At 55.2% G+C, this 57433-nt stretch carries 52 protein-coding genes and 1 pseudogene (1 of these 53 cut by a window edge); 18 read left to right on the top strand and 35 right to left on the bottom strand.

Annotated elements, in window-relative coordinates:
- From H6G13_RS18480 to H6G13_RS18470, 3 genes are all read right to left on the bottom strand, one after another.
- Positions 1–2188, bottom strand: partial view of a DEAD/DEAH box helicase gene (locus tag H6G13_RS18480; protein WP_190485489.1) — the 5' portion only. Its footprint begins 461 nt before the window's first position; the window shows 2188 of its 2649 coding nt (coding positions 1–2188); its start codon is at positions 2186–2188; its stop codon lies off the left edge, out of view.
- Positions 2189–2286: 98 nt separating this feature from the next.
- Positions 2287–5355, bottom strand: coding sequence for a GAF domain-containing protein (locus H6G13_RS18475; RefSeq protein WP_199306362.1), 3069 nt, complete (start codon positions 5353–5355; stop codon positions 2287–2289).
- 493 nt (positions 5356–5848) lie between these two features.
- Entirely contained in the window at positions 5849–8188 is a 2340-nt protein-coding gene (locus H6G13_RS18470) for a tetratricopeptide repeat protein (RefSeq protein ID WP_190485487.1), read from the bottom strand.
- Between the two features lie 251 nt (positions 8189–8439).
- On the opposite strand from H6G13_RS18470, the gene H6G13_RS18465 reads away from it, so the two are divergent.
- Entirely contained in the window at positions 8440–9183 is a 744-nt protein-coding gene (locus tag H6G13_RS18465) for a succinate dehydrogenase/fumarate reductase iron-sulfur subunit (RefSeq protein WP_190485485.1), read from the top strand.
- Here the strand turns inward: H6G13_RS18465 and H6G13_RS18460 are convergent.
- The 6 genes from H6G13_RS18460 to H6G13_RS18435 all read right to left on the bottom strand — a co-directional run bounded on the left by H6G13_RS18460 (position 9168) and on the right by H6G13_RS18435 (position 15259).
- The gene (locus H6G13_RS18460; RefSeq protein ID WP_190485483.1) at positions 9168–10214 is read right to left on the bottom strand and encodes a WD40 repeat domain-containing protein; all 1047 of its coding nucleotides are present in this window, start codon (positions 10212–10214) and stop codon (positions 9168–9170) included. The two genes, H6G13_RS18465 and H6G13_RS18460, sit on opposite strands and share 16 nt — an antisense overlap.
- Positions 10215–10422: 208 nt before the next feature.
- Positions 10423–11724 (bottom strand): DNA double-strand break repair nuclease NurA, encoded by a 1302-nt coding sequence (locus tag H6G13_RS18455; RefSeq protein ID WP_190485481.1) that lies wholly within the window; start codon positions 11722–11724, stop codon positions 10423–10425.
- Positions 11725–11861: 137 nt separating this feature from the next.
- Positions 11862–12911: a type 2 isopentenyl-diphosphate Delta-isomerase gene (gene fni, locus H6G13_RS18450; protein ID WP_190485479.1), complete on the bottom strand. Its 1050-nt coding sequence runs from the start codon at positions 12909–12911 to the stop codon at positions 11862–11864.
- Between the two features lie 125 nt (positions 12912–13036).
- Positions 13037–13588 (bottom strand): bifunctional pyr operon transcriptional regulator/uracil phosphoribosyltransferase PyrR, encoded by a 552-nt coding sequence (gene pyrR / locus H6G13_RS18445; protein ID WP_190485478.1) that lies wholly within the window; start codon positions 13586–13588, stop codon positions 13037–13039.
- Positions 13589–13842: 254 nt separating this feature from the next.
- Positions 13843–14826 (bottom strand): adenosylcobinamide-phosphate synthase CbiB, encoded by a 984-nt coding sequence (gene cbiB / locus H6G13_RS18440; RefSeq protein WP_242028413.1) that lies wholly within the window; start codon positions 14824–14826, stop codon positions 13843–13845.
- On the bottom strand, positions 14816–15259 hold the full coding sequence (locus H6G13_RS18435; RefSeq protein WP_190485475.1) for an Rrf2 family transcriptional regulator: 444 nt from the start codon (positions 15257–15259) through the stop codon (positions 14816–14818). The genes cbiB and H6G13_RS18435 overlap by 11 nt, the downstream gene beginning before the upstream one ends.
- 611 nt (positions 15260–15870) lie before the next feature.
- On the opposite strand from H6G13_RS18435, the gene H6G13_RS18430 reads away from it, so the two are divergent.
- On the top strand, positions 15871–16275 hold the full coding sequence (locus tag H6G13_RS18430; protein WP_190485473.1) for an AbrB family transcriptional regulator: 405 nt from the start codon (positions 15871–15873) through the stop codon (positions 16273–16275).
- A gap of 138 nt (positions 16276–16413) precedes the next feature.
- Here H6G13_RS18430 and pgsA read toward each other — a convergent pair whose 3' ends face one another.
- Both pgsA and H6G13_RS18420 read right to left on the bottom strand, forming a co-directional pair.
- Positions 16414–16950, bottom strand: coding sequence for a CDP-diacylglycerol--glycerol-3-phosphate 3-phosphatidyltransferase (gene pgsA / locus H6G13_RS18425; protein WP_190485471.1), 537 nt, complete (start codon positions 16948–16950; stop codon positions 16414–16416).
- 402 nt (positions 16951–17352) lie between these two features.
- Entirely contained in the window at positions 17353–18291 is a 939-nt protein-coding gene (locus H6G13_RS18420) for a cation diffusion facilitator family transporter (protein WP_277882534.1), read from the bottom strand.
- 402 nt (positions 18292–18693) lie between these two features.
- Here H6G13_RS18420 and H6G13_RS18415 point away from each other — a divergent pair, with 402 nt between their 5' ends.
- The gene (locus tag H6G13_RS18415) at positions 18694–19608 is read left to right on the top strand and encodes a hypothetical protein (protein WP_190485469.1); all 915 of its coding nucleotides are present in this window, start codon (positions 18694–18696) and stop codon (positions 19606–19608) included.
- Positions 19609–19621: 13 nt separating this feature from the next.
- Here H6G13_RS18415 and H6G13_RS18410 read toward each other — a convergent pair whose 3' ends face one another.
- From H6G13_RS18410 to H6G13_RS18360, 11 genes are all read right to left on the bottom strand, one after another.
- Complete coding sequence (locus H6G13_RS18410; RefSeq protein ID WP_190485467.1) at positions 19622–20194, bottom strand: GNAT family N-acetyltransferase; 573 nt, start codon at positions 20192–20194, stop codon at positions 19622–19624.
- A 34-nt stretch (positions 20195–20228) separates the two neighbouring features.
- A complete protein-coding gene (locus tag H6G13_RS18405) occupies positions 20229–20909 on the bottom strand; it encodes a class I SAM-dependent methyltransferase (protein ID WP_190485465.1) in 681 nt (226 codons plus the stop codon).
- On the bottom strand, positions 20910–21419 hold the full coding sequence (locus tag H6G13_RS18400; protein ID WP_190485463.1) for a GNAT family N-acetyltransferase: 510 nt from the start codon (positions 21417–21419) through the stop codon (positions 20910–20912).
- Between the two features lie 43 nt (positions 21420–21462).
- The gene (locus H6G13_RS28795; RefSeq protein WP_277882533.1) at positions 21463–22353 is read right to left on the bottom strand and encodes an ACT domain-containing protein; all 891 of its coding nucleotides are present in this window, start codon (positions 22351–22353) and stop codon (positions 21463–21465) included.
- A 1-nt stretch (position 22354) separates the two neighbouring features.
- Entirely contained in the window at positions 22355–22960 is a 606-nt protein-coding gene (locus H6G13_RS18385) for a GNAT family N-acetyltransferase (protein ID WP_190485461.1), read from the bottom strand.
- A 21-nt stretch (positions 22961–22981) separates the two neighbouring features.
- Positions 22982–24673, bottom strand: a complete 1692-nt coding sequence (locus tag H6G13_RS18380; protein ID WP_190485459.1) for a tetratricopeptide repeat protein — start codon at positions 24671–24673, stop codon at positions 22982–22984.
- Positions 24674–25070: 397 nt separating this feature from the next.
- Positions 25071–25202 carry a hypothetical protein gene (locus H6G13_RS29215; protein ID WP_277882532.1) on the bottom strand — a complete coding sequence of 44 codons (132 nt, stop codon included), beginning with the start codon at positions 25200–25202 and terminating at the stop codon, positions 25071–25073.
- A gap of 243 nt (positions 25203–25445) precedes the next feature.
- Positions 25446–26588: a succinylglutamate desuccinylase/aspartoacylase family protein gene (locus H6G13_RS18375; RefSeq protein WP_190485457.1), complete on the bottom strand. Its 1143-nt coding sequence runs from the start codon at positions 26586–26588 to the stop codon at positions 25446–25448.
- 58 nt (positions 26589–26646) lie between these two features.
- Positions 26647–26994, bottom strand: a complete 348-nt coding sequence (locus H6G13_RS18370) for a cupin domain-containing protein (RefSeq protein WP_190485455.1) — start codon at positions 26992–26994, stop codon at positions 26647–26649.
- Positions 26995–27077: 83 nt separating this feature from the next.
- Complete coding sequence (gene aroC, locus H6G13_RS18365; RefSeq protein ID WP_190485453.1) at positions 27078–28166, bottom strand: chorismate synthase; 1089 nt, start codon at positions 28164–28166, stop codon at positions 27078–27080.
- Between the two features lie 32 nt (positions 28167–28198).
- The gene (locus H6G13_RS18360) at positions 28199–29182 is read right to left on the bottom strand and encodes a M23 family metallopeptidase (RefSeq protein ID WP_242028411.1); all 984 of its coding nucleotides are present in this window, start codon (positions 29180–29182) and stop codon (positions 28199–28201) included.
- A gap of 276 nt (positions 29183–29458) precedes the next feature.
- Between H6G13_RS18360 and H6G13_RS18355 the strand changes: the two genes are divergently transcribed.
- The 5 genes from H6G13_RS18355 (at position 29459) to H6G13_RS18335 (ending at position 36473) form a co-directional block, all read left to right on the top strand.
- Positions 29459–30244, top strand: a complete 786-nt coding sequence (locus tag H6G13_RS18355) for an MBL fold metallo-hydrolase (protein WP_190485547.1) — start codon at positions 29459–29461, stop codon at positions 30242–30244.
- Positions 30245–30332: 88 nt separating this feature from the next.
- Positions 30333–30818, top strand: coding sequence for a glutathione peroxidase (locus H6G13_RS18350; RefSeq protein WP_190485451.1), 486 nt, complete (start codon positions 30333–30335; stop codon positions 30816–30818).
- A 178-nt stretch (positions 30819–30996) separates the two neighbouring features.
- Positions 30997–31167 carry a ssl1498 family light-harvesting-like protein gene (locus H6G13_RS18345; protein ID WP_190485449.1) on the top strand — a complete coding sequence of 57 codons (171 nt, stop codon included), beginning with the start codon at positions 30997–30999 and terminating at the stop codon, positions 31165–31167.
- 126 nt (positions 31168–31293) lie between these two features.
- Entirely contained in the window at positions 31294–33414 is a 2121-nt protein-coding gene (locus H6G13_RS18340) for a hypothetical protein (protein ID WP_190485446.1), read from the top strand.
- 233 nt (positions 33415–33647) lie between these two features.
- Positions 33648–36473, top strand: a complete 2826-nt coding sequence (locus H6G13_RS18335; RefSeq protein WP_190485443.1) for a WD40 repeat domain-containing protein — start codon at positions 33648–33650, stop codon at positions 36471–36473.
- Positions 36474–36615: 142 nt separating this feature from the next.
- Here the strand turns inward: H6G13_RS18335 and H6G13_RS18330 are convergent, their stop codons facing one another.
- Positions 36616–36966: a HepT-like ribonuclease domain-containing protein gene (locus H6G13_RS18330; RefSeq protein ID WP_190485441.1), complete on the bottom strand. Its 351-nt coding sequence runs from the start codon at positions 36964–36966 to the stop codon at positions 36616–36618.
- On the bottom strand, positions 36963–37253 hold the full coding sequence (locus H6G13_RS18325) for a nucleotidyltransferase family protein (protein WP_190485440.1): 291 nt from the start codon (positions 37251–37253) through the stop codon (positions 36963–36965). Before H6G13_RS18325 ends, H6G13_RS18330 begins: the two co-directional genes overlap by 4 nt.
- 514 nt (positions 37254–37767) lie before the next feature.
- On the opposite strand from H6G13_RS18325, the gene H6G13_RS18320 reads away from it, so the two are divergent.
- The gene (locus H6G13_RS18320) at positions 37768–38073 is read left to right on the top strand and encodes a hypothetical protein (protein ID WP_190485438.1); all 306 of its coding nucleotides are present in this window, start codon (positions 37768–37770) and stop codon (positions 38071–38073) included.
- A 295-nt stretch (positions 38074–38368) separates the two neighbouring features.
- Here H6G13_RS18320 and rpsU read toward each other — a convergent pair whose 3' ends face one another.
- The 7 genes from rpsU to H6G13_RS18285 all read right to left on the bottom strand — a co-directional run bounded on the left by rpsU (position 38369) and on the right by H6G13_RS18285 (position 46147).
- A complete protein-coding gene (rpsU, locus tag H6G13_RS18315) occupies positions 38369–38545 on the bottom strand; it encodes a 30S ribosomal protein S21 (RefSeq protein ID WP_190485436.1) in 177 nt (58 codons plus the stop codon).
- A 170-nt stretch (positions 38546–38715) separates the two neighbouring features.
- The gene (locus tag H6G13_RS18310) at positions 38716–39426 is read right to left on the bottom strand and encodes a uracil-DNA glycosylase (protein ID WP_190485434.1); all 711 of its coding nucleotides are present in this window, start codon (positions 39424–39426) and stop codon (positions 38716–38718) included.
- A 133-nt stretch (positions 39427–39559) separates the two neighbouring features.
- A complete protein-coding gene (gene hpsP / locus H6G13_RS18305; RefSeq protein ID WP_347277504.1) occupies positions 39560–40741 on the bottom strand; it encodes a hormogonium polysaccharide biosynthesis glycosyltransferase HpsP in 1182 nt (393 codons plus the stop codon).
- Between the two features lie 5 nt (positions 40742–40746).
- Positions 40747–41955, bottom strand: a complete 1209-nt coding sequence (gene hpsO / locus H6G13_RS18300) for a hormogonium polysaccharide biosynthesis glycosyltransferase HpsO (protein ID WP_190485430.1) — start codon at positions 41953–41955, stop codon at positions 40747–40749.
- 14 nt (positions 41956–41969) lie between these two features.
- Positions 41970–42929, bottom strand: a complete 960-nt coding sequence (gene hpsN, locus H6G13_RS18295) for a hormogonium polysaccharide biosynthesis glycosyltransferase HpsN (RefSeq protein WP_190485545.1) — start codon at positions 42927–42929, stop codon at positions 41970–41972.
- A gap of 87 nt (positions 42930–43016) precedes the next feature.
- Positions 43017–44774, bottom strand: a complete 1758-nt coding sequence (gene hpsL, locus H6G13_RS18290) for a hormogonium polysaccharide biosynthesis protein HpsL (RefSeq protein WP_242028409.1) — start codon at positions 44772–44774, stop codon at positions 43017–43019.
- Positions 44774–46147: a pentapeptide repeat-containing protein gene (locus H6G13_RS18285; RefSeq protein WP_190485428.1), complete on the bottom strand. Its 1374-nt coding sequence runs from the start codon at positions 46145–46147 to the stop codon at positions 44774–44776. Before H6G13_RS18285 ends, hpsL begins: the two co-directional genes overlap by 1 nt.
- A 327-nt stretch (positions 46148–46474) precedes the next feature.
- On the opposite strand from H6G13_RS18285, the gene H6G13_RS18280 reads away from it, so the two are divergent.
- A complete protein-coding gene (locus tag H6G13_RS18280) occupies positions 46475–47983 on the top strand; it encodes a site-2 protease family protein (protein WP_190485541.1) in 1509 nt (502 codons plus the stop codon).
- Between the two features lie 178 nt (positions 47984–48161).
- On the top strand, positions 48162–48710 hold the full coding sequence (locus H6G13_RS18275; protein ID WP_190485426.1) for a gamma-glutamylcyclotransferase family protein: 549 nt from the start codon (positions 48162–48164) through the stop codon (positions 48708–48710).
- A 19-nt stretch (positions 48711–48729) separates the two neighbouring features.
- On the opposite strand, the gene tsaB is transcribed toward H6G13_RS18275, so the two are convergent.
- Together tsaB and H6G13_RS18265 are read right to left on the bottom strand one after the other, a co-directional pair.
- The gene (gene tsaB / locus H6G13_RS18270) at positions 48730–49356 is read right to left on the bottom strand and encodes a tRNA (adenosine(37)-N6)-threonylcarbamoyltransferase complex dimerization subunit type 1 TsaB (protein WP_190485424.1); all 627 of its coding nucleotides are present in this window, start codon (positions 49354–49356) and stop codon (positions 48730–48732) included.
- Positions 49357–49360: 4 nt separating this feature from the next.
- On the bottom strand, positions 49361–50269 hold the full coding sequence (locus H6G13_RS18265) for a pentapeptide repeat-containing protein (protein ID WP_190485422.1): 909 nt from the start codon (positions 50267–50269) through the stop codon (positions 49361–49363).
- Positions 50270–50405: 136 nt separating this feature from the next.
- Here H6G13_RS18265 and cax point away from each other — a divergent pair, with 136 nt between their 5' ends.
- The 6 genes from cax to H6G13_RS18235 all read left to right on the top strand — a co-directional run bounded on the left by cax (position 50406) and on the right by H6G13_RS18235 (position 55223).
- On the top strand, positions 50406–51557 hold the full coding sequence (gene cax, locus H6G13_RS18260) for a calcium/proton exchanger (protein WP_190485420.1): 1152 nt from the start codon (positions 50406–50408) through the stop codon (positions 51555–51557).
- A gap of 22 nt (positions 51558–51579) precedes the next feature.
- Entirely contained in the window at positions 51580–52431 is an 852-nt protein-coding gene (locus tag H6G13_RS18255; RefSeq protein WP_190485418.1) for a Tab2/Atab2 family RNA-binding protein, read from the top strand.
- Between the two features lie 72 nt (positions 52432–52503).
- Positions 52504–53379, top strand: coding sequence for an S-methyl-5'-thioadenosine phosphorylase (locus H6G13_RS18250; protein ID WP_190485539.1), 876 nt, complete (start codon positions 52504–52506; stop codon positions 53377–53379).
- A gap of 89 nt (positions 53380–53468) precedes the next feature.
- Positions 53469–54497 (top strand): ABC transporter substrate-binding protein, encoded by a 1029-nt coding sequence (locus tag H6G13_RS18245; RefSeq protein ID WP_190485416.1) that lies wholly within the window; start codon positions 53469–53471, stop codon positions 54495–54497.
- A 155-nt stretch (positions 54498–54652) separates the two neighbouring features.
- Positions 54653–54985, top strand: a complete 333-nt coding sequence (locus tag H6G13_RS18240) for a nucleotidyltransferase domain-containing protein (protein ID WP_190485413.1) — start codon at positions 54653–54655, stop codon at positions 54983–54985.
- 19 nt (positions 54986–55004) lie between these two features.
- Complete coding sequence (locus H6G13_RS18235; RefSeq protein ID WP_242028408.1) at positions 55005–55223, top strand: HepT-like ribonuclease domain-containing protein; 219 nt, start codon at positions 55005–55007, stop codon at positions 55221–55223.
- A 591-nt stretch (positions 55224–55814) separates the two neighbouring features.
- Here H6G13_RS18235 and H6G13_RS18230 read toward each other — a convergent pair.
- Positions 55815–56243 carry a hypothetical protein gene (locus H6G13_RS18230; RefSeq protein ID WP_190485411.1) on the bottom strand — a complete coding sequence of 143 codons (429 nt, stop codon included), beginning with the start codon at positions 56241–56243 and terminating at the stop codon, positions 55815–55817.
- Positions 56244–56865: 622 nt separating this feature from the next.
- Here H6G13_RS18230 and H6G13_RS18225 point away from each other — a divergent pair.
- Entirely contained in the window at positions 56866–57111 is a 246-nt protein-coding gene (locus H6G13_RS18225) for a hypothetical protein (protein WP_190485563.1), read from the top strand.
- A 127-nt stretch (positions 57112–57238) separates the two neighbouring features.
- On the opposite strand, the pseudogene H6G13_RS18220 reads toward H6G13_RS18225, so the two are convergent.
- Positions 57239–57433 (bottom strand): annotated as a pseudogene (locus tag H6G13_RS18220) (photosystem II q(b) protein); the annotation flags it as partial.

Below are 57433 nucleotides of genomic sequence, written 5' to 3'. Positions count from 1 at the left end.
TGTCGCCACGAATTGCAGCGGCGACCTCTCCCATTGAGGTGGGTTTGTGGTCTTCTAGGCAACCAAAATAGTCCAGAATTTCGGTAATGCTGAGGAATTCCTGCCAGTAGCGGCCTGTGTATTCTGATAGCTTCTGAATCCGCTCGTAAAACTCTTCCTCTAGCTGTTTTACCCGCTTCTGTCGCTTGAGTAGGGCGTTGGGGTTGTCCCACTGGCGGGCTGGATGCTTGTCGATCTGAGTTTCTATCTGCCGCAGTCGGTCGAGCTGGTTTTTGACCTCTGGGGCCATCATCTCCAGCGGTGGCGGCGAGGGAATGCGGGCGGCTATGGTGGCTGTGTGAGCATCGCCGCTGCGGTGCTGCCCTGGTCTCACCGGCATTTCTGGAGGTGGGATCAGCGGGTCTACCTGCTGCAGCCGGGGGAAGTCAGCATGAAGGCCCACCACGTCTGATCCAGCCACAACGTACCAGTGATTGTCTTGGGTGAGGCAGATCAAATAGGGGAACTGGCCCGAGCCGGGGACTTTGAGCACCAGCACAGCGGGCAGCGGTTCGGCCACGGGCACGTGCTTGCCTTTAAGGGAGAGAATGGTGCCTGCGATCGCAAACGGCACCATCTGTCCCACATCCTCCGACAGCACCTCAGCCGCCTGCTGCTGCAAAATCTTCAGCAGGCGGCGTTCTTCCTTAGCCCGCTCCTTGAGCTTGGCATAATCAGCTAAAATCGCCTCATCCACATTCTCTAGCTGGGCCTTTTGCCGAGCAATCTCGCTTTCGAGCCGGGCAATGGCCTCCTGCTGGGGAGTTAGGTGTAGAGTGGCTAGGTACTGGCCAAAGCTGCGCTCAATAAGATCTCTGGCTTCTTCTAAAGTGTGAGTTTGCAGCAGGTTTAGCACCATGCCGTAGCTAGGGGTAAACTGACTGACCAACGGATCAGGGCCGACGGTTGCCAGGTAAGCGGCCTCCCTGGCCCCTTCAAACGGCGTTTCTATCGTCACCACATGCCCCAGCTCGTCCATGCCACGCCGCCCGGCCCGGCCCGACATCTGCAGAAACTCAGAAGCCGTTAGCAGGCGGTGCCCACTGTCAGTTCGCTTAGATAGGGTAGAAACAACCGTGGTGCGGGCCGGCATATTAATGCCTGCTGCCAGCGTCTCCGTAGCAAAGACTACCTTGATCAGCCCCGCCTGAAATAGCTCTTCCACCAACCCCTTCCAGAGCGGCAAAATTCCGGCGTGGTGAGCAGCAATGCCCCGATAAAGTTGCTCAACCTGCCCAGCGCGTCCAGCATCGGGGTTCCAGCTGAGAAAGGTGTCGATGCGCTCTTTGAGCTGCTCCGCCTCAGCCTCGTTAACCAGAGATAGGCTAGCCACCTCATCGATCGCCCGGTCACAGCCCCGACGGCTGAAGATAAAGTAAATCGCAGGCAGCATGTCCTTTTCCTGCAGCTGGCTCACCACTGCAGACAGGCTGACGCGCTCCTTCGGCCCCTGATTGGGTCTGCGCCCTTGGGGTTTGCGGCGGCTCTTGAGCCGGTGATGAATACTGGTCCTGCTTTCATTCAGCAAGGGATAAAGGCCCTTGCCGTTGTAGTAGTGAAACTCCAGCGGCACCGGGCGAAAGTCAGAATAAATCAGCTGAGTGGGGCCATGCACCTTTTGCAGCCAGTCCGTCAGCTGGTCGCTATTTTCAACCGTTGCCGAAAGCGCCAGCAGCTGAATCTCTGGTGGGCAGTAGATAATCGACTCTTCCCAAACCGTACCCCGCTGTCGGTCGTTCATATAGTGGCACTCGTCTAGCACCACCGCTTCCACGTCCTGCAGCGTGGTGCCAGTCTCGCCAATACGGGTACCGTAGAGCATGTTGCGAAAAATCTCAGTGGTCATGACCACCACAGGGGCATCCCGGTTGATCGAGCTGTCACCCGTCAGCAGGCCCACATTCTCTGGCCCAAACTGATTACGAAAGTCCCGCAGCTTTTGGTTGGACAAGGCCTTGAGAGGAGTCGTGTAAAAGACCCGCTTACCGTGGTCAAGCGCCCGGTAAATAGCGTACTCCCCAATTAGGGTTTTGCCGGAACCCGTTGGCGCACACACCACCACCGACTTACCCTGGTCGAGCGACTCCACAGCCTGAAGCTGAAACTCATCCAGCGGAAACGGAAATAATTTGGCTAAATCAAGAACCAATGCAACGAGTTCCTTTGGCTTTCCTCACTATTCTAGTGTGCCAAGGCTTTGCAAAATTGCATACTTAGTAGTAATGCTTTGTCCTTGAGCGGCAGCTGCTACTTGAGAAAACTGGGCTGCTGTACGGGCACCTCAATGGTAAACTCCGTGCCGCCACCTGCCTTGGGGGCGTAGTAGAGCTGGCCGCCGTGTTTTTCTACAACAATCTGATAGCTGATAGACAGCCCTAGCCCCGTTCCTTTACCCGGATCCTTGGTGGTAAAGAAGGGATCAAACAGCCGATGTTGAATCTCAGGGCGAATGCCTAAGCCATTGTCTGTAACCCGAATGCGCACCCAGTTAGTCTTAACCTGTTTTGTCTGCAGACAAATTTGAGGCGTGTAGTCTGGCTCTAGGGGAGACTGCTGCTGCCGTTCGCGTAGGGCATCAATGCTGTTACTCAGGACATTCATAAAGACCTGATTGAGCTGGGCCGGGTAGCACTCTACCAAAGGCAGTTCCCCGTATTGCTTAACCAGCTCAATCTCTAGTAGCTCTGGCCGGTCTTTAAAGCGGTGGTGCAAGATTAGCAGGGTGCTATCTAGGCCCTCATGCAGGTTTACGGGCTTCATCTCGGCCTGGTCTAAGCGAGAGAAGTTCCGCAGAGAGAGCACGATTTGCCGGATGCGCTCGGTGCCCACAGACATTGAGGCCAGTGTCTTAGGCAGGTCCTGCCGCAAAAAGTCTAGATCTGCTGCTTCCATAGCCCGCTGCAGATCCCGACTAGGTTGCGTACACTCCTGTTGATAAAGGCTGAGGATCTGCAGCAGGTCATCTGCATACTGCCGGGCTGGGGCCAGGTTGCCAGCAATGAAGTTAATGGGATTGTTAATTTCGTGGGCTACACCAGCTACTAGCTGCCCCAGCCCAGCCATCTTTTCGCTCTGAATCAGGCGAGTTTGGGATCTCTGAAGGGTGGCTAGGGTGTGGGTGAGTTCTTCCTTCTGAGCCCGGGTTTGCTCCCAAAGCTCGGCCTGCTGCAGTGCCATACCTAGCTGAGTGCCGAGCTGAGCCAGCAGCGCGATGTCGTCTTCCGGCCAGTGGCGAGGAGCGCTCTGGTAGGCCATCAGTAAGCCCCACAGCCGATCGCCCTGAAGAATCGGCACAAAGGTTTCGTGGCGAGGATACGGCTGGGCTGATTGACCCGGCAGCGAGGGGTAGGCCGGCAGGACAGGAGCTTGGGCAGGCTGCCAGTCGTGCTCAATTGAGTCAGCTACAAACTCACCGCTCCAATCACTGTGAAAACGGTAGATAGCGACCCGCTCCACCCCCAGCAGCAGCCGCACCTCTTGGGTGGTGGTCTCAAAAATAGTGGCAATATCTAGAGACTGGCGAATTCGGTCTACGGTTTTGGCAACGGCCTTTTCCCGCTCTGCCGCCCGCTGTAGCTGGTTGGCCTGGTGCTGCACCTGCCTGACATACTCAGCCTGTTGTAGCGCCACGCCCAACTGAGTACCCACCTGAGATAACAAGTACAGCTCATGGGCTTCCCACTGGCGGGGGCCAGAATTTTGATAGGTGGCCAGCAGGCCCCACAGCTGATTGCCCTGAAGAATAGGGGCGATCATGAAGGCTCTAGCCTGAAAAGCCTCCAGCACAGCGATGTGGCAGTCGGCGTAGCCTGCTGTAAAAATATCAGCTACGGCATGGGGTTCGTTATGGCGGTAGCGGCCCCCTTGATTCTGCTGCAGGCAGCTATCGGCATGGGTGTGGTAATGCTTCATCAGGGCCAGCCAGCCAGGGGTCATCGACTCTGCCACAAACTCGCCACTCCAGTCGGCGTTGAAGCGGTAGATGACGGTTCGCTCTGTCTCCAGCAGGTGCAAAACTTCTGCAGTAGCAGTCTGGAAAATGGTGTCGATATCGAGAGACTGGCGGATCTTGTCGATGGTCGTGGCCAGTGCCCGATGGCGTTCGGCGGCTCGATGGCGCTCGGCGGCTTCGGCCAGTTGGGCCGACTGCTGCTGCACCTGCTCGATCACACCAGCCTGCTGTAGCGCAATGCTGAGATGCTCAGAGATCTGCCGGACAAACTCAATCTCGGTGGGCTGCCACTGGCGCGGCCCTCGGCACTGATGAATGCAGAGCAGTCCCCACAACGTCTTGCCGTTGATCAGGGGGGCCACGATATTGGCCCGCACCTGGAGATGGGCCATTAGGCTGCGGTAGCAGGGCTCAAAGGTGTCTGTATCAAAGTCTGAGACAGCGTTGATGCGGCCTTCCTGATAAAGCGCGGCAAAGCGTTCCCCAAAGCAGTTATCCTCAATCGGTTCAGCTAGGGCCGAGCGCCAGCCTGGGGCCACGTCTTCAGCTACCAGATGCCCAGCCCAGTCCTGCTGCGAAGAAAACTGAAACACCCCAACCCGGTCTGCTTCTAAAAGCTGGCGCACCTCCGTTGCCGTGGTCTGAAAGATCTTGTCTAAATTTAGGGAGTTGCGAATTCTGGCGATCACGGCTGCTAGGGCCCGCTGCTGCTCTGTCTGGGCCCGGGCCTGCTGCAGCAGATCGGCATGGTGCAGCGCCATGCTGAGGTGATCAGCAATTTGTCGGACAAACTCAATGTCGGTGGGCTGCCACTGACGGGGGCCTCGACATTGGTGGATGCACAATAGTCCCCACAGGCGGCTGCCGACCAATAGGGGAGCTACGATGTTAGCCCGCACCTGCAGACTCCGCATCAGATCCAGGTAGCAGGGCTCTAGGTTCTGATTTTCAAAGTCCGAAACGGCGTTGATACGCCCCTCTTTGTAGAGGGGGGCAAAGCGATCGCTAAAGCAGTGGTCTTGAATGGGTTGGGCCAGTACCGAACGCACGCCCTCAGCTACATCTTCGGCTACGAGCGCTCCTTCCGACGGATGGTCAGGGAAGAAGCGAAAAACGCCCACTCGGTCGGCCCCCAGCAGTTGGCGTACCTGGGTAGCTGTAGTTTGGAAGATGGTATCGAGGTTTAGGGAGCCTCGAATGTGGGCAATGACGCTGGCCAAGGCATGCTGGTGGGCTGCCAGGGAGAGAGAGGTCTGGGCTGGCAGCAGAAACGGCTCTAAAGCGGGAGCAAGCATTGCTTTCGCAGCCTCTCCAGAATCGTTAGACCAGCCTTCAGGAGCCATTGCATTGTCGGTCGGTTGCATGGGACGCCGGGGATTGCAGAGCAGGTAGGTCAGGCAGAAGTTGCCTTACGTCCTTTAAGAAAAGACGTTTGCTGGAAAAGACGTTTGCTGGAACCGGAACTGGCTGGAGGAATCGTGAGTTAGAGGGCTAATTCGGTGCTCTGGCTGCAAGTGAAACGCTGTAGCTGTGAGAAGTCAACCCTGAAAGGGTTTGAGAAGGGAACTGTAAGGCAGGGGCAGAAAAGTCTATGGTGAGCAGTAACCGTCTTAGCCCAAAAAATCCCTGTGCTGCCTTTACTTGGAGGGCTATTGGCTCTGGTATGACTCTCTCAAGCTGTTGACTTTGCCCGTTTATCACGCCTGTTGATGGGTCGGTTAATCTCTAGCCAAGGGTTAAGGGTAGGGACAGCTCTTTCAAGTTACCCCTACACAACTACTCCTATACTCTTAACAATTCCTTCGGATCCGGATAGGGCGACTCAAGATTTTTTAACTGGCAACTATCGCAAACCCTCTATAGTTGGGGCAAAATATCGGGCAGAAGCTCGGCTGGAATACGTGATAGGACAGCGTTTTGCCCTTCTACGCCGCGAATTTGAAACTGCAGGCGAATGTTGTGGATCAAGGCGTTTTTGAGCAGATCTAGGCGATCGGGCAAGGCCCGCCATCCATCAAGTGCCGTTAGATAGTGCAGCAGAGCCTGATCGAGATGCTTGGCCCGGAGATCGAAGTGGGCTTCTGGCAGGTGTTGAGCCAGCTGATCATGTACGACTCCGGCGCTGTGGAAAGTGGCCCATAGGTCAAAGCTCAGGGGAGTATCGGGAGCTTCGCCCAGCGCCCGCTGGGCAGCTGTCAGGGCTGTTTCGTAGGCGCTCAGGGCTTGCTGCCACAGGGTTCGCTGACCCTCTGGGTGCTTGTCTTGGTGCTGGGCCAGATCCCAATAGGCCGTACCAAGGTTGTTGTGGGTGGCGGCACAGCCTGCTGGGTCGGTGCTCAGTGTGCGGTAGGCTAGGGCCGATCGATAGGCAGCGACGGCCTGCCCTAGGAGAAACACAGGTCGCTCGTGCTGGGCCAGGCTCCAGTAGGCAATGCCCAGGTTGTTTTGAATCATGGCGTATTCCTGGGGCGATGCTTGGGGTGATCGATATCGCAGGGCTTCGCTGTAGGCGGTGATGGCGCGGTGTAGGTGGTTGCGGGTATCGCTCTGCTGGGCCAGCCGCCAGTGAATTGCGCCCAGACTGTTTTGCAGAACGGCGTATTCTGTGGGGAAGGTGTCTGCTGGGCGATACTGCAGGGCTCGGTGGTAGGCCCGCGCCGATTGCTCTAGGTTTTGGGTGGGGTCTTGCAGGTTGGCTAGCAGGCTGTAGACGGTGCCTAGGTTGCTATGGAGACGGGCGAGCCCCTCTTCTGAAGGCGGCTGGGGATAGCCCAGAACAGCCCGGTAGGCTTGAATGCTCTGCTGCAGCCAATGAATTATGCCTTCGGGATGGGGTTCGCGGTGCGATCGCAACCAGTAGAGGCTACCCAAATCATTCAGACCATCTCCCCACTCAGGAGAGCCCGGTTTGAGATTGGGCAGAGCGCGGGTGTAGGCTTCTAGGGCCAGATCGATGAGGTCGGGATGGTGGTTGCCCGCTTCAATGCGATCGCGGCAGGTCTGGCCCAAAAAGAGGTAGGCTCGCGCCAGGGTCAAGGGGCCAGCCTGCTGTTGTGTTAGCGACTGAATATGCTGCCACAGGGCCAGCAGATGAGCATCGGGGATGACTGGATCTGGGGCTGGGGGGGCTGAGGGGGGCGCAGCCCCGTTGGGAGGTGGTGCTGCGGCTGGCGTCCTAGGTGTTACCGGCTTAGGCGTCACCGGCTTAAGTGTTGCCTGCTCAAGCGTTGCAGGATCGAGAACTTCAGACTTAGGAGCCTTAGGTTCAGGAGCCGAAGGCTCAGGAATTTTTAGCTCGAGGGTTTCAAACTCAAGAACTTCAGACTTAGGAGTTTTAGGTTCTGATCGAGCCGAGTTTTGGGCAAAGGGAATTAGCAGTGATGGAATAGCGGCTGGGGGTGGCTGAACTGCACCAGTCAGCGCATCAGTCGAACCCGTTCCTGAAGCGGTTTCATTTCGTTGAGGGGCAGGTGGGGCGGACGGGGCCTCCAAGGCCGATAGGTCTTCGGTTAAGACAGTCCAAAAATCGATGGCTTGGGCCTCTAAAGAGTCTGCTTGTGCAGGCGTTGGGGCCGGTGCTAGCACGGGGGGTTGGGGTCTGCTCTTATTTGCTACTACAGGCTCAATTGCCTCCACCGGATACAGCGGCGTAGGATCGCCTGCAAACTCAAACAGGCCATTTCGCAGCTGCCAAACCTGCGGCACCGACTGGCGAATTTTTCGCAGCCAGGGGCGAGATACCCACAGCACTAGTCGCACTTCTAAGCGAGAGAGCAGCGGTTCCAGGTGAGTTAGAGAGGCCAAAAAGCGGTTTTGTAGCGCTGGGGAATAACGAGTGAGCTGATCAATTCCTAACATTTGGAAGGTTGGCAGGCTCTTGACCAGGCTGGGATGGGTGAGGCCCTGCTGCTTACACCACAGCACCGCCTGTCGGGCCAGATCAAGGTTTTGGCGATCTAGCCAGAGATTGACAACCGCAGGCAGATTGGGGCCATTGTCCTCAGAAGTGCCATTGGCTGATCCGTTTAGATCGGCTTCTAGCCGAGTCGCTAGCTCGTTTTGGAGGGCTGCGTCGTCACAAACTGCAATCAGCAGCTGGCGGCGCAGATTGAGGCTGAGCGCTAACCGGAGCTGCTGATAGGCTTCCTGATTGAGTCCGAGGATAGTGCGAGAGTTTAGGGGAATCACGGCGGTCACAGACAGCCCCCAGGGTAGAGTGCTTGATTGATTGGCTTAGCTACCTAAATGTTCCGGGGTGAAAAGGCCGACTCAGGAACAAACTGTGCCACTTGCCCAGGTGTTTCTTTTAAGGTAGCGAAACGTGACTAAGGTAGCGAAACGTGACAACACCACAGCCAATAGAGTTTGGGGGGCACTCTGACCAGCAGCGGCGCTAGACTATAAGTATCTCACAGGTTTTCTCACAGCTTCTCATCAAGCGTTTACGGATGAAAATTCACCTGAGCGTGTGGCGACAGGCAGCCCCATCAGAGGCGGGGCAGTTTGTCGAATACACTGTGCCCGATGCCAACCCAGATATGTCTTTCCTGGAACTGCTCGATGTGCTCAATGAGCAGCTAATTCACCGGGGAGAAACACCGATTGAGTTTGATTACGACTGCCGCGAGGGCATCTGCGGTTCCTGTGGCGTGATGATCAATGGTCAGGCCCACGGCCCGCAGCAGCAAACAGCGGCCTGCCAGCTTTATCTACGCCACTTCAAAGAGGGTGCTCGGCTGGTGGTCGAACCCTGGCGAGCCCGTTCCTTCCCTATTATTAAGGATCTAGTGGTAGATCGCTCAGCCTTTGATCGGATCATTATGGCGGGCGGCTACATTTCGGTGAAGACAGGCTCTGCTCCAGAGGCTAATGCTACGTCCGTGCCCAAAGAGCAGGCTGACTTAGCCTTTGACTATGCATCCTGCATTGCCTGCGGAGCCTGTGTAGCAGCTTGCCCCAATGCCTCAGCGTCGCTTTTTACAGCGGCTAAGGTGGCCCACCTGTCACTGCTGCCCCAAGGACATCCGGAGCGTCAACAGCGGGTGCGGGCCATGACGAATCAGATGCAGTCTGAGGGGTTTGGCGACTGCTCTAATCACGGTGAGTGCGAAGCGGTTTGCCCTAAGGGCATTTCGATTGATGCGATCGCACGTATGCGCCGCGAGTACCTCAAGGCTCAATTGCCCGGATAGCTAAGAACCCGAGGCCGCCACACCTTCAGGCAACCATCCAACCCTCCGCTAACCAAAGTTTTGCTGTCGGGGGCAAAAGCAACTGACCAGACCCAGCCATCGTGCCCCTCTAATCGGGCAACTGGCTTGCCGCTATTGATGTGCCAGAGGCGAATAGTTTTATCGCTGCTGGCGGTTGCTAGCAGGTCACCATCAGGGCTGAACTTAAGGCAGTTAATGGCGGCAGCGTGGGCTTTAAAGGCGGTGATTTGACGGCCGCTGTTGAGCTTCCAGAAGCGCACGGTGCAGTCGGCTCCGGCGCTGGCCAAGAGCCAGTTATTGGGGCTAACCGCCACTGAGAGCACCTCTTCTTCGTGGCCAGAGAGAATTCGGTTGGTGCCCCTGCCCTTAACGCGGTGAATCCGGACAGTTTTGTCCTGCCCGGCGCTGACTAGGGTAGACCCATCGGGACTGACCGCGACATCTCGAACCCAGTGGGAATGCCCCTTAAAGCAGTGGATTAACGTGCCGCTAGAGAGCTTCCAGATGCAGACCGTGTTGTCTTGACCACCGCTGAAAAGATACTTGCCGTCGGGGCTGAAAGTGATGGCCCGCACCCAGTCAGTATGGCCTTCCAAAACCCCCTGACACTCTCCAGTGCGGGCGCTCCACAGGCGAATGGTCGCATCGTCGCTGACGCTGGCAACAATGCGGCTATCGGGGCTAAAAGCCACCGACCGCACCCAAGCTTCGTGATCAAGAATGACGTGCAGCAGCGCCTTGGCGTGCAAATCCCAGATCCGCACCGTTTTGTCGCCACTGCCGCTAGCGATAAAGCGACCATCGGGGCTCACCGCTACCGACTGCACCCAGCTGTCGTGTCCTGGCAGAGTTGCAATGCAGTGCCAGGAAGCAAGCTGTTCAGCAGTCTCGGTTGAGGGTTTAGCCTGCTGGCCCAGGCTAAACCCACTGGTCGGCCTGGGCCTTTGAGAAATGAGGGAGGACTGAAGAGTAGCAGTCTCGTTTGAAGAGGAGCAAGATTGCAGCGTCATAAGCTTAACCAGAAAATGCGTAAACTGCAGCTATGACTAGGTATCAATAGACACCTTAAAAACCCGTAAACTCGCAGTTTGTATTTGTTGCTGGTCTAAACTACACCCTAACACGAATTGATTCCGCATCGAGAAGGTGGAATTTACTGAAATTGAGTTGCTTTTGCCACCAAACAACGATTTTTAGCTTCTGCTGCTGTCAAGCTCTCTAGGCAATGCTGCCCCGCTTACGAGCCTCTTTGTAAGAAGTGCCCACATTTTTGAGACCGGCGCGAATCATTTCCCGCTCCAGCAGCGCAAAAAAGCGAGTGCGATCGCCCCCCCGCACCACGGCCTGATTGTGGGCTTCGGCCAGCGCTACTGGGTAGCCATAGCCCTTCTGCACCTGGGTCAAGGTGAGCTGTAGCGCAGTTTCTAGCAGCTCTGCATCTTCAACCACCCAAGCAGGCATTTCCACTCGGGCCACCTCAGCCCCTACATGGACGTAGCAAAAGAAGATTCGATGCTCGCCATAGTGGTCGAGAATGGGCGCAGAGCTTTGCCACAGCGGCCCTCGCTGCCCTGGTTCCAAAGCTGTCGCCCAATAGGTAGCGTCCTTTAACGGCGAAAAGACCTGGCAGGGAGCCGTATCGGTCTGGCCGCCGCAGTGAGTTGTACAGTCTGGTTGCTCGTAGGGACACGCCTCTAGCCGCAAGAAGTTCAGCGCTTCCCCACTGCGAGAGGCACTGAGATAACCCACTAGCGGTATCCGCAGCTGCCGCAGCTGCTCCCACCCCTCCAAAATCGGCGGCAGAATGTTATCCCTCGCTTCCGCAGGAAGCTGGTCGAGGAACCAGTAGATAAGGGAGCCATCGACTAGGGCGAGGGTGGGAGGGTGGGAGGGTAGATCGGTGGATGGATGGGAGGGTGGATGAGAAGGGGCAGGGGAGCGGGGGGGCAGGGGAGCAGAGGAGAAGTCTAAGGAGTATTGTCCTTCTGCCCCCCAGATCTCTCCAACCTCCTCTCTCCTTAATGCCTTTGCCAATTCTCCTAACACTACTGCTTCTGCCACGGTTCGCCGGTGCCCCATCCACTCTTCGGTGGAAATGCCCCACTGTCGAGACAAATAGAGGTCTTCGGGGCGGTAGACGACTTCGGGCAGGCTGTCGAGCAGGGGGTAGCGGCTCTGGCCGTAGTGGAGCACGATACGGCCAATGTTGAGCAGGTAGCAGTAGGCGATTTCGTGGTGGCTAGGGGCGATTTGGGAGCCGTCGGTAGCGAGGACTGTGTGGGCTTCGGGGGCGGCCTGGAGGGCAATGCGGGTATCGAGGGGTTCGATGGGCTGGGCGACGGCAAACCCAATGCGATCGCACCATTGCTCCCACTGTTCTAGCAGGGTGCTCTGGTGCTCTGTGGCCCGCTCCATCAGCTGATTGGCGATGATGACCCGGCGGCGGGCGGCTTCGGCTTCTTGGGTCAGGTGTTCGCTGATGCCCCGCATTTGCTGGGCGATCTTCATCAGATCGAGCATGGCCGCAGATTGAAGTATTTGGTACAGAAATACTAACTGATGCAGCGAATTCCGGCATCAGAACCGAAGGTTTTTACAGGGCTCCCTCAAATTTTTCAAGCGATTTGGGGGAGTTGCGATCGCACCTTGAGGCTAAGCTACCCAACTCTCTGCAGCACCTCTGCAGCGCGCAAATCTTGGATAGTGGGCTGCCCCGTACAAAACAGTACCGTTGTCAGTTCCGCGATTAACACTTCGGCTAGGGCTTCAACGGCGGCTTCGGACTGACTAGCGGCCTGGAGAAAGGGGTAGGCCAGTCCGGCCAAGTCAGCCCCCAGAGCCAAGGCTTTGGCGGCATCGAGGCCATTGCGAAGGCCACCAGAGGCGATGAGAGGGAGGGAGGGTGCGATCGCACGAATCTGCTCAATACAGTCTGCTGTAGGAAGGCCCCAGTCGGCAAAGGTGTTGCCCAAGCGGCGCTGGATCGGGTCTTGAGCCCGTTCGCTTTCGACTCTGGCCCAGGAGGTGCCCCCGGCCCCGGCCACATCAATAGCGCTGACCCCTGCCTCGATCAGTCTTCGAGCCATCGGCCCAGAAATGCCGTTGCCCACTTCTTTGGCAATCACGGGAACTGGCAGCGCCTCACAGAGGTGCTCAATCTTGCCCAGCAGCCCCTTAAAGTTGGTGTCGCCGCGAGTCTGCACACATTCTTGTAGCGGGTTGAGGTGCAGGATCAGGGCGTCGGCCTCTAACCAGTCGATGGCCCGCTGGCACTGCTCTAGTCCGTAGTCGTAGTTGAGCTGCACTGCCCCCAAGTTGGCCAGCAGCAAAATGTCGGGGGCCACCGAGCGCACAGCAAATGTCTCGCGCAGGTCGGGGTTTTCGACCGCAACCCGCTGGGAGCCTACACCCATTGCCAGCCGATGATGCTGGGCCACCGCCGCGAGCCGCTGGTTGATTCGATGGGCCTGGTCAGTGCCACCAGTCATTGAGGAGATCAGCAGCGGCACCCCTAGGGGTTTGCCCAGGAAATGGCTCTGCAGATCAATATCGGCCTGATCAAGCTCTGGCAGGCAGCAGTGCAGAAATCGGTAGCGCTCTAGTCCGGTCGTGTTTTGCGGGCACTGGACATCGGCATCGAGGCAGATGCGGATGTGGTCGGCTTTGCGAACCTGGGTTTCTGAGGCAGATAGAGGAGATACAGTCACAGTCCGTATGGGTCTCGCTCAATTAAGCAGGTAAATAGGAAAGACTGGAGTCAATACCCGTAGTGTCCCATAGGGGCGATCCCCCTTCTCTGCCCCTTTACCATTCTCCATGAACAGGGAGGGCATCAGGCTGGAACGTGGTTTCGGGCCAGGAGTTGAACGCCGTCTCGACCGTCAATGTCGTGGAGGGATACCTTAACGGACTCATCCCGCGCCGTGGGCAGGAGCTTGCCGACGAAGTCGGGGTGGATAGGCACCTGTCGATGGCCCCGGTCTACCAAAACGGCCAGCCGCACGGTTTCGGGGCGGCCGTAGTCATGAACAGCGTTGAGCGCTGCTCGAATGGTGCGTCCGCTATAGATTACGTCGTCTACCAGCACCACGGTTTTGCCAGAGAGATCAAAGGGAATTTTGTTGCGAGCAGGGGTGCGGGTACCGATTTTATCGAGATCGTCCCGGTAGAGGGTGATGTCCAGAGCGCCGACCGGCACCTGAGTATCTTCTAGGCGCTGAATCTGCCGAGCCAGAATGTGAGCCAGAGGCACGCCTCGTGTATAGATCCCAATCAGCATGGTTTTAGAGAGATCGCCTGCCCGCTCCACAATTTCAGAAGCCATGCGGTTAAGCGTGCGGCGCAGTTCTTCGGCAGAGAGAATTTCAACGACCTTAGACGACATAGAGGGGGTGTAGATAAGTTGTTATGATGAAGGAAATATGTAGCCTAGAGCACACAGCTCTGTGCCTACAAGACGGCCATCTAGGAAATAATAATTTTCAGGAATCAGCGCAGGGTAGATTCACCAAGCTACCCGACCGACTGAACGGTCGGGCTCATAGCCGGAAGGGCTAGCCTGAAGACTGTCTCTAGGGGCTATTTCTTTGCTGTATTCTAATGTTTCTGGGCTGCTCCTTGGCATATCCGCTTGAGTGATCATCTTAAGTTTAGGAGACCCCGTCCGATTAATCCGGCTACTGCTGAACATAGCCCGATCAAAAAAGCCGATCGAGTTAGATCCATTGCCTGCCGAATCAGATCTGGAGTGATAGGCTGCAGGTCGTCTGCTAGTTTGGGCTTAACTTTAATGACCCCTCGATAACGGTTAGGCCCCCCTAGCTGAACTCCTAGAGTAGCCGCATAGGCACACTCGCTCCAGCCCGCGTTGGGACTGGGATCTGCGATCGCATCGCGCCGACAAATGCGCCAAACTCGACCCGGCTGGCCCGAGAGCAGGCCAATCGTCACCACCACTAGGCGGCAGGGCAGCCAGGTTAGCCCATCCTCTAAGCGAGCGCTAAACCAGCCTAGATCTGTATAGGGCGCTTCTCGGTAGCCCACCATCGAGTCGAGGGTGCTAGCTGCTTTGTAAGCTAGGGCCAAAGGTACGCTGCCTACTCCAGGGAGAAAAGCCCCCACTAGCGCATAGAACAGAGGAGCCAATACACCGTCGGTGGCGTTTTCTGTCACCGTTTCCATTACAGCCCGCAGGATTTCCGCTTCGTTCAGGTCGGCGGTATCGCGTCCGACATAGCGGCTTAACTGCTGTCGGGCCGCTGCCAAGTCGCCGTGCTGAAGCGGCTGCAGCACGTCTTCAGCGGCTCGGCGCAGACTCCGGCCGGCAAAGCAGCTCGCTAGCAGTACTGCTCCAACCAGCAGATCCATCCCCGGCTGCACGACCCTCGCCAGCCAGAGCAACGCCCAACCTGTCAGGCCACTGCCAACAATCAGCCCCACCCCTAAAACAATGCCGGCTAAGCGCTGCCCTATAGGCGCTTTGATAACCTTAAAAACGGCCTGACTGTAGACGCCAATGCCCCAGCCCATAACCTGCACCGGGTGGGGCCAACCCCAAGGATCGCCTAGGCAAAAGTCTAGCCCTGCGGCAATGGCTAAAATCGCTGCCTGCTCAAACCACAAAGCTGGCCTCCTCGCCTTGGGCTGCCTGCCAGCTGCGGGCATCGTAATAGAGGTCTTCTAAAGAGATGCTATAAAGCGCTTCTCTAAGTTTTTGATGCAGCCGTTTCCAGACGCTATAGGTGACCCAGTCTTCGGTTTGATCAATTTGAGGTTGATGTCTGGGCAGCGGCTCAACTGTTTCTCCAACGGCTTCTAAAATTTGCCCCAGAGAAATCTCGGCAGCGGGTCGAGCCAGCCGATATCCACCTTGAGCTCCGCGAACTGATTCGACAATGTCAGCTCGACGGAGGGCAATCAAAAGTTTTTCTAGATAGGGAGCAGGCAGATCTTGACGCTGTGCGATCGCATTGACCGAAGCTGGTAAATCATTCGGTTGGAGGCTTAAATCCAGCAGAGCTTTAACGCTGTAGTGACCGCGAGTAGTTAACTTCATTCAAGAAATTGCCACAACTAAGCGCCTTCAGAGGCAACGCCATTTGATAATCGACTGCTTTTAGCATCGCATTTCTGCAAACAGAACCCAAGGGTAAAAGAACCCTACCGGCAGATGTTTGACGCGGCCTCTGAAAAAAATGCAGCTTTAAACAGGATTAAAGCAACAGAAAACGCTGTCCTGGCGTCTCCTTTTAGGAGGGTGTGCTCCCCCTCTCTAGAGTCGGGTAAGACACCCTAATCTAGTACGACTGCTTTCAGGTTTTTTCCGGACATAGTCATTTATTCTGGTCCCTTGATTTTGCCCAGGGCTATCTGTAGCTTGAGTCAGCTGCTGTAATTCTGTAGGAGTTAAGGACTGTCCTTTTGAGTTGACGATGCTGCCGCAGCAAATAATGATAGCTCTCTTCATCGATAACCGACCTCTTGTTTTGCAAGTAAGCATGGAAATAATTATGATTGAGTCAACTTAAGGTGACTTGAATGCAAAAAACTATTGCGCTGTAGTATCATTCTGCGTGGCATCATTAAAGTAGAGCTAGACAAAGGCAATCCCAACATTGAATTTGGGAATTTCAAGTACAACACCGTCGATAGTAGAGACTAGAGTTGATGGCTAACGATACTCAGATTGAAGCACTCACTGGCAAAGCCTTGCTGAAGAAAGTCAAGGATCTGGAAAACCTAAGCAAAGAGGAGAAAGCCAAAGCCTGCGGCTATTACACCCTGACCAAGAATGGGGTTGAAAGGGTCAATATGATGAAATTCCTCAATGCGCTCATCGAAGCAGAGGGAATTCAGTTAGACAGCACCCAAGGCACCAATGGCCGTGGCGGGCGCAGCGCCAGCTACCGGATTACCGTACAGTCTAATGGCAACCTTTTGATCGGGTCGGCCTACACCAAGCAGATGGGCTTGAAACCCGGCGATGAATTTGAAATCTCCCTGGGTCGCAAGCACATTCGCCTCAAGCAGCTTGAAGGCGACGGGGAATACTATGAGGACGATGAGGAGTAATTGCCAAGTTTAGGCAGGTCTCCCAGTGTCTTAATATCGACTCATTTTAAGCCGGTAGGGGTGTAGCGTTGTTGCACCCCTACCGGCTTTCTGTAAGCGTTTCAATCCATCAAAAGTGCCTGTAGAAGTCCAGGCCGTCTACCCAGAGATTTCTTGGCTAGAGGGCTGAGGCCAGAGGTAAACTGCGCCAGAAACCCAGGTGAGAATGACTGCTAGCCAGAATAAAAGTTGGCAAAGAACGGCCCAATTTTCACCCAGTGGGGCAATCAGCATAGCGACAGCTACAATCTGTACTACCGTTTTGAGTTTGCCCCAAAGGTTTGCTCCCGGCACGCTCCCCTGCTGCAGGGAAGGACTGACGCGCCAACCGGCAACCGTCAGCTCTCTTGCTAGGATTAGAAAGACGCCCCAGGCTGGTATCTGCTGGAGTTCTACGAGGGACATCAGGGGGGCTAGAACCAGCAGTTTATCCACCAGCGGATCGAGAAATTTACCCAGCTCCGTAACCTGATTTAAGCGCCTAGCCAGATAGCCATCCAACCAATCTGTACTGGCTCCAATGAGAAAGATGCCGACTGCGATCGCACGATCGCGCTCCGTGGGTGCCTGCAGTAAGTAGAGCACCAGCGGAACGCTCACCAGACGCGATACCGTGATCCAGGTGGGAAGATTCATAACCTAAGGCAAAATACTAATCAAAAATTCAGTGCCAGGATAGAGGAAGGGCGCACAGGACTGACTTGAGACTGCGTGCCCCGAGGCTGTACCTTTTGACCCTTGTAGCGATTCTAATGCTCTCTAAACCTCGTCTAAAACTCTGTGAACACTGCACTCAACAGTCGGCTATCCGATACCGGATTCAGTCTGATGAGAGCGGCAAATGGCGGTTGGTTTGTCCTCAATGCTGGAGCCAACTTAGCCAGAATAACCCCTACTACCGCTACGGGGGCACCTGGAAAGCAAAGTAAGCATGTTAACGCTAATTTGGGGTGTAGGGAGAAACCCCTCAGCTAGGAATTACAGCCCCTCTACGCCTGCATTTACCAGTTCATTGATTAGCCATTCATGATAGCTAATTTAGTAGCTAATTTCGCCAGACTCGTAGTGGGGAGGCTCAATATGAATCGTAATTCGAGCCGGGCCATAGAGCTGGTCTAATAGAGATTCGACCTCTTCTGTAACGCGATGGGCCTCTTCGACATTAGTAGGCTCGACAATCAGGTGCATATCAATGAAAACCTGCCGACCCAACAGCCCGCGAGAAGCAATATTGTGGCAATTGATCACACCTGGCACCTTCATTACCTGGCTATGAATTGCTTCGGGTGCGATCGCCATTTCATCAACTAGCCAGGGTAGGTTCTCGCGCAGAACCGCCCACCCGCTCTTGAAAACAAGCACTGCTACGGGAAAAGCTAGAGCGACATCCATCCACTGCCAACCTCGCCAGATGCCTATCAGCCCTCCAATCACGGCAATAGTAATCCAGACATCGCTCATGGTATGTCGGGCATCGGCAATCAAAATTTTGCTGCCTAAGCGCAGGCCGACTTTGCGTTCGTAAAAGGCGACAAATATATTGATGCCCAGCACCAGCAGCATGATCCATAGAGCCGATGCCGTTACCTGAACAGGTTCTCCACCCTGCAGTAAGCGCTCGACCGCTCCTTTAAGAATTTCAAAGCAGGCAATGCCTAAAAAGGCGGCAATGCCCAACGCGCCAATCGCTTCAAACTTCTGGTGGCCGTAGGGGTGATCACGGTCAGGTCGAGGATTGGCAAGCTGATTGGTTACCAGCCCTAAAACGTTGTTGGCGCTGTCTGTAACGCTGTGCAGGGCGTCGGCTAGCAGGCTCAAAGAACCCGTCCACAGGCCTACTAGGGCCTTGAGAACTACCACACACACATTCATCACCAGGGTGATAATCAAGACCCATCTGACCGCCGCCCGGTGGTCCTTATGAGCAGAGACCGCACTGGAGCTGACTGTTTGGCGAGGTTGAGTATTGCGATTCAAGGAACAAAATGCGCGTAACTAACTCAATTAGCCTAAACGTAATTTTTGATCTGCCAACAGGTTTTTACCGAAACGTAGTGATCTGACTTTGGTTGCCTCGTATATATCAGGGTGCCTCTACAGGTGATCTTCATCACCGTACTGAATCAGGGTTTTTGACGTTCATTAGGAACATGGGGTTTTACCCCTGCCAGAGAATTTAATGGCCGAACTAAAGGTTCAGCTCCTTTGGTTTCCCGGATTGTTGGCATCTTCAAGAAATAGAGGCTTTTTTGAAGTTTTCAGTAATAACACGGATACGGCAGGCAGCTGAGACCTGAGCTTGGCTATTGTCGGTGTGTAGAACAGCACTCGAATCAGGTGGCAATCGGGAAACGCTTCAGTCATCGCACTTAAGGGACCATGCAAATCCGTTCATTACCCCTGCAAATAGCGACTAGTCTACTGGTGAGTTTCGGCCTGAGTTTTCCGGCTGCCTACGCTCAATCTACAGGACTAGTGGAACTGAATGATGACAACTCAACTGTCCGCCTGAACCTAGACACCCTGGGTGTGGATGCGTGGATTGTAGATGGGGTTAATCAGGTATTTACCCCACAAACCCCTGTCCCCGTAGGGCCTTTGGGAGAACGCTACTTTCTGAATTTTGGGACAGACCCTATGAGCCCTGAAGTAGGGCTGGGCAGCTTCACACTAGATTCATTTACATTCTCTGAAAATGCGCTGTCGGCTTACCTGCGCGGGTTTGACAATGCGCTAGAGTTTCGCTACTCCTTGGAGCTTCAAGGCGGCGAGCTAAACAGTGGCTCCTCTCATCGGTTTGAGACGGTGACGCTGAAGAACCTGACCGACACAGCTCAGCAGGTTTCGCTCTTTTCCTATCTAGACTTTGATGTGGCCGGAACATTTGGTTTCGATTCCGTGTTGATTCAGAAGAACTCTCTGCAACAGGTTGATGTGACAGGGGCAAAAGTTACTGCAACTGTTGACCAAGCCGCAGATTTTGTGCAGGTAGATCTTTACCCGAAGCTGCTGCAGGAGTTTTTCAACAGCTCCCGCACAACTTTGAACAACAACAGCGTTCTGACTAGTACGGATGCTTTAACGGATGTTTCAGCGGCGTTTCAGTTTAACCGCCTCTTAGCCCCCGGCGGTGAGGTGGTGTTTCAGTTCGTGAAGAAGGCGGAGAAACCTGGTCCCGCTAAGGATATACCCGAGCCGGGCAGTGCGATCGCATTGGGCAGTGCCGCGCTAGCGGCTCTCCTGCTCAAAAAGTACAGGCTCAGTCAGGCCAGCAGAAACAGTGAGCTTAACTGAGTTTGCTATAGCTCTAACTGTGTCCGTTTAACCAGTCGCTTTTGAGGATGCCGTAGAGTTTAATGTCTTTAAACTCGCCCCATCTAAAGGTGTGCTGGCGACGGCAGCCCTCATAGGCCATGCCGATCTTCTGCATGACTCGGCCCGAGGCCGGATTGTCTGTATAGTGGGTGGCCTGGATGCGGTTGAGACCGAGGTCGTTAAAGCCAAGCTTGAGCAGGGCTTTGGCGGCTTCGGTGCAGTAGCCGTTGCCCCAGTAGGGTTTGCCAATCCAGTAGCCCAGTTCGGCTAGCTGGTTTTCAGGCACCAGGCCCAGGCCAATGGCTCCGCAGAGGGTGTTGTCGAGCAGTGCGATCGCAAAGGTCACTGAGTTACCAGCGGCAAAGTCTTTAGGATGGCTGCGAATCCACTGTTCTGCCAGGCCATCGGGGTAGGGATGGGGAATGACCAGAGTGCGGGCGGCAATGTCCCACTCTCCGGCCAGCCGCTGAACGTCGGGCGCATCGGCCAGGGTAAAGGGCCGCAGAATCAGCCGCTCCGCGCCAAGGGTGGGTTGGGTGACTATAGCGAGGTTGGTGGCTTCCATAACAACAGACTCATCAACAGGCTTATCAACAGACTCAGCGGTGGATGCACAGCATTTTATTGCCGCCCTTCTGAAACTCGTAGACGACGGTTCTGACCTGCAGGGAGTGCCCTAGAGCTTTGAGCTGAGCCATCACCCAGTCTAGGTGGCGCGACCTGGCGTTACCCAACTCTACTAACGGAAAAATCCGCACCTCTGGGGCGACCCGCAGCATTTCCTGAACAGCAGCTAGGTGAAACTCAACATCGAACTGTGGACTGTAGAGAAAGAGAAAGTGGGAGCAAAGCGCCAGATCAAAGCTGTCGTCAGCAAAGGGCAGTTCGGGTAGGCTGGCTGTGATGTAGCGCCTCTGAGCTTTGCCCAGGTCGAAGTCGGCCAAAAACTGCTCCATTGCCGCCATGCGAACCTGGCCTAGTTCTTCCGGCGAGCGAATGCTTGTCCAATTAAAATCGTCCAAGTTTTGGCGGGTCTTTTCAACTACTTCTGCAAAGGTGGCGGCGATCCGGGCGCGAATTTCCTCAGCTGTGAACTGGTAGATCGGGTCAGTTGACGTGACCTGCCCGCCCTGCTGAGTCAGCTCAGAGTTAAAGGCGGCTGGGCCATCCCCACAGCCGAGAATGCGCTGCTCCAAATCTGTCTCAGACAGCGCAAACATCGCCACGTATTCTGCAAAGGAACGGCCCCAAGGCACTACTTTGTCGAGGGTGAACGCCATTTATGTGGGATAGGTTAATGTTTTTTCCATGATGAACCGGGTGAACCAGATGCCCTGGCGCTCGACCTGTTCCTCGGTAACGATGCAGAAGTCGTACCTCAAGAAGAAGGGTTTGGCAGTAATGCTGACTTCAGAGTATAGGCGGTCGAGCTGCTGGGCCTGGGCTAGGCTCTCTAGGGCCTGCATCAGCCGCTTGCCAATGCCCTCTCCCTGGTGCTCAGGATGGACAAAGAACATGTCAATATGCCCATCGGCTTCAAGGTTGGTGAAGCCAACCACCTTGCCGCTGTGCTCGGCCACCAAGACCTGGCTTTTCTTCGGCAGCGCCTGCCAGCGCGCTTCATCGTTGGCGCTAGAGGCCCAAACCTGGATCTGCTCAGGCGTGTAGTCGCGGCTGTTGATCTGGTGAACAGTTTGGTAGAAAAGCGATCGCATCTCCCCCATATCACCTGTCTGCATAGGGCGAACCGCGACGGTTGAAGTGTGGTTGGGATTCACTGTTTGAGACATCTGAAACCTCTAGGAGATTGGTTTTGAGGACAACGGCTCTAGCTTACAGACCCTCCAACTCACAGATCATAGTGAAGGAAACTCCACCTGTGCGGTTGATGACTTCGCTATCGGGTACCTTCACAAACCCCATGCGCTCGTAGAGCTTGACTGCAGGATTGTCGGCTCGGGTGCTGAGGGACACAGCGCCGTACCATCCTCGGGCGCTGTGGAGCAGGCGGCTCAGGAGCTGAGTGCCAACACCCTGACTCTGGTAGTCAGGCAGCACTGCGATCGCAAGTTCTGGCACGTCCTCTGCCACAAAGCCAAATCCTCGGTTATGCCCCTGCCACAGCCGCAGCCAGGCCGCTCCTATAGGCTGATCCTGCAGCAACGCCACGATCCCCATATCCCCGGCGCGGCCCCAGCCAGCGGCATAACGGGCTAGCGCGGGCTGGTCTTTGACCGCCTCTAGAGAACTTTCATGGGCAGCGTGCATCAGCATTTGCCAGACGATCTCTCTGTCAGCGGTCGTCATGGTCTGGAAGCTGTAGCGGTGGGCTAGAACCAGCTGAGCCAGACAGTCCATCGCCTGCTCAGCCTGGTCTGTAGGAACAAACAGGTGGTCGTGGTAGTAGGCAGAAACTGGGTTGACGCTAATGCCCCAGCCTGCCAAGGCTTCGGTGACAGCGGCCAGGAAGCCGACTGCTGCAAGACTAGAGTGAATCTGCAATGTGATTAGACGACAGGGATACTGGTAAGAAATTTCCTGCTGCTCAGCTTCATGCCTGGGCAGTACTAGACTTACTCCCTCTGCTTCGCGGAAGAGGCTGATGGCCTGTCCAGCCAGCCTCTCCACCTGAGCGGGGAGAACTGTGCAAAAGACAAATTCTCCTGTGCTCAGTTCAGGCTGCATAGACTGTAACAGCCTAGACAAATCGGTTTCGCCAGCCAACTCAAGCCTCCACGGTCATCAGCAGCAGATCTCCAGTATGGTGAATTAGCGGGTGGGGCACCACCGGGGTACGGTCGATGGTTTTGAATCCGCAGCGCTCGTACAGCTGCTTCGCGCCCATGTTTTGCTCAAAGCAGAGTAGGCTGAGTTCCTCAAAGCCCTGCTCTCTGGCCTGCCGGTGGGCCAGCGCCAGAAGGCCAGAGCCAATGCCCTGACCGCGAAACTCAGGAAAAACGGCGAGGGCGCAGATGTACCAGGTACCTGCTTTTTCCAGGGCATAGGGAGCCATGACGTCTGGGATTTCGCTGTCGGTCTCAGTCGAGAGTGCTTGGGGGGCTTCGTCTGGCTCTGCGATCGCAAAGGTCATCATCATGCCCACAATTTCAGCCTCCCGCTCGGCCATGACACAGTTGCGGTAACTGCAGTTGCTGTCAGGATTGGCAAAGCGCTGAGCCCCAATTTCTAAAGGAGTAAGACCCGGATAGTCGGCCTGGAGGGTGGACCAGAGATAGTCGACTACGCCATCGGCAGCAATTTGAAACAGACGGGCAATGGTGAAGCAGTCCTCGACACGGGCGGGACGATAGGTTGTGGTGATTGTCAACATAGTTTGGCCAGGAGCTAAGAGTTAACCGGATATTGGCAGAGTGATGTCGGCATATTGCCAGGCCGCTTCAAACTGGGCCTGTACAGAATCAGCCTCTGATAGCTTGTTTTGGGCTCGCAGGCTTTGGGCCAGACCCTGCAGAGACCAGCCGTTTTGAGGATAGTTTTCTAAATCTGCCTGGAAGGCCGATTCGGCGTCGGCATAGCGCCCGGCTGCCAGCAGCACCTGACCCAGCAGGTTGCGGGTGGGGGCATACCAGTCAGGGGGTTCGGTGTAGGTCAATTCGTCCTCCTGGGCCACGGCAGACTGCAGGTAGGTCACAGCGCGGTCGTAGTTTCCCTGGGCCGCTGCAATTTCGCCGGCCAGCACAGCCTCAGCAATGCTCAATGCCTGACGGGTGGAGTTGAAGCCCCAAATTCGCATTTCCCCAATCTCAGGATCGGCGATTAGGGCCTGGAGCGATCGCAAATGATCCGCTGCTGCCCTAGGCCGATCCGTTGCTGCCAGCGCCATGCCCTGAGCATAGTGCCAGACGCCGACCGGATATTTCAACTCGGCAGCAGGCGCGGGTGTCTTAAGAATTTCGTTCCACTGGCTAAATCGCACCTGCGTGTAGAGAGGCACCGAATAATAGTGCTGGAGCGAACCGGCCAATTCGGGAGCGTGCCACAGCTCGCCTTCTACCCGTGCGGTCTGCTCGGCGGCAGCCATTGCAACTGCTCGCTGCCCAGTCATCATCGCCCCAAACCAAGCGAAGTGGTGGTTGTGGGGCATGTAGGCGACAGTGTAAAGACTGGGAGTAGGGCTGATCTTGAGATAGGCTGCATCGGCTGCGATCGCATCCTGGTTAGCCACCACCGCATCGTGGTAGCGGCCCACGCGAATGTAGATATGAGAGGGCATATGCACTAGATGACCTGATCCGGGCACCAGTGCCCCCAGTCGATCAGCCGCTGCTTCGGCTAGTTCGGGCCGCTCTTTTTCCACAGCATGAATATAGAGGTGCAAGGCCCCGATCTGATCCGGGTTCTGCTCTAGCACCGCCTCCAGGGTTTTCAAGATTTCGCGCGTTGTGGGTTTGGGGTTGCCCGCCTCGTCCCAGTAGTCCCAGGGCATAGTGTCCATCAGCGCTTCGGCATACAGAGTGGCGATTTCCAGATCTTCTGGATATTGCTGATGAACTGTCTTGAGGGCGGCGGCATAAGCCCGATCTAATGAGGCCCGATTAGCTGTGGGAGCAGCTGTGTAGCGAGTAGCGAGAGCGTTGATCAGGGCGCGTTCTTTGGCTGAGGCGGCGGGGGAAAGTGCGATCGCATGCTGCATCGTTTCCCAGGCCGTTTCGGCGGCCTCGATCTCCATAGGCGCATTGATATTTGGGCCTAATACGTAGGCCAGCCCAAAATAGCACAGGGCACAGTCGGGATCGGCTTCAATCGCTGCCTGAAAAGACCGGACTGCCTCTGCATGGTTAAAGCCGTAGGCCAGCACCCAACCCTGGTCAAAGTACTGCTGGGCCAGATCAGAGCGGGTTGAAATGGGGTAGTGAAAATCTCCTAGATCGCTAAATAGGGGGGTAGGAGCAGATGGAGAAGCTGCCAGTGCTGATCGGCTGCTGGCAGCTTGAGGGAGGTCAGACAGCAGGGGAGAGGCTGTCAATCCCAGCCCTAGCAAAACTGCTGCTAGAGCAACAAAAAAGAGTCTAACGAAAGCCACGAGGGGGCTCCTTGTGTGTCTGGAGAAGCAGAAATTCTGCTAAAGCGCTGTCCTGATACCAATCCCCTATAGTCGGGCTACAGACTATCTCTACTGGGGGTGCAGGGGGCTGCACTCAGAGTAGCAGTGATAGTGATAGTAGGGAGAACCGGTATTAGGTGGAATGAAAAGACGCAAGGCAATTGTTCGTGAAAAGACGCAAGGCATGCCGCCTGTGGGGGATCAGTGCGGTAGGTTAATCAGAGAGAGGGGGGCTCCCCGACAACCTTGAAGTAACCATACCCCGCAACCGTGAAGAAGCAGAGAACAGTCAATAAAAAACCGGCAACCGCCGGTTTGAATTTTCCCTCGATGGAGTCAGCCTTAAAACTTTAGTTAGGGTTGAGCAGCCCTAGTATTAACGGTTATTGAGCCAAAAATTCAGTTCTCGGCGAATGCCTTCCCGCTCGTGGGTGCTGGCATACCTTAGCTGATGGCGCAGTTCTTCAATAACTTGCTGCCGGTTGGATTTAGACGCTTCCCGTCGCATACTTCGGCTCCTCTGGGTGGGGGGATAAAACCGTAGCCTTTGCTACCGTTTCTTCTCTAATTTAATGCTATTGCATCCTGAGTCGAAACGCATCTCTCTGGCTGAGGCTGGCAATTAAGTTTTCTGAAGATCAATGGTCCAGGGATCGCTAAAATTTCTTAAAAGAAGCGAGTTTGGGCCCTTCGCGCCAGCATTGCTTTAACCACTAAGCAACCTGAACCTGTCAGGATTCTTGCAGGGGAACTAGTCATCGGGTTGCAGCACGGCCAGTACATACTCCCCCTGGTTAAATGCCTGGTTAATCGACACGTCATACACCAGACCCGCGTGCTCTGCTCGAATCGGTTTGGTGCTGGGCAACTGGCTTGACTTGTTGAAGCACAAGAGCGAGTAGAGCACAGTTCCTGCCCTAACCCAGGTGCCCGGCTCGACCCGTGACTGCAAAAAGCCGCCCACAGGCGCAAAGTACTTTGTGAACTGGCTGGTGCGGGTCATCACCAGCTCTCGGGTTTCCACCCGCGACAGAGGCACGCCGGTAATCACCCCTTTCTCGCCCAGGTAGTGCTGAATGCTCTGCAGTCCCCGCTCTACAGCCACTGGGTTAATGTCCATGCTTGTACCCAGTTCTAGGGTGTAGGCTTCGATCTCAAAGCGGAGGTGACGACCTAGGGTTTTGAATGCGCTCTCTAGAGCTAGCCAGGGCTTGATAAAGGTTTCATCAAAGGCATCGCCATCGTAATCATCGAGCAGGGCCGCAAACTGTAGGCCAAACAGGCGGGCAGCCGCAGCCCGCTCGGCAAAGTAGTACAGGTAGGTCAAGCCGCGATTGCTAGAGGTGTGCAGATCGATTAGGTAGTCGGCATCAATTGCTAGAGCCTGCAGCCGGGTGCTGTAGAGAACGTGTACCGGAACGCTAGGGGGAGCCGCTAGATCTGCAGATTTTGCCTGAAACGCAGCTAAAATCTGCTGCCGATAAGCCTGCAAAATAGTCTCCGGGTCTGACTCTAAGTGACTTTGGGCAAAAGCTGCAATGTCGGCTTCAGCCTCAGCCTCTGATCCGTAATCCCAAAAAATGCGGTTCCAGTCGTGCCCATCGTAGGGGTTGTAGCGGCCCGACGAAAAGCTGTGGCTGCGGGTATTGACCCCTAGCGGATTGCAGACCGGCACCAGCCAAATCTCGCCCTGGAGTTGGGCTGGCTCTAGGCTGCTTAGCCAGTTGATTAATTGGTGAATGACCGCATTTCCAGCCAGCTCTGCTCCGTGCAGGTTGGACTGCAGATAGACCTTTTTCCCCGGCGACTCGCCCACAAAGCGGTAGAGCTGGAGCGAGAGTTCGTCTCCCGACGCCATCTGCATAAGCGGCAGGGTAGAGATCAGGGGCTGCATAGAAATCCTGTAGGCAACGTGATGGATTTCGTCAGATTAACCTATGAGCAAAGCAATATCAGTGAGCCGCCTGAGCCCGCAGGCCGAAATAGGTGAGCACCAGTTCAACCTCGCCATCATTGACGACTTCATGGGTTTCGTTGGGTTCGACGGCCACGCAGGTGCCGGGGGTGAGCGGGTAGGCTTTGCCCTCAATGGTGATGGTGCCCTGACCTGCCTCGACAAAAAAGACTTCGGCCATGTCGGTATGGGCGTGGCCGTTGGCAATCTGACCGGGCGCAAAGCGGGCCTGGGAGAAGTTGGTCAAGTGGGGCAGGTCGCCCAGCCGCAGCATCACGCGCTTTTTGATCGCTGGGTTGTGAGAAACGGCTTCTTCTGGCACGGTGTCGAGGGAGGTGAGCTTCATAGGCTAGAGAGCGAGACGGCTTTCAGTAGGCTCTCACAGTTGCGGCTGACTTTGAGCGATCGCAACTTTGCCCCAAGGAATCTTTAAAGCAGCTCACACTGACCGTGGTGCCGCAGCAGGTGATCGCACAGCACGAGCGCTACCATTGCCTCTACCATCGGCACCGCCCGAGGCAGCACACAGGGATCGTGGCGGCCCTTGGCCGACAACACGGTTTCTTCCCCTGTGTTGGTCACGGTGTTTTGAGCTTTGCGAATGGTGGCTGTGGGTTTAAAGGCCACGCGAATGATGATGTTCTCACCGTTGGAGATGCCGCCCTGGGTGCCGCCAGAGCGGTTGGTGCGGGTTCGAACCTGGCCTGCTGCGTCGGTGTAAAACTCGTCGTTGTGCTCACTGCCAGAGAGCAAAGTCCCGGCAAAGCCGGAGCCCAGCTCAAAGCCTTTGCTGGCCGGTAGCGACATCATGCCCTTGGCCAGGTCGGCCTCTAGCTTGTCAAAGACCGGATCGCCCAGCCCTCGGGGAACGTTGCGAGCAACGCATTCGACCACGCCGCCAATGGAGTCGCCTTGGTCGCGGATTTGCTCAATGCGGTCGATCATGCGCTCGGCGGCTTCGGCATCGGGGCAGCGCACGATGTTGCTTTCGACTTGGGCTAGGGTGACGGTTTCGGGGTCAACAGTGCCTTCGAGATCTTGAATGCGCTTGACGTAGCCGATGATTTCTAAGCCAGAGTACTGATGGAGAATTTTTTTTGCGATCGCACCTGCCGCCACCCGACCAATCGTTTCCCGCGCTGAAGATCGCCCGCCGCCTTGGTAGTTGCGAATGCCGTACTTAGCGTCATAGGTGGCATCAGCATGAGATGGGCGGTAGGTGGTGGCCATCTCACTGTAGTCCTGGGGCCGAGTGTCTTGATTACGCACCAAGATTGAGATGGGCGTACCCAGCGTCTTACCCTCAAAAACGCCCGAGAGAATTTCGCAGCGGTCTGACTCTTTGCGCGGAGTTGTGATCTTGCTTTGGCCTGGGCGACGGCGATCTAGCTCGGCCTGAATCTCCTCAACCGAGATTTCTACCTGGGGAGGGCAGCCATCAATGACGACCCCTACCCCGCCCCCGTGGGACTCACCAAAGGTAGTGATGCGGAACAGATGGCCAAAGGAGTTTCCCATGATGCGGATCGCTACAGTGTAATCTTTCGATCCTACAACTGCGAATCCTCAATCTTCAAGTAATAGCGAGGGTTGACTGGCTGACCGTTGTGATAAACGCCGTAGTGCAAATGGGGGCCTGAGGAACGACCTGTGTTGCCCAGAAAGCCAATCAGGTCACCTCGTCTGACCTTGTCTCCAGCTTCCACATTAAAGTCTGACAGGTGGGCATAGATCGTTTCATAGCCGTAGTCGTGGTCAATCACGATGTGCTTGCCGTAGCCGTTGCCTGCACTCGCTACGCTGACTCGCCCCTCAGCAGTGGCATAGATCGGTCTGCCAATTGGCCCTCTAAAGTCAAGCCCTTGATGCACTTCATAGCGGCTACCGCCAAAGGGGTTGCGGCGCAGACCAAATTCCGAAGTTATCTCAGCTTTGCCTTGGAGGGGCCAACCACTGGGAAAAGCCGCCTCCCGGTCAGCTTCCTTAGCCAAAGTTTCTTCTAGGGCAGGCTTGATATCAGCTTCTAGGGTCAGGGCCAGAGTGGGCATTTTTTGCTGGGCGACTCCGAAGAGAGAAGCCGCTTTGGCGGGCAGCGCCGGTCCCCCCCGTGATGCGTTGGGAGTGCTGATTTCGTCGAGTTCTGGTTCTTGCTCGACTACGCCATCTAGGTTGGTGCGACGGATGCGATCTTGGGGGTCTTCCCTCACTTCTGATCTGGGCCTGCTCGACTCGTTTCTTGACTCGGTTTCGGAGAGCCCGGCCCTTTCCTTGAGGGTTTCAATCTCGCTGTCGAGGGTATTGAGCTCAGTTAGCACGGCGTTAGCAGTGTCGGTCAATTCCTGATTTTCCTGAGCCAGGCGAGTGCTGTGGTGGGTCAGATAGCTAATCACGCCAGCAGGAATGCCGGCCACAATCAGGGCTGCAGCGAGCACGGGAACGGGTTTGATAGCCAGGGTGATCGGGGCTTTGCCCGTGCCTGCAATCAGCACCGTGTAACTTTTGGGAAGGCGAGTCAGCAGAGAGAGAATTGTCATTCAACCGCAAAGTAGCTCTATGTTCTCTTAAGGCTTTAGGCCTCAAGAATTATACGGGGATCACGGAATATAGGCAATTTTGTAAAAATTACTGCAGTTTTGGGCCTCGTTTGATCGAGGAAAATCGCCCGTTTTTCTAGAGGTCGTCGACTTTGACAAAGCCCGAAGCAGCGCTTAATAGATCTACATCAAAAACTACAATGGGGAAACACACCTGGTTAGTCACTCCCCTTAGCCAGTCCCTTTAGTCAATCACCACTGAGGCATGGGCAAATGATGTTTGCGACCTGGTTAGATACCAATTCCTGGCTGCTGGAGATGGCAGGACAGCGTTTGCTAGTTGATCCGTGGCTGGTTGGCCCCTTGGTTTTTGGCAATCAGGAATGGCTGTTTAAGGGCGAGCGGCCACGCCCCTTGCCTGACATCGGCCCGGTTGATCTGATTTTGCTCAGCCAGGGACTAGAGGATCATGCTCATCCGCCAACACTAAAGAGTCTAGACAAGTCCATTCCTGTCGTGGGCTCAGCCAGTGCGGCCAAGGTTGCTCGGGCGCTGGGCTACACCGAGGTCACAGCGCTAGCCCCTGGGGAAACTTTTGTTCTGAAAGATTTGGTGGAGATCAAAGCAGTTCCTGGCTCTCCGATGGGGCCAACGGTGCTGGAAAATGGCTATGTGCTGCGCGATCGCATCTCCGGCCATTCCCTTTTCTACGAACCCCACGGCTACAACCAGCCCGCTCTGCAGGCAGAAGCCCCCGTAGACGTGGTGATTACGCCTGTGTTGGACCTAGCTCTGCCGCTGATTGGGCCGGTGATTCGCGGCCAAAAATCGGCGCTGGATCTGGCAGAGTGGCTACAGCCACAGATTATTTTGCCGACTGCCGATGCGGGGGAGGTGCAGTATCAGGGCCTGCTGCTGTCTTTGCTGAAAGTCATTGGCAGCGCCACCGCAATGCAGGCAGAGCTAGACCAGCGGGGTCTTAAGACCCAGGTTTTACAGCTGCTGGTAGGGAGCCGCACTGAATTGCCGCTGACATCTCGCCCGGCCCCTGTTACCCGATAATTCTTTAAGGTGCGATAGTCAAAGACTGGCCCTGTTGGGTCATCGCATTCCTGGCCCAAAGCTTGCTGTTGAATAGGTAAGAAATTTTATGACCACCTCTGTTGTTGACATTGCTGTCACGACCGCTTGGGGCGAAGAAAAGCCTCTGAAAGACTATCTGGGCAACGTTCTGCTGATTGTAAACGTGGCTTCTTACTGTGGCTATACCCCTCAGTACAAGGGGCTAGAGGCTCTAAACGAGAAGTACCGCGATGCCGGACTGCGAATTTTGGCCTTTCCCTGCAACGATTTCGGGGCGCAAGAACCCGACAACCTGGAAAAAATCGAAGAATTTTGCTCGACCAACTATGGGGTCACCTTTGATCTGCTGGACAAAGTGCACGCCAAAGGGCCAGAGCAGCACCCTCTCTACGCCAGACTGACCCAGGGCGTTGATCCCCAAGGTGAGGTGGCCTGGAACTTTGAGAAATTTTTGATTGATCGCTCCGGCAATGCCATCGCCCGCTTTAAAAGTGCGGTTTCCCCCGATAGCCCTGAACTGGTCAACGCGATTGAAGCTGCGCTAAAAGGCTGATTTTTTAGGTTTTACTGAGGCTGTTTTTCTGCCTCAGTACTCGGCCTGCTGGCTTAGACAGGCGCTATTTGGGCGATCCTCAAAGGTGAACCAAATCTAAAGGTTATTTATGGGGCTTTGAGGTCTGCTACAAATCTTTGCTAATCTAAACCAATTGACATTATAAGGAGCGAGAGCTATGCCTTATACCACTGAAGAGGGCGGACGCCTTAACAACTTCGCGGTTGAACCCAAGATGTACGAGGCTGCACCGCCTTCGGAAACTCAAAAGCGCAACTACATGATTTTGGGCGTAACTGCGCTCGTGTTGGTCGGTGGTCTAATGGCTGTGGCTTTCGCCGTTTCCTAAATCAACCTTTCGATCTTCAGATAAAATCCGGCTTTTGGGCAGAGAGCGCAGCGGTAGTTGCGCTCTTTCTGCTTTCAACCTGTGCTTTTTACTCAAATCCCCTTGAGACTTTCCTGAGACTTCCCCATGACTGCCCTCTGGCTCACCGGACAGACCCGCAGTGGCAAAACAGCCTGGCTCATCGACCAGCTTGATTCTTTCGCTGCCCCTCAGGCCGATGCCCTTGGCCAAGGGGCTTCTCTGCTGGTTTTTGCAGCCAACGGCGACAACCGCATCCGTTTAGCTGAGCGCATTGCCACTGTTACCCAGGCCCGCCATCCGGTGGTGACGACCACCCCAGCCGGATTTGTGCAGGATGAGATTACCCTGTTTTGGCCTTTGCTGGTGCAAAGCCTAGGGCTAAGTGCCCAGTTTCCGCTAAAGCTGCGGCCTGAAAACGAGCAGGAACTGGCCGCTCGCCTGTGGCAGCCTCAGCTGGCAGAGGGCGTTCTTCAAGTACAGGGCTGGCAGCCCGCTCAGACTGTGCGGCGATCTTTAGACTTTTTGCAGCTGGCCGCCTCCGACGGCATTCCGGCTGAGGACTTGCTGGCGCTGCTGAAGCAGGGCATTCCCCCCGGTTTTGCCCCGGTGGAGGTGTGGGAAGCCATCGGGCAGGCCATTCTAGACTGGCGGGACTGGTGCCTGACGCGAGGGGTGGTCACCTACGGCATCATGACTGAGCTGTATTGGCGGCATTTGCTGCCTCACCCGCTGTATCAGGAAAAGCTGCTGCAGCGCTATTGCGCCCTGCTGGGAGACGATGTCGATGAATACCCCGGTGTTTCTCGGCTGTGGTTTGAACTGTTTTTAGACCAAGATCGACCCTGCGCCTTTACCTGGAATGACTACGGCAGAGTGCGCCTGGGTGTAGGGGCCGATCCCGACGCGCTGCGGGCGCTGCAGGACCGCTGTGAACTCGTGACTCAGGCCCTACCTGCGCCGGATTCTCTGGCTTATACTTGGGCCGACTCAATTCTGACAAGTGTGCAAGATCCGCTGGCGGTTCCTGAGGTGCCGGAGGAGATACAGGCGCTGCAGGCGACCTCGCGAGGCGAAATTCTGCGGCTGACGGCAGAACGGGTGGCGGAGGCGATTGAGCAGGGGCAGGTCAAGCCTGCTGAGGTGGCGATTATTGCACCGGGTTTGGATGCGATCGCACGTTACACCCTAGCCGAAATTCTGACTACCCGAGGCATTCCGGTTGAGTCTTTGAACGACCAGCGGCCCCTGATTAGCTCTCCTTTGATCCGGGCGCTGCTGACGCTGCTAACGCTGGTGTATCCGGGATTGGGCCGACTGGTGGATAGAGATGCGATCGCAGAAATGCTGGTGGTGCTCAGCCAAAATCCCCAGCCCCCCGAAGAGTTGCCCTGGTATGACCGGGTGCAGATTGACCCCGTGCGGGCCGAACTGATTGCCGACCACTGCTACCGGCCCGACGTCGAAAACCCCGAACTCCTCCCGGTTGAGCGATTTCCCCGCTGGGATCGGCTAGGGCACCGCGCCACCAGCGCCTACGAAACCCTGCTGCAGTGGATCACCCGCCAGCAAGAGCAGCGCCAGCAGCGGCTCATTCCTGGCGTCGTGGGGCTGCTAGATCGAGCCATCCAGCAGTTTCTCGGCGGCGGCAGCAATCTGCCCTACGATCAGCTCGCCGCTCTGCGAGAATTTATGGAAACGGCCCAGCACTACTGGGAAGTCGAAGACCGTTTGCAGCGGGTGCAGCGCGCCTCGGGCCAGCCCCAGCTCGATTTGCCCAGCGCTATCAGCCGTTTCATTCAACTCCTGCACCAAGGCACTGTCGCTGCCAATCCCTTTCCGGTCAAACCCTTTGATCCTGATCGGCAGGGCGTCACTATCTCTACAGTCTTCCAATACCGGCTACAGCGCCTCTGCCACCGCTGGCACTTCTGGCTTGATGCGGGTTCGCCTCGCTGGCTTACCGGCACCGACGAGCTGTTTGGCTTCCCCCTATTTCTCAGCAGTTGGTCTGGGCGTCCCTGGACTTCTATCGATATAGAGCGCTGGCATGGCGAGCGGCTAGAGCGCATTTTGCGCGATCTGCTGGGGCGAGTGACGGAGCGAGTCTATCTCTGCCACAGCGATCTGGCAGTCAGCGGTCAGGAGCAGACTGGCCCTCTGCTCACTTTGGTAAATACGGCTCAAAACGTGACGCCGACCCCTGAGGAGATAGCGGCTGAGGTCTAATGGTTTGAGGGTTAAGCTTTTTGGCTGATGGGCACGCTTTGCTTTGCCCATCCTACCCCGCTACTGGCCTTAGGCATCACTCCGGTAGCTTAATAAGTTGGTTGATTTCTCGATTCAAAGAAAGTAGCCTGCCATAATAGCCAGAAAAGTATCAACGGTGTCCCATGCTTCCTGGCTCTCTTCACCCATCTGGCACCCGTGTATTTATTAGCTATTGCAGTCTAGACCCAGATATGTCTGTGGCACCAGCGGTAGAAACGGTTGAAAAGCCGCCCCTGCCTGTAGCCGAACCAGAACTTTCCGGTGGCCAAGTTGATCGGGCTTCACTCTTCTACGTTGAGCGGCCTAATAGTGACTTTCGCTGTTTCGAGGCGATTGGCTTGGCGATGCAGCAGGAAGCAAACCAGACTTTAGCAGCGGCAAATACAAAGGCGGCGAAGCGGTTGACGCTAAGTGCGGCTAGAGCTGCGTTGGCAATTGGTTTGGCTTTGATTACCGGGGGATGGGGGATATCCACAGCGAATCAGGCAGTCGCAGCACAAGCCACTGGCTTCACGCCGGATGGACAGGGAGTAGTGACTGACTCTGATAGCGACGGGAGAAATCGGCTGTGGAGTTCCCAAAGAGAGGAGCGAGCTAGCTTTAAGGGCGAGTCTCTAGACTTCACGCCGGATGGGCAGGGATTGGTGACTAGCTCTAATTACAAAAGTTGGCTGTGGAATTTGCAGGGAGAGGAGCTAGCCAGTTTTGAAGGCGGTTTCCGAGGCTTCACACCGGATGGGCAGGGGTTGGTGACGCTCTCTTATGGCGACGAATATATTGTCGGCGACGATAAAAGTCTGCTGTGGAGTTGGCGGGGAGAGCAGCTAGCTAGCTTTGAGGGGAGTTTCATAGTCTTCACGCCCGATGAACAGGGGTTGGTGACTAGGTCTTATGACGACGAGAAAATTTGGCTGTGGAGTTTGCAGGGAGAGGAGCTAGCCAGTTTTGAAGGTGTTTTCCAAGGCTTCACGCCGGATGAGCAAGGGGTGTTGACTATCTCTTATGGCGACGATGACGTTCTTGGCGACGGAAAAATTTGGCTGTGGAGTTTGCAGGGAGAGGAGCTAGCCAGCATTGAGGGCGAGATCCTAGGCCTCACACCAGATGAACAGGGGTTGGTGATTTACTCTGATAGCGACGGGAAAAGTCGGCTGTCGAGTTGGCGGGGAGAGGAGCAAGCGAGCTTTGAGGGCTATTTTCTAGGCTTCACGCCGGATGGGCAGGGGTTGGTGACTTACTCCTTTAGCGACAGAAAAAGCCGGCTGTGGAGTTTGCAGGGAGAAGAGCTAGCCAGCATCGAGGGCGGTTTCCGAGGCTTCACACCAGATGGGCAGAGGTTGGCGACTTACTCTTCTAGCGACGGGAAAAGTCGGCTGTGGAGTTTGCAGGGAGAGGAGCTAGCCAGCTTTGATGGCGTTTTCCAAGGCTTCATGCCGGATGAGCAGGGGTTGGTGACTATCTCTGATGGCGACGATGACGTCTTTGGCAACGAGAAAATTCGGCTGTGGAGTTTGCGGGGAGAGGAGCAAGCCAGTATTGAGGGCCATTTCCAAGGCTTCACGTCGGATGGGCAGGGGTTCGCGACTTACTCTGATAGTGATTGGAAAAGTCGACTATGGAATTGGCAGGGAGAGGATCGAGGCAGCTTTGAGGGCATTTTCCGAGGCTTCACGCCGGATGGACAGGGGTTGGTGACTTACTCTGAGATCGACGGGAGGATTCGGCTGTGGAGTCTGCAGGGAGAGGATCAAACCAGCTTTGGGAGTTCACTCCAAGGCTTCATGCCGGATGAGCAGGAGTTGGTGACTAGCCCTGACAGCGATGGGAGAAATCGACTGTGGAGTTTGCAGAGAGAGGATCGAACCAGCTTTGAGGGCGAGTTCCTAGGTTTTACGCCGGATAAGCAGGGCCTGGTGACTGGTACTCCTAGCGATAGGAAAAGTCGGCTATGGAGTTTGCAGGGAGAGGAGCTAGCCAGCTTTGATGGCTATTTCCTAGGCTTCACGCCGGATGAGCAGGGGTTGGTGACTAGCTCTTCTAGGGCCAGGAAAACTTGGCTGTGGAGTTTGCAGGGAGAGGAGCGAGTCAGCTTTGAGGGCGTTTTTCTAAGCTTCACGCCGGATGAGCAGGGGCTAGTGACTAGCTCTTCTAGCGACGAGAAAATTTGGCTGTGGAGTTTGCAAGGAGAGGAGCGAGTCAGCTTTGAGGGCGATTTCCGAGGCTTTATGCCGGATGGGCAGGGGTTGGTGACTTACTCTTATAGCGACAGGAAAGCTCGGCTATGGAGTTGGCAGGGAGAGGAGCTAGCCAGCCTTGAGGGCGATTTCATACGCCTCACGCCGGACAAGCAGGGGTTGGTGACTTACTCTGATAGTGATAGGAAAAGTCGGCTATGGAGTTGGCAGGGAGAGGAGCTAGCCAGCTTTGAGGGCTATTTACTAAGCTTCACGCCGGATGAGCAGGGGGTAGTGACTTACTTTTCTCCGGTAGTGACTAGCTCTGATAGCGCCGGGACAAGTCGGCTGTGGAGTTTGCAGGGAGAGGAGCTAGCCAGCTTTGAGGGCGGTTTCCACAGCTTCACACCGGATGGGCAGGGGTTGGTGACTACCCCTTTTAACGTCGGGAAAAGCCGGCTGTGGAGTTTGCAGGGAGAGGAGCTAGCCAGCTTTGACGGCAGTTTCCAAAGCTTCATGCCGGATGAGCAGGGGTTGGTGACGCACTCTTATAGCGACGGGAGAAATCAGCTGTGGAGTTTGCAGGGAGAGGAGCTAGCCAGCTTTAAGGGCGATTTCCGAGGCTTCACGCCGGATGGGCAAGGATTAGTGACTAGCTCTTCTAGCGGCAGGAGAACTTGGCTGTGGAGTTTGCAGGGAGAGGAGCAAGCGAGCTTTGAGGGCGAGTTCCAAATCTTCACGCCGGATGAGCAAGGATTGGTGACTTACTCTGAGATCGACGAGAAAACTTGGTTGTGGAGCTTGCAGGGAGAGGAGCGAACTAGCGCTGGGGGCGAGTTCTGAGGCTTTAACGCTGATGGAAATATCTTGCTGACAGATTCAGCTAGTAGGTTGCGTTTCGCGGAGCCTCAACCTAACAACCCTTTGCAGTGTTGAGTTTTCACTTCGTTCAACTCAACCTAGATGACGTTGACTCAGCTTCTAGCTAGCTGGATGAGGGATTGGGATTCTCAAGATCCTGGAGAATACGCTCAGCGGTAGCTTGAAGATTGGGCAAATCATCGGTCACGATGTCAGTGACGATATCTAGGTCTATAGCGAAGTACTCATGCACAACTTTGTTGCGGAGGCCAACAACTTGTGCCCAGGGGACTTCTGAGTAGCGTTGGGTGATCTCTGAAGATAGAGCGCGAGTAGCTTCTCCAATAATTTGAAGGTGGTATAGCACCCAAACTTGCAATAATTCATCCTTAGCGATTTGATCAAGCTGCACTCGATTTTGAATACGAGCGATCGCATCTAAGATATCCTGCAAACGTTCTGCATCGCGTCTCACAAGGGGATGGCCTCCTGTAAGACGCGATCGCGAATGCGCGATTTCAGCCCCTTTTCAGTGACGACATCAACTGGGCATTCCAATAGAGCTTCTAGGTCTTCGATGAGCCCCATTGGAAACCAAGGTGTGCGGCGAGTGCGATCGTAGTCTACAAGTAAGTCAACATCGCTCTGTAAACCAGCCTCTCCTCTGGCAACAGAACCAAAGATGCGAATGTTAAAAGCTCCGTGACGCTCGGCTGTCTGCAAAACCTCCTCGCGGTGAGCCAACAACTCCTGAAGTGTCATAACGGTACTGAGTTGCTCGATCTTTCTTTAAACACCCGATGCGATAATACCTTAGCCTCTTTAAGGCTGCCTACATCGCAAGCAGAACACTAACTAAAATATGTCTGCAATTTAGAAAAGTCTGTCCAGCAGTAAGTTGGGATAAGGCTCGGTGAAACCCAACAGTTTTAGAAGTTTGTTGGATCTTGCAAGCTCGACACTAACCTACAAGAAGGGGCTAGACATACCAGAAGGTTAAAACTTCTGTTTTCTGTGTAAGGGGTGTCTTGTGTTTGAGGAACGGATGGACTAATATCAGTCCTCATAGCTGCTATGGAGCAGCTTGCTTTTCCCCGAAAACTGGAACTGACGCCACCGGTAAGTGGTACCAACACAAACCGGCAGCTGACCCAAACGACAGAATATGGCTGTCGCATGGGCTGTGCTAATTTTAGCCGCCCTGCTACTCGCTAACGTCCTTGGGAAACCAGGATTCGGGGATTCCTACCCATTAATTTCAAGGAATCCCCTGATCATGCTGCAAATTCAATATTTCTTGTCGCCTCCCTACGGCTCTAGCTTGGGGGAGGCGGCCCAGCCCGCTGCACCTCAAATTCCTCTGGTGCAGTCTCGGCGGCAGCGTTTGCGCCTGTATCTAGTCGGCTCGGAGGCTGATACGCGAGGTGCGATCGCTAGCCTTCACCATCTCGGTTATGCCGAACAGTTCGAGTGGAGCCACGTCATTAACATTCCCGAAGGCGGTCTGTTAGTGCGGCCCGATCCTGGCGATGTGTTGCGATATCTCCAGCGCCACCCTTCTGTTAGGCCGTTGGGTGAGTAGATGAGTGGAGGAGTGGGAGAGTGGAGGGGTGAATGAGGTTAACCTAGCTACTCCCTACTCTCTACCCCTTCGCCTACCTTAGAAGCTTTAAAAGACAAAGCCCTCTGAACTTCAGGGGGCTTTGACAGGAACCAGATTATTAGTTTTGGGGGGTTTCTTTAAGGGACTTCGGGGTTTGCCTTTCGGCTTACTATCTTTGCGGCACTACGGCTAATGGCTTCATCTAACGACTCCATCAACGGTTTTGCGACAGCATCACGTTACCCGGCTATTCCCTGGGGAAACTGATAAGGGCTTAACGAAAGCGCTTCTTACGACGAGCAACGGCTTTACGCTTTTCCTTTTCCTGGGGCGTTTCGAAGTGGCGGCGGCGCTTTACTTCAGAAAAAACGCCTGCTTTCGAAACCTGGCGCTTAAAGCGCCGCAGAGCGGATTCAATTCCTTCGTTTTCACCTACAACAACCTGAGTCATATGGAACCGTGTTTTCCTCCTAAAGAACAGTTAGTCAAGATGTCAGCTACAAATGTCAGATGGTTGCGCTAGAGGTGTGCAGGGAGAGTGAGCCACCTCCTCTGCTGAACCTTATTCAAGACAACAGAAACAGGGCACAAGTGCCCAAGACATTCCTTCAGCGTAGCATATTATGCTGAGGCGTCGGCAGCGGTCAATTCATCTAGTTTGGCGCGCACTGTTTGAATGTCTTGCCACATCAGCCACTTGGGAGAGCCCTTTTCCTTTGAGGGGTTTCGCAGCAGGTAGGCGGGGTGGAAAATGGGCATGCACAGGCGACCTTCCCACTCGATCCACTGGCCCCGAATTTTGGTGATGCCCTGCTTGTTGCCGGTGATGCCCTTTACAGCAGTTGCCCCTGTCAGCAGAATAATCTTAGGATCGACCATGCGGATCTGCTCCATCAGGTAGCCTTTGCAGGCTGCCATTTCGTCAGGGGTGGGTACTCGGTTTTCGGGCGGGCGACACTTGACGATGTTGCTGATGTAAACGTCTTGAGCGCTGTCTAGCCGCACGGCTTCGAGAATTTTCTCTAAAAGCTGGCCGGATTTGCCGACAAAGGGCAGCCCTTGCTCATCCTCTTGCTGGCCTGGCCCCTCTCCGACAATCATGATGGCGGCCTTGGGGTTGCCTCGGCTGACGACGGCATGGGTGCGGGTTTGGCCTAGATCGCAGCGGTAACAGCGGTTGCAGTGCTCGCCTATGGCGTCTAGGTTATCGTAGGTGCCCGGCAGAATGGGAATGGTAACTTTATCTGGAATTTGGTCGTAGTCAACCGGATTTGTGGCGGCAGTGGGGGCCGGTAAGCCGGAATCGAATAAACTGAACTGCTCTTCAGCCATTTCACTCGGGGCAGGATGCTTGCATGGGTGATCATTGTAAAAGGAATCGCTGGTGATTCGCAGCCTCCTGCTGAGCATTTCCCCCCTAGGCTGGAGAGCCGCAGGGCCAAGAGCGCTACTGCAGAGGCGTGGCTCATAGCATAAGAAGCTGCTTGTAAGCGGCAAGGGTTTGCTGTGCGATCGCATCCCAACCATAATTTGCGATCGCAAATTCTTGGGCGTTGCGCCCTCGTGCCTGCCGCAACACTGTGCTGCTAAGGGCTGCTCGTAGGGCTGTGGTCAAGCTGTTTACCGTTAAGTCGCAGACCCAGCCCGATTCGCTCTGGGCAATGCCCTCCCAAATGTAGACGCCGTGCGAGATCACGACCGGCAATCCGGCCATCATGGCCTCTGCTACAGCGATGCCAAAGTTCTCGTAGTAAGAAGGTAAAACAAAGCAGTCGGCGGCTTTCAGGAGGGCTGCTTTAGTCTCTCCCGTGATAAAGCCGGTGAGAGTGGTATGAGCTGCTAGGGGGGACTGGGTAATGCGATCGCGCACCTGCGCCTCGTAGGTCGGATCTTGCGGATTAGACCCCGCCAGAATCAGGTGGAAAGCAGTGCCCTCCTGAACTAGCTGCTCTAGGGCCGGAATCAGCAGATCAAGGCCCTTTTTGGGATCTAGCCGCGACAGGTAGAGCAGCCGGGGTCGATCCTGAGGAATGCCGAACTGCTGACAAATGGCCTCTGCTCTACCCTCATCTATTTCCGGTGGCGGGTTGACCCCCAGCGGAATGACCCAATCTCGCGTTTCAGCCCCAAAGCGATGGGAGACGCGGGCTTCCAATGGGCTAGTAAAGTGAACCGCAGCGGCTCCGGCCAGGTTGGGCTGCTCTAGCAGCCTGCCGTAGATCTGCTTGAGCTGTCGCTTTTTAGTCAAATCGGCCCGGTCTAAGGTGCCCAGCGGCCTAAGCAGGTAGGGCAGACTGCACCAGCGGGCGACGGTCGCAGCAGCGGTGCTGACGGGGGAAAACAGGGCATGGATGTGGGCAATGTCGTAGTCGTGTGCGTTTAGCGCTAGCCAGCTCAGCAGCCCCGCCGAAAATTTGTAGCGACGCAAGGGTGCGCAGCGAAAGTAGCGCACTGTATAGCCTTCCTCTGTGAGCGGCGTGTTGAGCGGTACCGCTAGGGGCGGCTGCCCGCTATCACCATTGGAGTCGGTAGTGAGTACCGTCACCTCTGTACCGGCCCGAGCCAGCGCCGCCGACAAACCCCGCACCATTTGGCTTGGCCCCCCATAGACCAGGGAAATGGAGGGGACAATCTGAAGCACACGCAGGGGCTTCATGGGGCGACCCCCAGTTCCTGGTAAAAGTCTAGCTGCTGTTGGGCCAAGGCTCGGTTGGTGTAGTGGGTCATGGCTCGCTCGTAGCCTTTTTGGGCCAGGGCTGCATGGGCTGTAGGCTGCTCCATCAGGGTTTGCAGACATTCGGCTAGCGCTTTGGCGTTGCCTTCTGGAAAGACAAGGCCCGCATCTTGAATGACGTGGGGAATTTCGCCGGAGTCGGAGCCAATTACCGGCACTTTACAGGCCATTGCTTCAATCAGCACGTGACCAAACTGCTCTTTCCAGCCCGCTGAGGTTAGGGTCTTGAACTGGTCGGTGGTTTCGGAGGGCAGCACCAGGGTGTGCATCAGATTGAGGTAGCGCGGGACTTCGGTGTGGGGGACGCTCTCAATGAAGTGGATGCGATGGTCAAAGACCGGCCCTTTGGCCCCATCGCACAGCCCCCAGTCTCGCGCCTGCTCTTCCAACTGCTGCCGCAGCGGTCCTCGGCCCAGCATCAGGCAGGCCCAGGGCCGAGAATGATCCTTTAAAGCTGCTAGGGCTTGCCATAGGGTCAAGAGCCCCTTTTCTGCCACAAAACGCCCAACAAAGCCAATGACAAAAGTCTCTGGGGCTAAGCCTAGGTGAGCTGCCAGCTCTGGCTGGGGCTGAGGCTGAAACAGCCGCTCATCAACCCCTAGCTGTGGCATGACGCGAATCGGCCCCCCATAGCCTCGCTGCCTGAGAATATCGGCCCCATCTTGATTGCCTGCCACAATGCCGTGACTGTGGCGCAGGTTATACGCCTCCAGTAAAGACACCGGAAACTTCAGCTCGTAGGGCAGGTTCCACCAGGTAAAGAACACGTTTTTGGCCTGCAGCCTCAGCGCTCGATTTAGTGCGATCGCTTGGGCATAGGCCAGAGATTTGGCGCCCTGCTCTACCTGTATGACCTGGGGTCGGGTTTCTTTGAGCAAAGCGATTAGGCCGGGGCCAAAGCAGAGCAACCCCTGATTGTTTTCACTAAAATTGCCAACTGGAATAATCTTAAAACGTCCTTCCTCCCGCAGTTCTGGCTCGATGATGCGGTTTTGCACTCCGCCCGGCCGCCACCGCTGCGGTACCACTACCGTCACCTCCAGATCTGGAGACAGCTGCGCTAAGGCCCTTAGCTTTTCACAGTTGAGGTCAACAATGTAAGTGTGGCTGATAACAAGCACGCGCATGAGTTAAACCCCGTCTATGAAGCATAGATCCGCCCCTGCCGCCCCAGCGTGGTCAGCAGGGTCAAGCAAGCGTACAGCAGTCCCATTAGATAAAAAATGCTGCGGCTGACAATCTTGACTGGGCCACTGTCTTTATAGCAGGGCGGGTTGCCCAGCACATGGCAGTCGAACAGCTTGATCGCCAGCCTGACGACTTCCAGAGCGGTGAGATTTTTTAAGGCCATCAAAAAATGGTTGTGGTAGAAGTTCAGCTGATAGCTGAGGGAACGTGTGCTGATGTCGTGGCAACCGCCGGTTTCTTCGCCTAGGTGCACTAGATGGGCTGCAGGGTCGTACCAGATGATCAGGCCGGTTTGGCGAATGTGCAGACAAAAGTCTGACTCTTCACGCACGGCGCTGCCGTGAAAGCGCTCATCAAAGCGCAGGTTAAAGGTGTTGAACAGTTCCCGCCGAAACGACATATTGCAGCCACGAGCAGTCAGCACCCTTTGTGGCTTGACCGTATGAACGAGGTCGATGTGATACCAGGCAATACCGGGGTCCATCGCTTGGGGCGGCAGATCTTCGATCACCAGCCCATCCGAGTCGGCCAGCTTCATGCGGTCAAATACCCGTCCGGCCACTGCCCCGACCTCAGGCCGCTCGTAGTTGCGGGCATGGGCCTGGAGAAAGCCATGCGGCAGATCCACATCATCATCTATGAAAACAACGATTTCTCCCTGGCAGCGCTCAATAGCGTAGTTGCGAGCAGCGGGCAGGCTGGCCCAATCAACGGTGAACAGAGTAATTTTTCCGGTAGCCACAAGCTGATTTAACAATGCCTGAGTCTCCGGTTCATGGTCGGCTGTCTGATCTACCACGATCACTTCAAAGTGGGGATAGTCTTGCTGCAAAACGCTCTTGAGTGTGTCGCGCAGCACTCCCTCGCGGCGGTAGGTAGGGATAACGATCGATAAAAACGGCCAGGTCACGATGCCTCCTGTTTGCTGGAGATACGTTTAGATTAAAGGCAAAGGGCAGAAGAAACCCCCATCCTTTTCTCCCCGCGTCTCCTCATCTCCTCAATCAAAAGTCTCTGCTGCTTGCTGCTGCTTCAGCTGCTTTAGCTCCCGCTTAGTCAGCTTACGTTTTTTGCTGGGGCTCTGGCTGTCTTGCTGAAAGCGCTCCTGACGGTCGAGGGCGGGCAGCTTTAGCGCAATGCCTGCAGCTAGCCAGTAATAGATATTGACGGGGTCTACATCCAGCGGGTAGTAGTAGGGGAAAAAGCTGATAAACAGCACAAACACCCACATTGAGGCTGCGTATCCTCTGAGGTTGGGGTCTTTGACGGAGCGGTAGGCTCGGTAGGTAGTGATCGTTAAGGCGGTGTATAGGCTCAGGGTGGCAAGCAGGCCCAGGTAGCCAATTTCAAACAGTAGTTTAGGGTGGTAGGTCTCTACCAGTTCCACCTGACCAAAGATCCGGGCTGAGTTGGTGGCTCGCCCTACGCCTCGGCCCAAAATTCCCTCTTGCTCTCGCCTGGCCCAATCAAACTGCTCTCGAATAAACTCCTGCGGCGGCGAGGCTTCCCAGCGGGACTGAAAGCTCTCCCAGCGTTGGCTTAGCAAGGCCGGGTTTTGAGCTACCAAAATGCTTAAAATTAGCGCCATGCCAATGCCGATGGGCACAAACCGCTTGAGGTTGGCGACCTGGCCGGTCAACACCAGCAGGCCGACGACCGTAATCGGCACTAGCACCAAGGCAATGCGCTGGCCTGACAAAACGGCTAAAACGCACACGGTAGCCAAGGTAATTAAGCCGATTAGTCGCCAGAAGGGGTTGCGATCGCTAAATGTCGTGCCAAAGCAAAAGAAGCCGCTGGAGATCAAAAACCAGCCCCACTGCCAGGGGGCAACAAAGGTTCCGGGCAGCCGGATCTGGCCTTGGGCAGGGTTGTATAGCAGCGAGCCCCCAAAAAAGCAGCGGGCCGCAAGCGACGGCTTAAATCCGTCTGCGCCTGTTGCAGTTGTCCCTGGGCACACCCCTGTTTTCAGCATCATGTACTGCACAAAGCCTAGGCTGCAGCAGATCAAAATCAGCACCACCTGGACGCGCAGCAGAAAATAGAGATCGTTGCGATCGCGAATTAGATAGTAAATGCAGGCAATCAGCGGCAGGTAGCCCAGCAGAACCTTGAGCCCTATAATGCCAATCAGAATCGGATGTTGGCCCGGTGGCGCAGCTAGCTGCTGGGGCAGATTGACAAACAGCAGGGTCATCGTAAGCAGCGTCAGCAAAATGCTCAGCGGCAGCTTCAGCGCTGGCGGAATAATGAATGGCTGCTTGGTTTTGCGGCAAAACTGAATCACCCCAATCAGAGCCGGGATATAAATGGCGTCTTTAGCCAGCTGCAAAATGCCGCTGCCGCCCAGAGCATAGGTCACGGTGCCGCTAAAGGGCAGGTAGATGACAAAGGCAAAAATCGCCTGCCGAGGATACTTAAAGGACAGCGCCAGACAGAGAATTGCAACCAGTGCCCCAATGCCAATCTTGGGCTCAACTAGCAGAGACAGCAGCAGCCCAACCACCACCGCTCCCAGCAGGGAAAACACTGCATACTGAATCAGCTCCTGCTGGGCCCTAGCAGCCTGGCGCTTGAGTGCCCGCTGCGCTTTGGGGCTGAGGGCAGGTTCAGCCGTCGCATCAGACGATGCCTGCCGGTTGCGCCTGCGGCGAGAGGGTTTACTGGCAGGTGCAGCGACAGCCGTATCCATTCCCTGATTCAGCGATCGGCCAGATCGTTTGGGTGTTTTGCCATGCCAACTGGAAGTGTCCACCATTATCGTTCCAATCGATTGGGTACGTCATCACAGCCGCCCGGAATGGTCGCGCGTGTCGCCTTGCCGCCCCAGGCGCAGCAGTAGCGACGCTGCTCTTCCGACATCCGTTTGACCCGTGAAAAATCAGCTCCCTCGACCACCGCTCCAGTGCAGGCTCCGCTGCTGTAGTTGGGCATTTCAGTGCGGCTGCGGGGCGAGGCAGTCTCAGCCTTGCCATAGAACAACCGGACTCCCATCAGGTCTGCGCCCGATAGGTTGGCCTGATACAAAATGGTGCGAGATAGGTTAGCTTTCACCAGATCGCAGCCAGTCAGATCAGCTCGAATCAAATTGGTATCACTCAGATCGGTCCAGCGTAGATCACTGTTTGACAGATCGCTGGTTGCCAGCATGGCCCCTAGGGTGATTACCCGTACGCCCTCCTGCCGGTCTTCTTCATAACCGCCTTTGCCATCTAGGATGGGGCGACCTAACCTGCGATCGCGCCGCAGGGGCGTCAGCAGCCGCGAGCGGGAGAGAAACCGCACCACCTTGGCCCGACCTGAGGCGTCAATGCTGCTGAGAATGGCGGCAGTACGCGCTTCGGCAATGATGCGCTCCTGGGGCCAGTCCTCCAGCAACCCTTCCTCATCCAGCACCAAATCAGAAATACCCTGAAAATAGGCGTCAATGGTCTGCTGCTGGGTAATGCGGTTTTGCTGAGTTGTGAGGTCACGGGAGATGACATAGGACCGCCAGGCCACGTAAAGGGCCAGCAGGGCAATGAAGATTTGACCAAAGGCCCCCAGAAAATCACCTAGCGCCCCAATCGCATCCCAGCGCAGTGTCTTGCCCCAGTCCAAAATTGCCTGATTGAAGCCCGAGATCCGCATCAGACCCCAGAGGCCTATCAGAGCCCCCGGAATAGCAATCAGTAAGGCCTGCTGCTGGGGCGAAAGCTCTGCCAAGATCCCCTCTAAAGATGGCAGGATCAGACGAAAAGAAACCAGCACTGCAACCAGCGAGCCCCCTAGGGTGAGCCAGAAGCTATTTAGGATAATGCCGGTCACAATCACTGCAACGGCAATCAGGGTGAGGGTGGTGGCCGGTGACAAAATCGAGTGAATCTCGTCTGAGCTGTCAAAGGTGCCCATCGGCAGATCCTCAGGCAGCGACTCTAGGGGCGCAGGCAGCAGGGTAGGCAGTCTTTTCCGCCCGCCATTGGTCTGCTCGTCACTGGTCTGCCCGCCATTGGTCGCGCTGGGCGGCGCGGTTAGAGAAGTTGAACCGGTTTCCGAATTGGCCGGAGGTTGGAGGACAGCACCAGGTTCTGGTAAAGACTCGGGTTCCTCATTGGGCGAGGGTGACCTAGGGGTGTCAGGGGGAAAGGTCATAACCGTTGTAAATCGTTCTGGAAAAGAGTCTGCTGCGTTATCCAGGCTTAACTGGCCTCTCGGTCAATTTAAGCGCGTTCATCTAGTTTCTACAATTGCATCTAGAGCGGTATCTGCGAATTCTGCTCCATCCTCACGCTAACTTGACTGAGCTGTGGCGACCGAATTGCTGGCTGAAAGTGCTCCCCTATCCCCCAAAACCTGAAAAATCAGCCCCTGTTGATTCCGGTGGATCGCCAGGACTTCGCTAAAGTATCTATTAAGGTTCAGTATTTGCCTGAGCCGGGCCGGTTTGGCGGCCTGTGTCGAGTTTGGAGAGACAGCGACATGGTAGTGACCGGGTTGATTTTGCTGGCTGCGATCGCAATTCTTACAGTCGGGTTCCTCAGAGCCCGCCCCTACGGCAAGGTAGGGCTGCTGGCCTGGCTGCAGTCAGTAGTGCTAATGGCTCCTTGGCTGCTGTTTTTTACCCTAGTAGCCCTGGGCCTTTACCTCAATCTGGCCGGGGTTTTGCTGCTGCTGGTCACCTCTACAGGACTTTATATTTACCTGGGGCGGCAATTGCGATCGCTCGGCACCGAAGAGATGATGGCCCACCGTGCCGCCGCCCTAACCAGCGATCCCACCAACGAGCCTTTGCCTGAGACCAACATTCCCTCGCCCAACGATGTTGCCGAGTCGGCGGCTGAGAAAGAGCCAGCCACGCCGATTACGCCCACCACCATGCCGATTCCAGCAGAGGATTTGGCAGCAATTGAGGGAATCTTTGGCATTGACACCTACTTCCGCACGGAAACAGTGCCCTATCAGGAAGGGGCCATTTTTCGCGGCAACCTGCGGGGCGAACCCATCGCTACCCATGCTCGCTTGTCAGCCTCCCTAGCCGAAAGAGTCAGCGATCGCTACCGCCTGTTTCTGGTCGAAAACGCTGAGCGCAGGCCAACGGTTGTGGTGCTTCCCAGCAGCGTTGACCCTCCCAAGACTACCCCTGCCCAATGGGTTCTTGCGGTGGCTCTGGGCATTGCCACTATCTTTACCAGCCTGGAAACTGGGGGCATTCTTCAAGGCTTTGACCTGGTGCAGACGCCCGAGCAGTGGCGACAGGCAGTGCCTATCATGCTGGGAGTGGTCGTGGTGCTGACAGCCCATGAGATTGGGCATTGGGTCGTGGCCAATCGCAACGATATCCGCCTCAGCCCTCCATTTTTGATTCCGACCTGGCAAATTGGCTCCTTTGGGGCGCTGACCCGCTTTGAATCGCTGCTGCCCAACCGCAGCGTCTTGTTTGATATTGCCTTTGCTGGCCCAGCTGTGGGAGGCGTTGTTTCCCTAATTATGCTGGTGCTGGGTCTGGTATTGTCCCACCCCGGCAGCCTGTTCCAAATTCCGTCCCAGTTTTTCCAGGGGTCGGTGCTGGTGGGCACGCTGGCTAAAGTTGTTTTGGGTTCAGCCCTGCAGCAACCCCTAGTAGATGTCCACCCACTCACAGTAATTGGCTGGCTGGGCCTGGTTATCACCGCTTTGAATCTCATGCCCGCTGGTCAGCTAGACGGGGGCCGGGTGGTGCAGGCCATCTATGGCCGCAAAACTGCTGGGCGCACAACTTTTATTACGCTGCTGGTGCTGGTGCTCGTTTCTCTGGTCAACCCACTGGCCCTCTACTGGGCGGCCCTGATCTTGATCCTGCAGCGCAACCTAGAGCGACCCAGCCTCAATGATCTGACCGAACCTGATGATGCTAGAGCTGCTCTAGGGCTGCTGGCCTTGTTTTTAATGCTAGCCACGCTGCTGCCGCTAACTCCAAGTTTGGCCGGCCGCTTGGGCATCGGCACATAGCTCACCGCAACCGGTATCGCCTTCTTTATAGCGGGCAAAATTAGGATGAAATTTTCACATAAATTGAATCTACGGTATTCCGGTAGGGATATGATACTTTAGAATAAGCTTAGCCCGCCGAGGGCGGTTGCTATCTCCCCTAGTCAACCGTTGATTCAACTCCATCCCCTTTGGACGTATGTCTCTCCACTCTATTCAGACCCCAGCAGAGTCTACCTATCCAACCCTTCAAGAGCCCGGCTTTTACTACTTTGCCTATGGCTCCTGCATGTGCCCGGTTGATCTGAAGCGATCGCTAGGGGAGAGCACCCATGCCTACGTGCTCGGCCCAGCCACGCTGTCAGGCTACCGCCTAGGCTTCTTCCGCCGCTCCCAGCTGCGTAACTGCGGCGTGCTAGATATTGTGCCCGACCCTACGGCCTCGGTCCACGGGGTGCTGTATTACCTGCCCCAGCGATTGAGCGATCGCCTCGATCAACGCGAAGAGGGCTACTGCCACGAAACGGTCACCATCCACTGCCAGGATCGGGTATATCCCAGAACCCGCACCTACACCGTGATGGAAAAGCTCACCGAAGAAATTGCTCCAAATGACTGGTATTTCAATGTGGTGCTGCGGGGGGCGCTCACCTGCGGCTTGCCAGAGCAGTACTGCTGGCAGCTGTTTCACCACATGCACGAGCTACAGCAGCAGGAATTTTCTCAGCAGATGCTTCGCTCAGCTTAACTGCGGCAGTTGCTGATTGCTAATCGACCGGATGCTGGCCGTAGAACGGCAAGACTTCGGGCCACTGGGGTCGCTTTCCTGCTGACCATTCTCGCTGTGCCAGCATTAGCACCTGGGGCACTGTAAAGGCCAGCTCCGCTGATGCCGTTAGAACCTCGTAGGGGTAGGGCCAGCCTGTCAGCATAGCCTCCCAAGCAGCTGCGGTGAAGACCTGATCTGTTAGCTGACACACTAGGTCGTCTTCAGTGAGCTGGTAAATTGCGCCGAAGCGATCGCCCCTCTGAGCTGGCATTTCCACGGCCAGATGTAGGGGCATCTGGGCCGCTTCTAGGTAAGCCTGCCGCTTGCTCTCGGCCAGAGCCGCCAGGCTAGAAACGCCAAATAGGGGAATATCGAGCTGTTGGGCCAATGTGCGGGCAGCCACCACCCCAATCCGTGTGCCTGTAAATCCGCCCGGCCCGATCGCAACTGCTAGAAAGGTAAGGTCGGACCAGGGCCTGCCCTCTAAAAACTCCAGTAGGCAGGTGTGCAGGTGTGCGGCCAAATCGCGGCCAAACGGCCAAACCTGATGCCGATTGATGCTCGCTCCATCCGAGAGGGCCAATCCCAGTTCAGGGCCAGAAGTATGAATGGCTAACCCGAGCATAGGGCTATTCCTGCAGCAGGGTGGGGAGAATGGCCCCGCTCAAGTCTGCCCCTTCTATCAGCGCATCCTTTAGAATCGCGTCTGTAAGGTCGGCTCCCTGCAGACAGGCATGGCTCAGGTTGGCTCCTGTCAGGTTTAGGCCCTGGAGATTTTGCTGGGAGAGATTGGCATAGCTGAGATCGGCACCGCTGAAATTGGCGGCAGCTAGGTGCGCGCCCTGCAGATTCGCAGAGTTTAAGACAGCGCCGAGGAGCGTGGCTTCTTTGAGATTGGCTGACTCTAGATTGCCCCTAGTGAGGTTGGCGCGGTTGAAGCGAGTGCCCGTTAAGTTAGCGCCTGCCAGCATTGCCTCCTGCAAATCTGCATTCAGAAGGCGGGCCTCGGTTAGGTTGGCGTGGCTGAGAATCGTTTGGCTCAAGTCAGCTCGCTGCAGCTCAACCCGCATCAGATTGGCTTGGCTCAGGTCACTGCCGCAGAGTTGGGCCCGGCTCAAATCGGCTCCCACTAGGCTGGTTTGGCTGAGGCAGCTCTGAACACATTTAACGTTGCTGAGATCCGAACGGTTCAGAATGGCCTGAGTGAGGTTGGCCTGGCTCAGATCGGCTTCGCTCAGATCTGCTCCCAATAGATTGGCTTGCGTTAAGTCTGCTTCTTGTAGGTTGACCCGATTGACGTCTGCACCGCTGAGGTCGGCCTGTACTAGGTTGGCCTGACTCAGGTTGGCCCCTGTGAGCCTGCTGCCAATCAGGTTGGTGCCGCTCAGGTTAGCCTGGCGTAGATTGATAGCAATTAGCTGCTGCTGGCTCAGGTTGGCTCCACTTAGGTCAATGTCAATCTCCGGATTGTCGGAGCGCCACTGGTTCCAGTCTTCTACACCGGTTTGTAAACGTGCCAATTGCTCTGCGTTGGCCATGTCTGTCTCGCTCAACGACTCACCTACTCACGTGTAATCATGACACAGTTCCCTCTTGAGATCTTCACGGGAAACTCTCTTGTCATTTGCTGATTCTGCCTGAAGAATGGGGGGATGGCAAAATTGACCCGAATGTATGCAAATTAGGAATCTCATCTTCTTTGGTCTGCTCGTCTTTGTGCCCATTTCCATTGCGGCTCGCTTTTTGGGTTGGGGAGATTTGGTGGTTTTCGTTACAGCAGCCTTGGCAATTTTGCCGTTAGCGGGCTGGATGGGGCAGGCCACAGAAGAAATTGCGGTCGTGCTTGGGCCTTCTTGGGGAGGGCTGTTGAATGCGACTTTTGGTAATGCGACTGAGCTGATCATTGCTCTGGTGGCTCTGAACGAGGGACTAGTCAATGTGGTTAAGGCGAGCTTGACGGGCTCTATCATCGGCAACCTGCTGCTGGTGATGGGTCTGTCGATGCTGCTAGGTGGGCTGAAGTTCAAAGAGCAAGAGTTTCAGCCTATCTTGGCGCGGGTGAATGCTTCGTCGATGAATTTAGCTGTGATTGCCATTCTGCTGCCCACGCTGCTAGGCATAACTTCTCCAACTATCGAAGAAACAGTGCTGCAGCGCCTTTCTGACTGGGTTGCGATCGTGCTGATTCTGGTCTACGGTCTGACGCTGCTGTTTTCGATGAAAACCCATGCGTATCTCTATGATGCTGGGGTAGCCGATCTAGGGCTGAGCGATTTGGAGGATAAAGATGCAGCGCACTTACAAGCCTCTACAGAGGCCGGTCACGAAGGTCACAGCGCCGAACACAAACCTAAGCTCACGCTGTGGGTTTCTGTATTGTTAGGGGCAACGCTGCTGGTTGCGGTAGAGTCAGAGCTGCTAGTGGTTACGTTGGAATCAGCGACGAGCCAACTAGGGCTGACCGAATTTTTCACTGGGGTAATTTTGCTGCCCATTATTGGCAATGCGGCTGAGCACGCAACCGCCGTTACGGTTGCAATGAAAAACAAGATGGATCTGTCTGTTTCGGTGGCTGTAGGCTCTAGTTTACAGATTGCCCTATTCGTAGCACCCGTTTTGGTGCTGGCCGGTTGGCTCCTCGATCAGCCGATGGATCTTAACTTTGGCCCTTTTGAGATGGTTGCCGTTGCGGTTTCGGTCTTGATCGCCAACTCTATTAGCGGCGACGGTCGCTCTAATTGGCTAGAGGGAGCGCTTCTGCTGGCAGCCTACCTGGTGTTGGGGCTAGCCTTTTACTTCATTCCCGTGACCGAGGCCCTAGCTTAGTAGTGCAGTTCTTTCCTCAACTATGACTATCTGGCAGGCTGACTTCTACCGACGCCCCTTGCGAAGCGAAACTGGGGAGCCCCTGTGGGAGCTGTTGGTGTGCGATCGCACCTTCCAGTTCACCTTTGGCGAAACCTGCCCCCAATCAGCCGCCACCGCTGGTTGGGTCGCTCAGCAGATCCAGGTTGCTATGGAACGCGCCGGGGATAAGCCTGCTCAGATCGAGGTATTTCGCCCCCAGTCGCTGGCTTTGCTGGAGACTGCCTGCAAGGATCTAGAGATTAAGGTTATCGCGACCCGAAACCCAGCCACCCTAAAACAGTGGCTGCGGCAGCGGGCGGCCTGGTATCCTACCCTACCGAACGCGACGGGAGAACCTTATAACCCCCTAGCGTTGGATCGCCCTCCACCGGTTCCTCTAGCCGAGACCTTGATGGGGGACCAGTGGCGCTTCGCCGCGATTCAGGCAGGGGACTTTGAGCAGACCTTTCCCTACCAGCCCATTCCGATTACAGCTCTGCCCCCTGAGCGGATGCCTCTGCAGCTAGGCTTGCCCAGCACAACGCCGATTCCTGGCATTGTCATTGATGCTGGTCGGCGAGCGATGCCGCTGGCCCAGTGGCTTCAGCAGGCAAATCCGGCCTGGCTGAGCTACCAGCCTGGGCAGCCCGATGGCGCGATTTTGGATGCTGGGCTGGTAGATCGCTGGGTGTTGGTCACCTTTGAAGACCCAGAAGTGGCCGCTGCTGGGCGCACCTTTGAGCAGCGCAAGCAGGCTAGCCAAGGACTGCACTTTATTCTGGTGCGCCCAGACGATTCGGGCATGACCCAAACGGGGCTGTGGCTGTTGCAGCAACCTATACTGTCGCCCTGAGGGCTTGTCCTGATTGGCCCTGTGCAGTCTAAGATAGATCGGCACTCAGCAGGACAGCAGCAGGACAGCGCAATGGCAGCAACGGCACAGATCGGCATTATCGGCGGCAGCGGTCTCTACAAGATGGAGGCGCTCAAGGATGTAGAGGAAATTCGCGTCACCACGCCCTTTGGCGATCCTTCCGATGCGCTGATTGTGGGTACTTTAGAAGGCACTCGCGTAGCCTTTCTGGCGCGGCATAACCGCAACCACACGCTAACGCCCTCCGAACTGCCGTTTCGGGCCAATATCTATGCCATGAAAAGCCTTGGTGTAGAGTATCTGATCTCAGCTTCTGCGGTCGGGTCACTCAAAGAAGAAGCCAAGCCTCTAGATATGGTGGTGCCAGACCAATTTATCGACCGTACCAAGGGCCGTATCTCTACCTTTTTTGGGGAGGGAATAGTCGGCCACATTGCTTTTGGCGACCCGGTCTGTAATCAGCTGGCCCAAGTCCTAGCCGACTCGGTGGAGAGCCTGGAGCTGCCCGAAGTTGCCCTGCATCGGGGCGGCACCTACGTTTGTATGGAAGGCCCTGCCTTTTCAACCAAAGCAGAGTCTAACCTGTACCGCAGTTGGGGGGCCACGATCATTGGCATGACCAACCTACCCGAAGCGAAGCTGGCCCGCGAGGCCGAAATTGCCTATGCCACCCTGGCCCTAGTGACTGACTACGACTGCTGGCACCCCGACCACGACAGCGTTACCGTGGAAATGGTGATTGGCAACCTGATGAAGAATGCAGCAAACGCTCAGCGGGTAATTCAAGAAGTAGTGCGCCGAATTGCGGCCAACGCATTCACTTCAGAAGCCCACTCTGCCCTCAAGTACGCCATCATCACGCCGCTAGATAAGGCCCCTGCAGTCACTAAGGAAAAGCTGGGCCTACTGCTGCAAAAGTATCTTTAGACTGCCGAGGCTGCCCGTTGAAGCGGATACAGAAGCTTGCTGAGATCCTGGCTATGCTGCCGCTATGCAGTTGTGAGGATCAAGATTTTATGGCGTTTTCTCGTCGCAGTTTGCTGAAGTATTCTGGTCTCTTGGGCATGGGAGTTACTGCCAATGCGCTCCTGCCGACCCTATCGAAGTCTCCTTTTCAAGCAAATGCCGCCATGCCTCTGACCATGCAGCTCGACTGGAAGTTCAATGTCCAGTTTGCGGGGCTGTTGATGGCAGATTATGAGGGGCTATACGCCAATCAGGGCTTGGCCGTTACGCTCAAGCCCTGGGAGTCGGGCATGGTGGTGCCGGATGTAGTGGCCGATGACCCGATGACCATTGGCTGTGCTGAGCAAAATTTGATCTTGTCGGCTCAGGCAGAAGGGGCTCCGATTCGTGCGATCGCAACCATGTTTCAAGCCTCACCCCTAGCCTTAATGTCTCTTCCAGAAAGCAACATTACTTCCCTGCAAGACTTGGTGGGCAAGCAGGTCGGCGTGCACGTTGATGGTCTTCAAGTGATAGATCTGGTCAAGGGTGTCAGCAACATCCCAGCAGATGCTCTAGACGTGATTGAGATCCCCTACGAGACGAAATATGATCTGCTCCTGAGCGGTGAGCTGGCAGCAATTCAGTGCTATGCCGTAGATGAACCCATAGGTTTTAAGGCGAAGACTGGCATTGAGCCGATGGTTCTGAACCTGAGCGACTACGGTTATGAAGCCTATGCTCAGGTGATCTTTGCCCACACCGACCTGTTAGCGCAGGAACCAGAGGCGGTTAAGCAGTTTCTAGCAGCAACCTTTGCAGGCTGGCAAAAGACCCTCGAAGATATCCCTGGCGCTGCTGAAAAGATAGTCGAGATCTACGTCGAGCCCGGCAGCAAATACACAGACTTGGCCTATCAGACCGACTCCCTTCAGCTCGTTGCCGACTACATGCTGATGGGAATTGAGCCAGCCGAGCTAGGTGTGATTAGTTGCGATCGCTGGTCGCGCATGACTGAAAGATTTGCAGAGTACAAAATTATAGACAAAGCACCAGCACTAGCCGAGTCCTTAGCTTCAGGCTTTTGGCCCGCAGCCTAGCACTGGTAGAGGCGTCTCGTAGAATGGGCAAAGCGAGCCTGCCTACCAAGCATGGCCTTTTACGAAATGGGCATCGGCTACTGTCCTTTGCCCGTGCTACGTTACCTTTGCAGAAATGCGAGTAGAGCGGGTGATTTTGAGCGAGGAGGTCCGTGATGGTTGAATTAACAAGCCTGGTAGGGGACAGAATCAAAGCTTCTTCCACTCAGATTGCTGAGTTCTGCCAACGATGGAACATCATTGAATTTGCTCTGTTCGGCTCTGTCCTGCGCGATGACTTTCGTTCCGACAGCGATATTGATGTTTTAGTCACCTTTTCGCCTCATTACCGTTCAACCTGGGATGACTGGACGAAGATGCGGAAAGAGATTGAGACGTTGTTTAACCGTAAAGTTGACCTGGTGAGTAAGGAATATCTAAAAAACCCCTATAGACGATATGAAATTTTGAATACTTGTCAGGTTATTTATACAATCAAACAATCGTGATGCTGCTTCAATTTGGGATATGACGCAGTCTATTCAACGGATTCAATGCTTTACGAGTGAATTGACCTTTGACGAGTATCTCAACGATATTCGCACGATTAGTGCCGTTGAGCGACAATTTGAAGTTCTGGGCGAAGCGGCTCGCAGAATCTCAAATGAATTTCGACAAGCTCATCCAGCCATTGACTGGCAACGCATTGTCGGGTTACGCAACATTGTTGCCCATCGCTACGATTAAGTCAGGCAAGACATTTTGTGGACAATTATCCACTCAGAACTACCCCCTCTCCTGGCTCAGCTAGAGTTAATACTCCCTCCCTTGCCCAATAAACAATGAACTTAGGGTAGATTTTGAATTACGAGTTTAATAAAAGTAGGATGTGTTAGGCGTATCCGTAACGCAGCCTACTTTTACTGATGGCATTGAGCCTGCTGAGTTGGGTGTGGTTATTTGCGATCGCTGGTCTCGCATGGCTGAAAGACTTGCAGAGTAAAAAATTATCGACAAAGCGTCAGCACTAGCCGAGTCCTCGGCTTCAGGCTTTTGGCCCGCAGCCTAGCACTGGTAGAGCACTTCACGAAGGCGGCAGAAATCTCTCTCATTAGCGACGTTTTGCGTGCTTGTTGGGAACAGATTTTCACCAAGACGGTAGCACCATAAAGTTCCATTAGGTGCCCATGCTTCTAGATAGTGTCTCCATACATAGTGCTGGCGACGTTTCTTCATACTCCTGTTTTGGTAAAAAGGTCTTTTCAGGAATCCATTTTTACCGCTTCGACAGATGAAAAGAGAGACCTAGCCGCAGTGAGACGTAGGTGACGCACTACTTCATATCCACGGATTTTCGTAAATTGTACGTCTCAGCGCCCTCGCTGCAAAAAATGCCATTGTTTCCAGTTCACTCTCCTTACCATCTGAACCTTCTAGCAAACAATTGTCATCCCAGGGATCATCAACATGCACCCACTTGTTCCGATATTGACGGAGTGTGTGAAGATCTTTGGTTAGTTCAGCATCTAAGGATGCTTTTTCGATCAAATCTATCAACCGTTCTCTAGACTTCTCTCCATATTCAGACCGTAAGTAGGTTTCTACACCAGAGACAGATGTGAGAATAGACGCCAAATAGGCACCATTAGCAAAAGCAATGTCAGCTTCTCGCACAATGAAGCTGCACCACTCCGACAGAATAACACCACCTTTTAGTAGTTCTTTATCAAGTGCTACTAGATAAGCCCAACGTTCTTCTTCAGTCATAGATTTCAAGGGCTAACTATTAATTAAGCGTCAAGTCCACTTTATAAGCCCCTTATGCTCGGTATTATCAAGCAGATCTGCGGGATAATACCTGGACTTTAAAGAGTTAAACAGAATCTTTGGCGGTTAATCCCAAAGATTTGGGGTGTTATCTAGCAGTTCTGATGGTTAACACTGGGAAGCAGGGGTGTTATCCGTCACTTCTGCTGGATAGTACCCCTGCTTCTCGGGTTATCTAGCGTCTGCCTATGCTCCCCAGCTACAGCCTTGCCGAAACCTAGCGGTGGAACACGTCAACGATTGGGAGTTTTGCCCACCGTTTCTGCTGATACCTCTGCTCAAAAAAGTTCTTCTATACGGTTGACGCCCCTATAGCGCACACCGTATTCTCAGTCATTAAGCTGTCGTGCGCGGCAGCCTAGACCCGGAACTCATCGACTTAGCGCCGCCTGCAAGTGTTGGTAGCACAAACAGGCGACTAGTCCCCCGAAGCTGTTCAGGCCAGTTCGGAGGCTTGGAGGTTAGTTTACCTCCCCAGCCGCCCCGACCGCACACACCGACGGGGCGGCTAGGAAAGTGAGTTCTGGTTTCCTAAACCACACTACATAGGAACCAGAACCTCATGTTTCAATCAACCGAAACGGGCGCTCAGCCGCCCACAATTCACCCTGCCCAATCGAGCAAGGCCAAACCCAGCCGCCAGAAAATCACCAACGTGCTCTACGGCAGTTTGGAAGCCCTCGATCGCATGACCAAGTACCTCCATACCCTGCACTATGCAGACCCCGACGACTGGAGCGACCCCATCCCCAGCGGCAAGGATTGCCAGTGGATGATGGTGCATATCAAACACCTAATGATTGAGTAGCCCTCAGGCTGACAACCCAGGAGCGCAGCTTGCACTCCTGGGTTGTCAGCCCGACCATTCCAGGCCAAATTGCCAATAAAAAAGCGCCCCCTTTCGGAGGCGCTCTTTTCAAGAGTTAATCAGATGATTAACCGTTGATGACAGGAGCGGTGAGCGCTACAGGAGCAGCATCGCCAGCAGCCAGGTCAAGGGGGAAGTTGTGAGCATTGCGCTCGTGCATCACTTCCATACCCAGGTTGGCCCGGTTGATCACGTCAGCCCAGGTGGCAATCACACGACCCTGTGAGTCAAGCACGGACTGGTTGAAGTTGAACCCGTTCAG

The sequence above is a fragment of the Pseudanabaena sp. FACHB-2040 genome (genome assembly GCF_014696715.1).
Classification (GTDB): Bacteria; Cyanobacteriota; Cyanobacteriia; order Phormidesmidales; family Phormidesmidaceae; genus JACVSF01.
This window is presented reverse-complemented; position numbering and strand designations above follow the sequence as displayed.

Bases quoted from the DNA above. Each gene is read 5' to 3' on its own strand.
- H6G13_RS18475 (WP_199306362.1), bottom strand. From the start codon at position 5,355: ATGCAACCGACCGACAATGCAATGGCTCCTGAAGGCTGGTCTAACGAT.
- H6G13_RS18465 (WP_190485485.1), top strand. From the start codon at position 8,440: ATGAAAATTCACCTGAGCGTGTGGCGACAGGCAGCCCCATCAGAGGCG.
- H6G13_RS18460 (WP_190485483.1), bottom strand. From the start codon at position 10,214: ATGACGCTGCAATCTTGCTCCTCTTCAAACGAGACTGCTACTCTTCAG.
- H6G13_RS18455 (WP_190485481.1), bottom strand. From the start codon at position 11,724: ATGCTCGATCTGATGAAGATCGCCCAGCAAATGCGGGGCATCAGCGAA.
- pyrR (WP_190485478.1), bottom strand. From the start codon at position 13,588: ATGTCGTCTAAGGTCGTTGAAATTCTCTCTGCCGAAGAACTGCGCCGC.
- H6G13_RS18435 (WP_190485475.1), bottom strand. From the start codon at position 15,259: ATGAAGTTAACTACTCGCGGTCACTACAGCGTTAAAGCTCTGCTGGAT.
- H6G13_RS18430 (WP_190485473.1), top strand. From the start codon at position 15,871: ATGGCTAACGATACTCAGATTGAAGCACTCACTGGCAAAGCCTTGCTG.
- pgsA (WP_190485471.1), bottom strand. From the start codon at position 16,950: ATGAATCTTCCCACCTGGATCACGGTATCGCGTCTGGTGAGCGTTCCG.
- H6G13_RS18415 (WP_190485469.1), top strand. From the start codon at position 18,694: ATGCAAATCCGTTCATTACCCCTGCAAATAGCGACTAGTCTACTGGTG.
- H6G13_RS18410 (WP_190485467.1), bottom strand. From the start codon at position 20,194: ATGGAAGCCACCAACCTCGCTATAGTCACCCAACCCACCCTTGGCGCG.
- H6G13_RS18405 (WP_190485465.1), bottom strand. From the start codon at position 20,909: ATGGCGTTCACCCTCGACAAAGTAGTGCCTTGGGGCCGTTCCTTTGCA.
- H6G13_RS18400 (WP_190485463.1), bottom strand. From the start codon at position 21,419: ATGTCTCAAACAGTGAATCCCAACCACACTTCAACCGTCGCGGTTCGC.
- H6G13_RS18385 (WP_190485461.1), bottom strand. From the start codon at position 22,960: ATGTTGACAATCACCACAACCTATCGTCCCGCCCGTGTCGAGGACTGC.
- H6G13_RS29215 (WP_277882532.1), bottom strand. From the start codon at position 25,202: ATGCGACGGGAAGCGTCTAAATCCAACCGGCAGCAAGTTATTGAAGAA.
- H6G13_RS18375 (WP_190485457.1), bottom strand. From the start codon at position 26,588: ATGCAGCCCCTGATCTCTACCCTGCCGCTTATGCAGATGGCGTCGGGA.
- H6G13_RS18370 (WP_190485455.1), bottom strand. From the start codon at position 26,994: ATGAAGCTCACCTCCCTCGACACCGTGCCAGAAGAAGCCGTTTCTCAC.
- aroC (WP_190485453.1), bottom strand. From the start codon at position 28,166: ATGGGAAACTCCTTTGGCCATCTGTTCCGCATCACTACCTTTGGTGAG.
- H6G13_RS18360 (WP_242028411.1), bottom strand. From the start codon at position 29,182: ATGACAATTCTCTCTCTGCTGACTCGCCTTCCCAAAAGTTACACGGTG.
- H6G13_RS18355 (WP_190485547.1), top strand. From the start codon at position 29,459: ATGTTTGCGACCTGGTTAGATACCAATTCCTGGCTGCTGGAGATGGCA.
- H6G13_RS18350 (WP_190485451.1), top strand. From the start codon at position 30,333: ATGACCACCTCTGTTGTTGACATTGCTGTCACGACCGCTTGGGGCGAA.
- H6G13_RS18345 (WP_190485449.1), top strand. From the start codon at position 30,997: ATGCCTTATACCACTGAAGAGGGCGGACGCCTTAACAACTTCGCGGTT.
- H6G13_RS18340 (WP_190485446.1), top strand. From the start codon at position 31,294: ATGACTGCCCTCTGGCTCACCGGACAGACCCGCAGTGGCAAAACAGCC.
- H6G13_RS18335 (WP_190485443.1), top strand. From the start codon at position 33,648: ATGTCTGTGGCACCAGCGGTAGAAACGGTTGAAAAGCCGCCCCTGCCT.
- H6G13_RS18325 (WP_190485440.1), bottom strand. From the start codon at position 37,253: ATGACACTTCAGGAGTTGTTGGCTCACCGCGAGGAGGTTTTGCAGACA.
- H6G13_RS18320 (WP_190485438.1), top strand. From the start codon at position 37,768: ATGCTGCAAATTCAATATTTCTTGTCGCCTCCCTACGGCTCTAGCTTG.
- rpsU (WP_190485436.1), bottom strand. From the start codon at position 38,545: ATGACTCAGGTTGTTGTAGGTGAAAACGAAGGAATTGAATCCGCTCTG.
- H6G13_RS18310 (WP_190485434.1), bottom strand. From the start codon at position 39,426: ATGGCTGAAGAGCAGTTCAGTTTATTCGATTCCGGCTTACCGGCCCCC.
- hpsO (WP_190485430.1), bottom strand. From the start codon at position 41,955: ATGCGCGTGCTTGTTATCAGCCACACTTACATTGTTGACCTCAACTGT.
- hpsL (WP_242028409.1), bottom strand. From the start codon at position 44,774: ATGGTGGACACTTCCAGTTGGCATGGCAAAACACCCAAACGATCTGGC.
- H6G13_RS18285 (WP_190485428.1), bottom strand. From the start codon at position 46,147: ATGACCTTTCCCCCTGACACCCCTAGGTCACCCTCGCCCAATGAGGAA.
- H6G13_RS18280 (WP_190485541.1), top strand. From the start codon at position 46,475: ATGGTAGTGACCGGGTTGATTTTGCTGGCTGCGATCGCAATTCTTACA.
- H6G13_RS18275 (WP_190485426.1), top strand. From the start codon at position 48,162: ATGTCTCTCCACTCTATTCAGACCCCAGCAGAGTCTACCTATCCAACC.
- tsaB (WP_190485424.1), bottom strand. From the start codon at position 49,356: ATGCTCGGGTTAGCCATTCATACTTCTGGCCCTGAACTGGGATTGGCC.
- H6G13_RS18265 (WP_190485422.1), bottom strand. From the start codon at position 50,269: ATGGCCAACGCAGAGCAATTGGCACGTTTACAAACCGGTGTAGAAGAC.
- cax (WP_190485420.1), top strand. From the start codon at position 50,406: ATGCAAATTAGGAATCTCATCTTCTTTGGTCTGCTCGTCTTTGTGCCC.
- H6G13_RS18255 (WP_190485418.1), top strand. From the start codon at position 51,580: ATGACTATCTGGCAGGCTGACTTCTACCGACGCCCCTTGCGAAGCGAA.
- H6G13_RS18250 (WP_190485539.1), top strand. From the start codon at position 52,504: ATGGCAGCAACGGCACAGATCGGCATTATCGGCGGCAGCGGTCTCTAC.
- H6G13_RS18245 (WP_190485416.1), top strand. From the start codon at position 53,469: ATGGCGTTTTCTCGTCGCAGTTTGCTGAAGTATTCTGGTCTCTTGGGC.
- H6G13_RS18240 (WP_190485413.1), top strand. From the start codon at position 54,653: ATGGTTGAATTAACAAGCCTGGTAGGGGACAGAATCAAAGCTTCTTCC.
- H6G13_RS18235 (WP_242028408.1), top strand. From the start codon at position 55,005: ATGACGCAGTCTATTCAACGGATTCAATGCTTTACGAGTGAATTGACC.
- H6G13_RS18230 (WP_190485411.1), bottom strand. From the start codon at position 56,243: ATGACTGAAGAAGAACGTTGGGCTTATCTAGTAGCACTTGATAAAGAA.
- H6G13_RS18225 (WP_190485563.1), top strand. From the start codon at position 56,866: ATGTTTCAATCAACCGAAACGGGCGCTCAGCCGCCCACAATTCACCCT.